This is a genomic window from Flavobacterium johnsoniae UW101, from assembly GCF_000016645.1.
In the GTDB taxonomy this organism is placed as follows: Bacteria; Bacteroidota; Bacteroidia; order Flavobacteriales; family Flavobacteriaceae; genus Flavobacterium; species Flavobacterium johnsoniae.
Genome location: NC_009441.1, coordinates 5,938,702 through 5,996,372, shown reverse-complemented (window position 1 = coordinate 5,996,372; position 57,671 = coordinate 5,938,702). Strand labels below are relative to the sequence as shown.

The following is a 57,671-nucleotide window of genomic DNA, read 5'->3' as shown; positions in this document are numbered from 1 at the left end:
TCAGGGAAATCTGCGCGATGAAATCGTGATTTCTACTAAAGCAGGTTACACGATGTGGGACGGTCCTTATGGAGATTGGGGTTCACGAAAATATCTGCTTTCGAGTTTAGATCAGAGTTTAAAGCGAATGAGTATTGATTATGTTGATATTTTTTACTCACATCGTCCAGATCCAGAAACGCCGATTGAAGAAACTATGATGGCACTTGATCATGCAGTTAGAAGCGGAAAAGCTTTGTATGTTGGAATTAGTAATTATTCTGCCGAACAAACGAGAGTTGCCGTTGATGTTTTAAAACAATTAGGAACGCCGTGTTTGATTCATCAGGCGAAATATTCAATGCTGGAGCGCTGGGTTGAAAACGGATTATTAGATGTTTTGGAAGAAAAAGGAGTGGGCTGTATTGCGTTTTCGCCTTTGGCACAAGGACTTTTAACGGATAAATATTTAAACGGAATTCCAGAAAACTCAAGAGCACATAATCCAAACGGACATTTGAAAGAAGATGAGGTAACACAGGAACGCATTCAGAAATTAATGCAGCTGAATGAAATTGCTCAAAATAGAAACCAGTCTTTGGCGCAAATGGCTTTGGCTTGGTTGCAAAAAGATAAACGAATTACTTCTGTTTTAATTGGAGCGAGTTCTGTAAAACAATTGTGCAATAATATTGATTGTCTTCAAAATACTGAATTTTCGCAAGATGAATTAAATGCAATTGAGAAGATATTATCTTAATGGTGAATTGTTAATTATAAATTGTTAATTCGTAAAAATACATAATCGTAGATACGCGCCTCTGTGCGTCGACGTCATGTTTAGATATTATAACCCGACAGGTTTTTAAAACCTGTCGGGTTTGTTTATAGAAATGGATTTTATTTGATAATCATCGCTAATCCACCGCCGTTTGCTAAACGATATTTTAGTTTAGTCGTAGAATCAACGGTAACGATTTCTTTTTTATAATCAGTTGCTGCTTTGTCTGCGTTAAGACCATCTGAGAAAATTTCTGCTTGGAATTTTTTCCCTTTTTCAAGAAAAGAAAAATCAATAGTAATGTCTCTGGAATCCCAATTTGTTATTGCGCCTAAATACCATGTATTTCCTTTTCTTCTGGCAATTGAAATGTATTTTCCAACTTCTCCATCAAGAGCAGCAGTTTCATCAAAAGTCGTTGGAACTTTAGCAATAAAATCAGTGCTTTCCTGCTCTTTCATAAAAGCAGTCGGGCTGTCGGCCATCATTTGCAAAGGAGCTTCAAAAATCGTGTAAAGTGCCAGCTGGTGACATCTTGTTCCCTGGCTCATTGGGTTGGAGTGACTAGGTTTGAACTCGCTTTTTGTCGCATTTCTCATTGCACCCGGCGTATAATCCATTGGACCTGCCATCATTCTGATAAACGGGATTGTGGTGTCGTATAATGGAACATCATCATTTGGAGTCCATTTATTATTTTCAAGACCTTTTACGCCTTCAAAATTTAAAATATTTGGATACGTTCGCTGAATTCCGGTTGGCTTGTACATGCCGTGAAAATCAATAATCAGTTTGTGATTGGCTGCTTTTTGAGCAATTTCATAAACCGAATTTACCATTTTGGCATCGTCACGATCAATGAAATCAACTTTGAAACCTTTTACACCCAATTTAGCATAATTGTCAAAAACGCCGTCAATATTTTCATGCAAAGCCATCCACGAAGCCCACAAAATAATACCAACATTTCGTTCTTTCGCGTAAGCAATTAAAGCTTCCAAATCTACATTTGGGTTGTGTTTCATAATGTCGGTTTCAACACTCCAGCCTTCATCCAAAACCACATATTCAACTTTGTTTTTAGAAGCAAAATCAATATAGTATTTATAAGTCTGCGTATTGATTCCAGCTTTAAAATCTACGTTGTAAATATTCCAGTCGTTCCACCAGTCCCAAGCCACCTTTCCGGGTTTTATCCACGAAATATCTTTTATTTTTGATGGTTCGGCTAATTTCTGAACCATATCATTATTGGCTAAAGCAGTATCATTTTCAGAAATAACAATCGCTCTCCACGGAAAAGTCCTCGTTCCTTTGGTTTTAACTAAATAATCAGCTCTTTCGGTAATTAACTTGTTGAGGTAGTTGAATCCGCCGTTGGTTTCTTGAGTTGGATATTTAGAAAAACGAGATTCAAAACCTGTTTTGTTTTTATTATTGGTTACAAAAAGCCCTGGATAATCTTCTAAATCAGCTTCCAGAAAAACGGCTTTTTTGTGGTTTTTATAATCAATTAAAAAAGGAGAAAAAGCCAGAGTATCTTTAGAAAATCCGCTTATTTTTTTGTTTTCGTAATGCGATTCAAATGAAGAAATAAATTGATCTTTAGGGTTTCTTAAATCACGCACATACGGCATTAAAGTATTGTAATCCTGATCGAAATTTAAAGAAACGTTTTCCCATTTTACAGTAATATTCTTTTTCTTTTTGGTAATAAAGCGATAAGCAGCGCCATCATCAAAAACGCGAAATTCAATACTAAAATCATTTTTAAAATTTAAAACCAGCTGATTGTATTTATTTTGAACTGTTTTCTTTTTGTATAAAGGTGTTTCAAATTCAGTATTTACACTTTCTTTTTTTGTATTTAGTACAACCGGATTTTTTCCTAAAACGGTATTTTCATCTAAAGTCATCGACATTTCAGAAGGTGCCAAAATCAAATCTTTTTGATGCCAAATCGTCCATGAAATTTTATCACTCACAGCAACTGTAACTTCGATTTTTCCATTAGGAGAACTAACAGAAAAGTTCTTTTTTTGCTGCGAAAAAGAAAGATTTAGAAATAATAAACAAAAAAGAATAATTGCATTTTTCATCTGGATGTTTTTTAAACCATATAAGTTATATAAGTTCAGTTTAGAAAAGAGCCTAAGGCTCGATTAATATTTTAGGACCGGATTTCAATCCGGTTATTTATAAATGCATCAATAAAAGAGATCCGTAGGATCGGTACATTTTATTTGCAGTATCATGTTTTACGTTCCTACGGAACTCTTCTATTAGGTTGATCTTTTTATTCAACGGATTGAAATCCGTTGCTGCAATATAAATCATTCTTACGGAATTTTAATTTCAGCTTATATGGAGAAATTACTTTTTCTTCAATTCTAAATTGTATTTTTTGACAATTTCCAATGTTGATTTATCTTCATTAAAAACCGAATTTAAACCTTGTGGTTCTTGCGGCGGATCTGTTGTTAAAGGCTCTCCGGGATTCCATTTCCCATCAGGGTGAATTGCTTTTCCTTCGCCTCCGTAACCCCAGAAATTTGCAGCTCTTAAAGGACCGTTATTTTTGACACTTTCTGCAACTCTTCCAAAAATATAACTGTAAAATTTATCTCTGTAAATAGATGATGCTCCTGCATTCAAGTTTTCATTTTCTCTCGGAAGTCCAAATTCTTCAATGATGATTGGTCTTTTTAAATTGTCTGCCACTTTAATATGGGCATCAATATATTTACCAGCATTTTCTATTGTTGCAGGTATTGTAGCTTCGGCATTATCTGCTTTAAACCAGTTCCAGTTTTTAGGCCAGATGTGCATCGTTAAATAATCAATATTTGGGTTTTTATGTGTTCTTTCGAAGATTTCCATACTGTCATTAGAACTGTTTTTTCCTTCAGAACCTGTAGAAACCAAATGATTTTTGTCTAAACTGTCGATCAAATCCACAATATTATTGAGCCATTTGGTGAATTTTGCTTCATTTTCTATCGTAAAAAGCCTAGGTTCGTTTCCAACCTGCCAAGACATAATGGTATTGTCTTCGTTGTATTTCTTTTTAGAATAAGCGTTTGTTCTGCCAATAATAAATTTTACATGATTGTTCAGTGCTTCCATGCAAGGTTCGCAGCTGTGAAATTGTTCTGTATACGACATAAATTGAGGCCAGGTATTTGGTGGAATATTCGGAACTGGAATTGCGCCTTTACCATTCCATTCTAAATATTGTGACATTCCGCCAGACCATTCCCAGTTATTGGTTAGGTATAAAACGGCATACATTTTACGTTTGCTCATTTCGCTGATAAGAAAATCCAATCCGTCTAATAAATCTTCGTCATATTTTCCCTGCTCGTATTGCAATGCTGGACGAACTGTAAAATCGTATTTTCCGCCATCAGCCCCAACTAAAATACGCAAATTATCAATTCCGTTTTTCTTCATTACATCCAATTCACGAAGCAGTCTTTTTCGATCGCCAATTTTCTTTGAGGCAAGCATGCTTCCGTACCAATAATTGGTTCCAATGTAAGCGTAAGGTTTATCACCTTTAAAGAATTCATTTCCTTTTACAGTAATTCTTTCCTGTGCCTGACAAGCAATTATGGAGAAAATTAAAGATAAGCTGAAGGTTTTGAGAAGTTTATTTTTCATGGTTTGTTTTTTAAGCTGTTTAATGGCACGCTGATTTTACTGATTGAAACAGATTGTTATTTATAAGCTTTTAAAATCTATCATTAAGTTGTCAACAATGAAAAACCTGCTGCATCCGTTTGATCTGTGTGCCATTGCGGTACAATATTATTTCGGCATTTCATACATTTTAGGCAGTGTGTTTAATAATGCTGATTTTGTTTTAGAACTATACGTTTTAAAATCTGCTGCGTTAGAAACTGAGCCAGTTGGTACGTAATAGCCATCTTTGTTATTGTTCCAAAACATGACATAACTTATCTGAATATCATTTTTGGTTAAAGCGTTGTATAATAAAGTCGAAAACCAATCTGTAATGGCCGGCGTTCTACTGGTAACGCGATAACCTGTTTCGGTTAAAGCTGCGATTTTTACTTTTGCTTTAGCGTAATCAGAAAGAATTTTCAGTTTTGCATTTGCTTTGTCAGATCCTGTTTGACCTTGGTTATTGAAATCTCCATAATTATCCATTCCTATAATATCGACATATTTATCGCCCGGATAACGGCTTAAATAATTGACTTCGGTTGTGTATGAATTATCAGGAGAAAAAGCATAGAGAATATTCTGTACGCCTTTTGTGTTTTTTAAATAATCAACAGTAAACTGAAAAGCCTGCTTGTATTCTTCGGGCGTGCAAAAACTGGCACCCCACCAAAACCAGCTTCCATCAAATTCATGAAAGGGTCTGAAAATTACGGGAATCAATTCACCATTAGAACCTTTTAGATTTAAAATAACGCTGGCTATTTTATCTAATTTCTTTTTGTACCATTCATTGTTTGCTCCACCAGGTAAAATGCTTTTAAAAGCGGTTGTTTTTTCTTCGGAAGTCATATCGGCGGCATAAAAAGATTCTTCTTTGTTAGGCTCTCTCAAATGCCAGCAAAACGTGTTGATTATTCCTTTTGCATAAGCTGCTTTCACATCGCTTACAATTTTTTGTTCCTGCTGATAATACCAGTTATCTGCTTGGCTATTATTGTTTTTGTCTGTAATAAACATGAAATCTGAACCTAAAACTGCCGGATCGTAGCCTGTGTTTTTTTTGATGTCAGAATCTCCGCCGACATCCTGGTAAAAGCTGTTAAATGCATCTTGCTGGCCAATTGCCGTTTTAGTTTTGGCAAGTCTTTTTAAATTATAAAATAAAGCCACGGTTTCTTTTGTCGCATTTGCATCGACCATAAATGTTGCGGTATTTTGAGTTGTTAAAGGATCTGCTTCTACCACCGGATCGATTATGATGACAGGATCTGCTTCTTTATCAGAAGAACAACTTATAAATGCTAGAACAGTGAGGCTTATAAATGCTGTTTTAAGAAATGCAGTCTTCATTTTTTTTAGGTTTTAATTCGGTTAATAAGCTCTAAACAGGCACGGCTGTTATGATACGGACATTTCCAGAATCCGGCTTTGTCTTTTTGGATGAGTGAATAATCTTTATGAATTCCCCAGAACCATTCACCATTTTTATGATCCAAAATGTGTTTTTTAATGAAATTCCAGTTTTCAAAAACAATCTTCAGATATTCTTCATTTCCTGTTAATTGATAGGCATTGTAAAAACCAATCAGCGCTTCTGCCTGAACCCACCAGTGTTTTTCGGCAATTAATTCGTTTTCTTTAGGTTCAAACTCGTACCATAATCCGCCATCGGTATCGAATCCTTCTTTGGTAACTTCGGCAATTTGAACAGCGTGTTTTTTATAATTGGCAATTAGGTTTTCCTCTTCTAAAACTTCTGCACATTGCAATAAAAGCCAGGCTGCTTCGATGTCGTGTCCGTATGAAATTACGTCTGGTTTTTCGATCCAGTTTTCATCAAAAAACAAACGAAGATGTCCGGTTTCGGTATTAATAAAATGTTTTTCTATTGTTTCTAATAGTTCGATGCTGTCTTTTTTGAGTGTTTCATCTTTCCAGACTTTAAACAAATTGGCATACGCTTCAATAATATGCAAATGTGTATTCATCGTCTTTTTTTCGTTGGCGTCTTTGTCGCTTAAACGTAAATCTTCAATGGGCTGCCAATTGCGTGTAAAAGCTTCGAGATAGCCTTTGTTTACAGGATCGTAACTGTATTTTTGTATGCTTTTGTATAAATTAACAGCAGTTTCTAAAGCTTTTTGATCTTGAGAAATAACATAATATTCAGATAATCCATAAATAGCAAAAGCTAAGGCATAGATTTGGTTTTTAGTATCTTTTGGTGTTTTATCAGCGTTTATGCTCCAAAAAAGCCCGTTAAATTCAGGATCGTAGAAATATTTTGAAAGATATTCGAAAGCTCTTTTTGCAATTTCTTTGTGGTTTTCTTTTTTTGTGATCTGATAACTGGATGAAAATGTCCATAGAATTCTGGAATTCAAAACGGAACCTTTTTCTGCATTGGCAACAATGTGATCGTTGAAATCAATCTGCCCGACAAAACCTTCATTTTGATTATCGAGCGTATGTTTTGACCAATAATTTAAAATCGAGTCAAGTTCGGCTGTCAATTCAGATTTAAGCTGTTTTAGATTTGCTGGCACGTTCTATTATATTGCGTTATTTTTTTCAATCTGATTGATTATCGTTTCAACAGAACCTGCTGAAATAAAAGTATCTGCCGGAGTATTGATAACATAATCGACTAATTTTTCTACAGAAGAAACGGCAACGTGCATTCTTGTGTCTGATGATGCGTAATACACATAAACAGTTCCGTCTTCATCTTCAATCCATCCGTTAGAGAACAAAACATTTGATACATCACCAACTCTTTCGATACCTTCCGGACCCATAAAATGACCTGCGGGAACGTGAGTTACTTTCGAAATATCATTTAAATCAGTCATGAACATATACAAAGTATAGCGTAATCCAGCTGCGGTGTTACGAACTCCGTGTGCAAGATGTAACCAGCCTTTTTCGGTTTTAATAGGAGCAGGGCCAAGTCCGTTTTTTAATTCATAAATGGTATGATATTGTTTTCCAAAAATGATTTTTTCATCTTTTACAACAGGATTTGTCATGTCATCAACATATCCTAAACCAATTCCGCCTCCAGAACCAACATCTATAAAACCGTCTTGCGGACGTGTATAAAGGGCGTATTTTCCGTTTATAAATTCAGGGTGTAAAACTACATTTCGCTGTTGTCCTGTATTCGAAATTAAATCCGGCAGTCTTTCCCAGTTTACTAAATCTTTTGAGCGTACGATTCCTGCATTGGCTACAGCCGAACTTGTATCGCCTTTTGGGGCTTTTGGGTCTTTTCTTTCGGTGCAAAAAATACCATACACCCAGCCGTCTTCGTGGTTTATTAAACGCATATCGTAAACGTTGGTGTCTGGTTCTTCGGTTTGAGGAATTACGCACGGTTTGTCCCAAAATTTGAAATTATCTACGCCGTTTGGACTTTCTGCAATGGCAAAAAATGATTTTCTGTCAATACCTTCTACGCGAACGGCTAAAAGGTATTTTCCGTTCCATTTCATGGCTCCGGCATTGAAAGCGGCGTTCATCCCGATTCTTTCCTGTAAAAACGGATTTGTTTTTTCATTTAAATCAAAACGCCAGTTTAACGGAACATGTGATGCGGTAACCACAGGATTTTGATAACGCTGATAAATTCCGTTTCCGGCATTTTCCTGCGGAGCATTTTTTTGCTCGATTAATGTTTTATGTTCTTTTTCTAATGCTGCTTTTCGGTTTTGAAAAGTAGTCGCAGAGGATATTGTTGTCATATTCTTTGATTTCGGTATCTGATTTATTTTTTTAGTTTGCCTGGTCTCTTTTTTCGTTTAAATCTTGTTCAATTGTCTGCAGTTTTTCTTCGGATAGTGGATAGAATAAAATGAAAACGACTGATATTGCGGCTGCGATTGCAGGAAGTATGCTTAACATTAATTGAATTCCGTTTTGGGTTACAGCAGTCTGCTCGACATTGGCCTGAAAACCGTAGTATCCTAAAAGCCATCCGGTTCCGGCTCCGCCAATAGTCCAGCCAAATTTTTGTGACATTGACGAGGCTGAGAAAACTAATCCTGTAGCTCTGCGTCCTTGTTTCCATTCTGAATAATCGGCGCTGTCTGCGTACATTGACCAGATTAAAGGGAAAATACAGCCGGCACAAATGCTGATTAAAACCTGAAAGCTCATGATTAAGAATACATCTTCTTTTCCGAAGAAATAGAAAATCAAGCTTAGAATAGCTGCGATTGCCATAGCGCCAAAAAAGGTTTTCTTTTTACCAATTTTATTCGCAATTGGTGTCGCGATAATAACTCCGATAATATTGGCTGCCTGTCCCAAAACCAAATAAATTGAGGTTGGTGTCATGTGGAAATCGGTGCCGAAAAGCGAAAAGTCAAAATTTACGTTACTGCTTACATAATATTTGAAATAGTAAACGGCTGCACCGTCTCTGATGGAATTAAAAACCAAAGTCCCGATTCCGGCTCCTAATAAAATCCACCATGGTTTATTTTTTAAAAGATCTTTTAAATCTTCCTTTAAGTTTGATTGTTCGTTTTCGATAGGTTTTACTCTTTCTTTTGTAAAGAAAAAACAAGCCCAGAAAAATAGGGTTGTAATAACTCCAAAAACAGATATAGTAGCGAGCCAGCCTGTTTTAGAATTTAGGTTTCCGCCGAAATAATTTACAAGAGGTTCAATAAGCCAAAGGGCTAAAAGACTGCCACCAAAAGCAAAAACCATTCTGTAAGAGGATAAAGTATTTCTGTCTTTTCTGTCAGACGACATTACGCCCAAAAGTGATGCGTATGGAACGTTGATTAAGGAATAAATCATCATCATTAAAGAATACGTTACATAGGCGTAGATTATTTTTCCTTTTTCGTCAAAATCTGGTGTATAAAAAGTTAAAACTCCAATCACGGCAAAAGGCACGGCAACCCATAATAAGTAAGGTCTGAATTTTCCCCATTTTGTTTTGGTTCTGTCTGCGATGATGCCAACAATTGGGTCAAAGCAGGAATCCCAAATTCGGGTAATCAAAAACATAGTTCCTACTATGGCAGGTGCTAGTCCGAAAATATCGGTGTAGAAAAACAAAAGATACATACTAAAGATTTTCCAGAACATTGATGAAGCGGCGTCTCCAAGTCCGTAACCAATTTTTTCTTTTAAACTAATTTTGTCGTGCATTGAGTGGTTATTTTAAGGTTTGATTTTTGAGTCTGGTAATTATTTTAAAGCTTTTTTATGTCTTTTTCAAAAAGGGTTTTGTCGAGATTGTAATATTCAATAAAGTCTTTTTCGCTTACTTGTCCTTTAAAGGGAGCATAATAATGCATTTTCTTTTCGTTTTCCTGCCAGCCGTGGTTTCTCCACAATAGAACATACGAAATTTTATAGTCGCCAATGGCTTTAGAGAGAGTTCCTGTCCACCATTTTGGATCTGGCACAGCTTCGTAACCTGCTTCGGCAATGGCTGTTAATTTATGTTTTTCATGACCAATTTCGTCGATGATTTTCAATTGTTTTTGAACTTCTTCAATAAATTTTTGTCCGTCTTTATCATTATTGTTTTGATAAGAATCAAAGCTTATAATATCGGCAAAATCATCGCCGGGATAATTTGCCAGAAAATCTTCTTTTGTATTAAAACTGCTGGTGTTGTATACATAAATTAAGTTGTGAATGCCTTTTTTCTGAAGGTAATCAAAAGTAAATTTCCATGCTGTTTTAAATTCTTCGGGAGTGCAATTTCCTTTTCCCCACCAAAACCAGCCTCCGGTAAGTTCATGATAAGGTCTAAAAAGAATTGGAATGTTTTTTCCTTTTTTGTCTTTTAACGAAAGAAAGAAATTGGCGGCTTTATCAAGCCATGAAGTAAATTTTTGATGGTTTTCGCCTCCTGGTAAAATTGTTTTTAGTGAATTTGGAGTATTGTCCCAGGCATTTTTTCCTGTTGCGGGATTATCAAAATGCCAGCTTATGGTTGAAATACCGCCTCTTTCATTGGCTTCGATAATATATTGCTTCATTTTTTCGAAAGGAACGCCGTCTATATTATTGGCATCATCTTTTTCTAAACCAGCAATGTCCCAGCCGTAAACTGCGGGATAATCTCCGGCAACATCTTTAATATCGCTTCGGTTGTTTTCATATTTCCAGTTTACACCATAAGCAAGGTCATCCTGATGACCAAAAAGATATCCTTTTTGTACCAGTTTGTTTAGGTTTTTATATAGAAGAACGGTTTCGGCTGTTGCTTTTTTATCTGAAAGTGACAAATTCGTATTACTATTGTTATGCTGGGCAGAACAGGAAGTTCCTATAAAAGCAGTGATTAAAAGCGTGTAAAAGTATTTTTTCATTTCGTGAAAATATTGTTTTTCAGCGTATTTCTACTATTTGCTGGAAATTTGCAGATAGCTGCTGAAGCTGTTTTTGTCTATTTGTAATTCAGTATTGTTTTCCTGATAAAATTATTAAAACTATAAAAAGGTCAAGTATTAAAAATGATTATTGTTTATTATTAATACTGTTTTTGTAAAGTTGATAATTTTATTTTTCAAAGATAAATGTATGTTTATAGCTTAATCAATATTATTTTATCAATTATATATCATATTATTGCAGGAAAAAAGAAATCTAATTTTGCTAAAACAGTTTTTAAGAAAATGAGTACAGCTAAAAATTTTTATAGAGAGATCGCGCCGCTTTCTGCCGGAGATAGTTTTTTGGTTTTTGACAGAGTAAAAGACAGTTTTGATTTTCCGGTTCATTATCATCCTGAATTTGAGATTAATTTTATTTTAAATGGAAAAGGAGTAAGGCGTGTTGTGGGTGATAATATTGAGGAAATTGATAACGTCGAATTAGTTTTAATTGGTCCAAATTTATATCACGGCTGGGAACTGAATAAGTGCACAAATAAAAAAATACATGAAATTACGATTCAGTTTCATAATGATTTATTTCATGAATCTTTGCTTGCACGACGTATTATGAACCCAATTCGGGATATGTTTAATCGTTCGATTCACGGAATTTTATTTTCTAAAAAAACAGCTGAAGAATTGACGCCAAGGCTTGTGAGGCTTTCTAAACTGGATGGTATTGATTATTTTTTAGAAATTACTTCCTTATTATATGATCTTGCCAATTCAAGAAATCAAAGACTGCTTTCTACTTATACGGTAGATTATGATAAGTTTGATGATTATGATAAAATGAAACTGGTATATGAATATGTACAAAAACATTTTGCTGAAAAAATTACTTTAGAAGATGTAGCGAATGTTGCCAGTATGTCGATTATTTCTTTTAACCGATTTATAAAAAAGCGCACCGGAAAAACTTTTGTTAATTATATAAATGATATCAGAATTGGATATGCTGCGCGCTGGCTTGTAGAGAAAGATATGAGTGTTTCTGAAGTTGCATTTAAATCCGGCTTTAATAATATTGCGAACTTCAATCGCAGTTTTAAGGCTATTAAAAATTGTACACCAAGCCAATACAGGGAAGATTTTTCTGGATTGAAGCGTATATTATAATGATACTTTTTTTGCACAAGTAAATATTATTTTTAACGAAATCGTTTGATTTTGATGATTTCGTTACTTTTTATGCATAATTTTTAAGGAATAAAGTTGTGTCATTGCGAATAATGTATTTTTTACACAGTTTTATTTTGATATATGTTTTTTTAAGCCTGTATAGTAAAAATATTATCATTAAATGATGTAATACTATCGATTTGATGTTTCGTTGTGTTATAGATTTGTTAAATAATTTAGAAGATAAATCACACCACTTTATTGCTTAATTATGATTAAAACAAATTTAAACTAACCAAACATTTATTATGAAAAAACTAATGACTAACTTTATTCATTGGAATGCTAACCACAGAGCGGTTCCTTTGATTTTATTCTTGCTGTTGACTAGTAATTTTATTACTGCCCAGGTTAAAATAACAGGAATAGTGTCTGATGATAAGGGAATGACAATTCCCGGAGCCAACATTTCTGTTGTTGGATCTAAAAATACTGCATCTTCAGACTTTGATGGTAAATATAGCATTGATGCTCCTTCAAACGGAACTTTGGTCGTAACTTTTATCGGTTTTGATTCTCAAAGAATTGCCATTGCAGGCCGAACAAAAATCAATATTTCTTTAAAATCAACTTCAGAAGACTTAAAAGAAGTTGTTGTAATTGGATACGGAACTCAGAAAAAGAAAGATGTAAATGGTGCTATATCTTCGGTTAGATCAAAAGATATTGAAAATCTAAAACAAGTTTCTATCGATCAGATGCTTCAGGGTAAAGCAGCCGGGGTTTCGGTTACTAATAACTCTGGACAGCCGGGTGGTGCAGCGTCTGTTAGAGTTCGTGGAACTACTTCTATTACCGGAACAAACGAACCTTTGTATGTAATTGATGGTGTGCCAATTTCAGGAGATGCAACTGGTAAATCTACCAGCGGTCAGACTCTGGCAGGTAAAGATGGGTTTTCTGCTTCTGGAGGAAGCGGTAATACAGCAATGAGCCCGTTATCTATGATTAACCCAAATGATATTGAGTCGATGGATATTTTGAAAGATGCTTCAGCAACTGCAATTTATGGATCTCGCGGTGCAAATGGTGTTATCATTATTACGACTAAATCTGGTAGAAAAGGCGGTGGAAAAATTTCGTATGAAAACTATACTTCTTTTGCAACTGTAGCTAATAAATTAGATGTTTTAACGCTGTCAGAATACGCAACTTTAAAAACAAATTTGGCTAAACAATGGGGCTTCCAGACTCGTCAGGAATTTTCTCATCCTGAATTGTTAGGTAATGGTACAAACTGGCAGGATGAGGTATATAGAACTGCTATTTCAAACAGTCATCAGCTTTCATTTTCGGGAGCTAAAGACGGAACGAGCTACTATTTGTCTGGAAGTTATTTAAATAACGAAGGAACTATTATCAACTCTGGATTAAAAAGATATACAGTTAGATTAAACTTAGATTCAAAAATTAAATCTTGGTTAAGAGTAGGAGGTAATTTAACTGGAGGTATTACAAATGAAAAAATTACAGTAAACCAAAGTTACTCAGGTTTAATTTCTAATACTTTATTGCAATCTCCGGATATTCCGGTTAGAAATACTGACGGTTCATTTGCCGGGCCGCCAACTTCTGAGCAAAGTGTTACTTATTATAATCCTGTTGCTGAGGCACTAACCAGAGAAAATAAATTAGTTAGAAAAAATTTCTTAGGAAATATTTATGCTGAGGCTGATATTTTTAAAGGATTAAAATATCGTATCGAGATTGCTGCAAACACAGAGTTTTCTGAAAACGACGATTTTAGACCTTCTTATGCATGGGGAAGCCAGGTAAATTTATTAGCGGATTTAGATGTAAGAAGACAAAACTGGTATTCTACAAACATTAAAAATTTATTGACTTACGACAGAACTTTCGGTAAACATAAAATTACCCTTTTAGCAGGTCAGGAAGCAAATGATTCTCATTGGGAAGGTTTAATTGCATCGGCGCAGGGATTCAAAACAAATTCAATTCATACCATTAATTTAGCTGATGTAGATAATAATACGATTACACAATATAAAGGAAGTGCTTCGCTTTCGTCTCTTTTTGCACGTATTATTTATGATTTCAATGATAAGTACAGTATTACGGCTTCTATAAGACAAGACGTTTCTTCTAAATTCGATCCAACTACAGCTAACCAGAAAGGGGTTTTTAATGCGATTTCTGGTTCTTGGAAATTATCTAACGAATCTTTCATGGAAGGAACTCGTAAATATATTGACAATATTAAATTTAGAGTGGGTTATGGAGAAACCGGAAATCAGCAAATTCCAAACAATAGTTATTCAGCTATGTTAGGAGCGCAGAATTCAGGTTTAGGAAGCGGGTTTTTACCATCAAATTATCCAAATCCTGATTTAGTTTGGGAATCATTGAACCAAACGAATTTAGGTATCGATTTTACGTTGTTTAATAATAAACTTTCTGCAAGTTTTGATGTTTATGACAAAAAATCAAAAGGTTTCTTATTTCAGGTGCCATTGCCTTTATATCTTACTGGCGGCGGCGGACAGTATGGAGGAATTTCTGCTCCGTATTCTAACTTAGGAACAATGAGTAATAAAGGGTATGATATTACTTTGGGATACGATTTAAGATCTACTGGAAAATTTAATTGGGATACTTCTTTGGTTATTTCTCATTACAAAAATAATCTGGATGAAATCGCAAACGGAATTGTATTGACTCAGGAGGTTAATACTAACGGATATCAGCCGGTTGTAGTTACCAACACTACGATTGGAAACCCAATTGGATTGTTTTACGGATATAAAACAGATGGAATTTTTAAAGATCAAACGGTTTTAAACAATGCACCGCTGCAATTTGGACAAGCTGTAGGAACGGGAGCTGGAGAAACTGCTTTGGGAGATGTTAAATATGTAGATGTGAATGGTGACGGAAAAATTGATGCTAATGATAAAACTTTCATCGGAAACCCGCATCCAAAATTCACTTACGGATTCACTAACAATTTCAAATACAAAAATGTTGACCTTTCTATTTTTCTTCAGGGATCATACGGAAATGATGTTATGAATTTGACGAAAAGAGCAGGTACAACAAATGCTTCATTATATGATAATCAATTAGTAGAAGCATTAGATTATTATTCACCAACTAATACGGCAAGTAATAACCCAAGACCAATTGCAAATTCTTCAAACAATAACCTGCTTATTTCAGATCGTTATGTTGAAGATGGTTCTTACCTAAGAATTCAAAATGTTACGCTTGGATATTCTTTACCTCAAGATGTAATTTCAAAATATAAAATATCAAGATTAAGATTGTACGGATCTGCTCAAAACCTGTATACGTTTACAAAATATTCAGGTTACGATCCTGAGATTGGTTCATTTAATCAAAATGTGCTTTTATCAGGAATTGACAACGGAAGATATCCGGTAGCTAGAACATTTTTAGTTGGACTTAACCTAGAATTTTAAAAATTAAAGAAAAATGAAAAAGAAATCTTTTTTAAATAGATACAGCCTGCTTTTTATGGCAGTGGCATTTTTGACTTTCGGATCTTGTCAGGATGATTTTACTGACAGACCTTCTGAAGACGGAATAAGTTTAGATTCTTATTACAGTACAAACGATCAGGTAGCATCGGCAACAAATGGTATGTACAGCAGAACCTGGTTTCAAATGTATAATAAGTTTTGGTGGGCATTAGAAGTTGGTTCAGGAAATATGTATTCTGGTTCGCCAGACGTAAGTGGTATTAGAACATTTTCTTTAAATGGAAGCGACCCTGAATTAGTAAACGGCTGGTCGGCTTTATGGGCAAATGTGCAGCAGTCTAATATGATTATTAATTTTCTTTCTGCAAGAGTTGGTCCGGCAGTATCTCAGGATGTATTAAATAATACTATTGGTGAAGCTTATTTTATGAGAGCTACTGCTTATTTTGATTTAGTAAGACTTTGGGGGCCGGTGCCAATTATCGAAAACCCATTAGATTATACAAGTAATCCTTATGTAAATACAAATACGGTTGCAGATGTTTATACATTAATTACATCAGATTATTTAAAAGCGATTGATTTATTGGTAGAAAAAAACAGAGGGACAAATTATGCTAATAACGGACACGTTTCTAAAGGTTCTGCAAGAGCATTTTTGGCAAAAGTGTATTTGTACCAAAAAGATTATGCAAAAGCCAGAGCAATGGCAGAGACTGTTATCAGCAGCGGTGAGTTTAAGCTTTTAGGAGGAGATCAGCTTCCTGGTAAAAGTTTTGCGGATTTGTTTACATATGCAAACAATAATAATGAGGAATCTATTTTTGCTATTCAGTGGAAAGGTGATGGTAATTACGGATCTGCAAATAACTGTAATACACAATTCGGATTTCAGGATGGAACATTGTCAACTTCAAACGCTTCTTATGCGGGAGTTTTTGGTCCTAGCCAAGATGTGCTTTTGTCTTTATATGATGCAGGAGATGTAAGAAAGCACGAAACTGTAATGGTGGCAGGAGATGTTTACCCAACAATTAAAACCACACAAGGAATAGGATTTACAGTTCCAACTGGTAAAGATCTTGCCCAGGCATCTGGAGGTGCAATTAAAAAATATTGTATTGGTGTGGTTAACGGAAATGTTACCGGTCAAGCCGATGCATGGGCTATGATGGATAATAATACCTATGTAATGCGTTATGCTGAGTTGTTGTTGATTCATGCAGAAGCAGTTTTGGCAGGAGGAGCAAGCACATCAGATGCATCAGCTTTGAGATCAATCAATGCGGTTAGAAAAAGAGCAGGTTTAACAGATTTGACTTCAGTTACTTTTGACGATATATTTTTAGAAAGAAGGAAAGAATTATGTTTTGAAGGAGATTATTGGTTTGATTTAGGACGTATCGACAAAACAAAAGCAATCGCAATTATGTCGGCACAAAATAGAGGAGACAGATATGCAGCACAGCATTATACACCTGTGTATAGTGAAGATCACGCAACAAATGATTTCTATATGGATTATCCGGACAACGAAGTGGCTAAAAACCCTAAGTTATTGCAGGCACCAGTTCCGTATACTTTTAAATAATTTCTAAAATTTGACTAATATGAAAAATATAAAAATAAAATACCTTTTGCCTTTCATTACGATGGCATTTATGGTACTGAATGTGTTTTCATCATGCGATAATGACGATTCTTCCGGCAGTTCAGGAGCGCCTGTAATTACAAGCATTTCAAAATCTGTAGAAGGTGATTTAGTTCCGGTTACAATTGGTGATCCAAAAAATTACTATATCATTCAGGGTAAAGGTCTTGCTGGAGTAACAAAAATTTACTTTAATGATTTTGATACTTATTTCAATCCAACATTGGTTACAGATACTGCAATTTTTGTTTTAATTGATGAAAAAACACCTTATGCAGATGCAAGTAATAAATTGAAACTGGTTACAAATCAAGGTACAATTTTGTATGATTTTGTTATCGCGCCGCCAACGCCTAAGTTTAACAGCTTTAATTCTATCAATGCGGCCGAAGGTGATATTGTTACAATATATGGAGATTATTTCCTGGATCCTGTAGTTAAGGTAGGAACAACTCAGGCTGAGGTAGTTTCTTCAACTTTAACAGAGATTAAATTTAAAATGCCGGCAAATGCAGCAGATAAATATGTAAGTGTTACTAATATCTCAGGAACAACTACGTCTGAAGAAGCGGTTGGATCGGCTCTGTACGACGATGTTATGCAAGGTGATGCAGGCCACTGGATGTGGAATGGAGATGATGTTTTTGATACAAACTTTAAAGATGATGTAGTGCAGGGACAAGCTGCAATTAAATTTGTTTTTGGAGGATGGAACGGAGCTGATATGAAATTTAACTCAAGAGATGTTTCAAAATACAAAGCATTTAGAGTAAAAGTAAAAAGTGTTTCTACAAAAACAGATGCTAGTGTAATATTTGTTTTTGGAGGATGGGCTTATCAGATTAAAAAAACATTGACGAACAAATGGACTACAATTGAAATTCCGTTTTCTGAAATTGGAAATCCAACAACATTTGATCAGCTGACACTTCAGGAATCTGGAAATTTTGGAGGAAATACAATTCTTATGGATGACATGGGATTTGTTTTAAAATAAAAATCATTTTTTTTTGGTTTTGAGTTTTGTTTAAATATTCCCTAATCTACTCAATTAGGGAATATTTTTTTATTGTTTTGATATTGAGGTTTTTATATAGTTGTTTTAGTATTGTTTTTTGAAAAAATAGTATCTTTTTTGATGTTTTTTTCTGGTTAAATTTAGTTCCTTCTAACAAATCAAAAAGAAAAAATTATGAAAAAAAATGACTCTCAGTTTTCAACAAAACAAAAACTTCGTTTGTTGAGCTTTATCTTAATTTTAATGAGCTTTAATTTAAATGCTCAGGAAATTTTAGGTTTAAATCCTTACTGTTTAGCTTCAAATCCCACTTACACGGTTACTGCTCCGGCAAATACAGTATATGATGAAGTAGTATGGTCGTGTACAGATCCTGCAGTAACCTTTACAGGAAATCCGTCGCCTTTGTCTCTTTCTAAAGTAGTATACAAAAGCCCGGGATTTATTGCCACAGGAGATACTCTTACTGCACAATTTAAAAATGCCGGTGTAGTAGTTGCAAAAAGACAATTAGCGTTTATTTCACCGCAAATGCCCGTACAGCCTAGTTATGTAGTTTCAAAAACAAATGATTACTGTACATCTCAATATCATATTATAGTACTAACAGTAACTCCTAATCCAAACCCGAGTTCAAATACCAATTTTTCAATTACACCAACTATAGCAGATGCAAGTATTGTAATAACTCAAACCTCTAAAAATGTTTTCGAATTAAAACTGCCATTAAACGGACAGCCTTATTTTATATATAATATAACAGAAACAACCCCAATATCAGGATGTCAGTCAAATACTTTGTCATCGACTTCATACGGTAATTCGGTTTCATTAAATTTAACAGGTTGTGCTAATACTACTCCTAATCCGGGAACAAATTATGATTTTACGTTGTCACCAAACCCATATAGTAATGGTAATATAACAATTACAGCAAATGCAGTTTCTTCACAATCTGTAGCAACATGCAGAATTTATGACAGTTCAGGTGTTTTAAAACTAAGCTTTTCTTTAACGAATTCATACACATCCATTCCGCTTAGAAACGCTATACCGTCATTAACTACTGGTGTTTATATTTTTCAGATAACATACGCAAATGGAACTGTGAAGACTAAAAACTTAGCTGTGAATTAAAAAAATGTTCTTCTTAAAAGAAAGGACTCCAATTCGAGACATCGATTTGGAGTTTTTTATATATTATTTAAATATTTCTATAAGCCCATAATAAACAAAATATCAAAAATAAAGTAAAATGAAAAAAACAATAGTACTATTAGCTGTTTTGAGCTCATTTAATTTTGGCTTCAGCCAAGGAAATACGCACACACAAACAGGAGGTAAATTTGAAGGTCTTGCCATGACACCGCCAATGGGATGGAATTCATGGAATACTTTTGCAGCTAATATAGATGAGAAACTGGTAAAAGAAACAGCAGATATTATGGTTTCGTCTGGCTTAGCTGCTGCAGGCTATAATTATATAGTTTTAGATGACGGCTGGATGACAAAGGAACGTGATGCAAATGGCGATCTGGTTCCTGATCCGGCTAAATTTCCTAACGGAATGAAAGCTCTTATAGATTATGTACACAGCAAAGGTTTAAAATTTGGGTTGTATAATTGCGCAGGTACGCAGACTTGTGCAGGATATCCCGGGACTCGCGGTTACGAATATCAGGATGCTCGTTTTTATGCCAAACTTGGAATTGATTTTTTAAAATACGATTGGTGTAATACAAAAGGCATAACAGCGCCAGAAGCTTATACCACAATGAGTAATGCTTTAAAAACTGCTGGAAGACCAATTGTTTTCAGTCTTTGCGAATGGGGTGATAATCAGCCGTGGGAGTGGGGTAAACCAGTTGGAAATCTTTGGAGAATATCCGGCGATATTTATCCTTGTTTTGACTGCGAATTCAAACATCCTGAAAATTGGTCTTCGTGGGGATTCATGAAAATTGCCGAAATGCGAAAAGATATCCGTAAATATTCCGGCCCGGATCATTGGAATGATTTTGATATGATGGAAGTAGGCAACGAAATGAACGATACCGAAGATAAATCGCATTTTGCTATGTGGTGTATGCTTTCTTCACCATTGTTTACCGGAAATGACTATAGAAAAATGTCTAAAGAAACCTTGGCAATTTTAACAAACAAGGAGTTAATCGCGATAAATCAGGATAAATTAGGAATACAAGGATTTAAACATTCTGCTGAAGACGGTTTAGAAGTTTGGGTAAAACCTTTGTCTGATGGAAATTGGGCAGTAACTTTTTTAAATAGAAGTGATGTTTCTAAAAAGATTAATTTCGACTGGAAAAAGAATACTTTTAAAGATGTTGATTTTGGTTACGAAGCTGATTTTAATAAAACAGCATTCAAGCTAAAAAATCTTTGGACAAATAAAGAAGCAGGAAGCACCAAAAAGAACTTTACGGCAGAGTTAGCTTCTCATGACTGCATAACATTGAAACTATCTCTTTAAAAATAATGATATGATTAAGTTAAAAAAAAATTTAATTACAGCGGCTCTTTTATTAATCTGTTGTTTCTCGCAGGCACAGTTTGTAAAAGAACATGGCCAGTTAAGTGTTTTAGGAATTCAATTGGTAGATCAAAACAATCAGCCAATAGTGCTGCGTGGTTTAAGTTTTGGCTGGCATAGTATGTGGCCGAGATTTTACAATGAAAAAGCAGTAAGCTGGCTGAAAAAAGATTTTAAATGCAATGTGGTTCGCGCCGCAATGGGAATTGAACTTGGAGAATACTCCTATATAAAAGATCCGAAGTTTTCAAAAGAAAAAATAGAAGCTGTTGTAAACGGTGCCATAAAATCAGATATATATGTAATTATCGATTGGCACAGTCATAATATCAACCTTAAAGAGGCAAAAGAATTTTTTGCCGAGATGTCTAAAAAATATGCCAAGTATCCTAATATTATATATGAGATATTTAATGAACCCGATTATGAAACCTGGTGGGAAGTTAAAACCTACTCAGAGGAAGTAATACGCGTTATTAGAGAAAATGATCCAAATAATATTATTTTGGTTGGAAGTCCGCATTGGGATCAGGATGTTGACCTTCCGGCAGAAGATCCAATTTTAGGATACAACAATATAATGTATACCATGCATTTTTATGCAGCAACACATGGTAAAGATTTAAGAGATAAAACAGATGAAGCAATAAAAAGAGGTCTGCCAATTTTTATTTCAGAATCAGCAGGGATGGAAGCTTCTGGAGACGGTCCGCTAAATGTAAAAGCCTGGCAGGAATATATTGACTGGATGGAGGCTAAAAAACTCAGCTGGATTACCTGGTCAGTTTCTGATAAAGACGAAACATGTTCTATTCTGAAAAAATCAGCAAAATCTGAAGGGAAGTGGAAAGATGAAGATTTAAAAGAATCTGGAATAGAGGTTAGAGAGTTTTTAAGAAAATATAATAATCAAGAGTGATAAAAAGCTCTTTGTATAAATTGAAAGCCTGTTCAAATTTGAGCAGGCTTTTTTGTTTTTGTATTCTCTAAAATTTGATAGTCAAGCATGTTTTAATGAGTGAATTTGAGTATGTGTTTTTGTAGGAAAAATTATTGTCTGTTTGTGAGGTTTTTGATAAGTGTAAAATTAAGTCCTTTTGTTTGTTGTTTTTTTATTTTTTAATCAGTACCCCATTTTTTTATGGGGTATTTTGTTTTTGAAATTGTTTTTAAGTCTGTTTTGTGTCTGTTTTTTCATTGTAAATTTTAAATTACCCTGTATTTTTTGGTTTTAAGGTTTGAAATGCGTTGTTGATTTTTCAAAAACAAAACGCTATAAATGCCAAATAACAATTATTGGCAGTTTAATTTTTGTAATCCATAATTCTTCATTGAAAACGTCAAAAAAGTAGTTTTCAATTATTCTACTCATACAAAAGTTAATAAATTCGCTAATGAAAATGAAGAGGTTTTAGGGGAAGATTCAAGGTTTTAAAAATGACTTATACTATTAAATAGATATATAAAAGATTAACTAACCAAAATCAATTAATAACTAAAAACCAATTAACACATGAAAAAAGTATTTTACGTTTTAGCTGCCACGTTAACGAGTTCTTTTGCTTTTGCGCAAGAGGATGAAACATCAACTCCGCCGGCAACAACTTGGGGAGGGTCTGCAGATGCATACTATAAATATGATTTTTCTAAACAAATGAATGGATTAACGAGCTTTACCAACTCACAGGATTCATTTGAATTAGGAATGGCTTCGATCGAAGCAAGTCATACTTTCGGAAAAGCTTCTGTTTTTGTTGACTTAGGATTCGGGAAAAGAGCAGGGGAATTTTCATACAATGAAACAACAGATAAAGATATTAATGCTAAATTTTTAATTAAACAATTATTTTTTACTTACCAGATTACAGACGAATTTAAAGTGGTTGCAGGTAGTTTTGGTACTCACATTGGATACGAAGTGTTAGATGCTGTAGACAATAAAAACTACAGTATGTCATACGCTTTCTCTTATGGGCCATTTTTTAATACAGGGGTAAAAGCACAATATACTGCAGGTAAATTTACTGCCATGCTGGGTATAACCAACCCAACTGACTTTAAATCTGCAATGGATGCCGGATCAAGCCAAAAAACATATATCGGACAAGTTGGGTATATAGGTGAAACTGGAAGTGCTTATTTAAATTTTACATCAGGAAGTACAAACCCTACGCCGGGAAGTTTGATTCCTGTTTCAAATGAAAATAAAACACAGTTCGATTTAACTGCTTCAAAAACTATCAGCGATAGTTTTGGATTGGGTTTAAATGCAACCTATGCTAAAACAAAACATGATTTTGACAGCACATTAGACGGCGAATGGTTCTCATTAGTAGGATACGCAAATTACTCATTCAGCCCATCATTGTTATTGGCTTACAGAATGGAATATTTTGATGCTAAAGATGCTGCTCCAAGTTTAGGAACATTAACAGGATCAAGTGTATTTGCTAATACAATTTCATTAAACTATAAAGTAGGGAAATTGACAATAATTCCCGAGTTAAGATACGACGCTGCTTCTGAAGATATCTTTTTAGATAAAGACGGTGCTCCAACAGGAGGTTCATTCTTCGGATTAATTGCTACAACATACTCTTTCTAGAGATAAAGATTGATATTTTTTTTTTTTTTTTGGAGCTGTCGAAACATATTAATGTTTTGGCAGCTTTTTTATTGCTGTTTCTAATAGATTAGAGATAAAAGAATTAAATTGATTGTTTAATCTTTGGTTGAGGTTTTTTGCCGTGAATTTCACGAATTGCCGCGAATTAAATTTTGCTTGTTTTTATACAGCAGGATGAAAAATTTTTAACAAATTTTCTTTACACAAACTTTGAAATACATTTTTACGTACTTGTTACTCTGTAAATAATTAGTAAAAATTCGTGAAATTCGAGGCAAAAAATAGGCCTAGTGAAGAGAATAATAATCTTTATAATCCTCTTAATCTGCGGCTAAAAAAAAAAACGCATTCCTATAAAATTAGAAATGCGTTTATATATTTATTAATTGATGTCTTTACTGAATCTGTTTTTTATATATAGAATATATCGTATCAATTGTTTTGCGGTCAAGCGTTGCAGTTGTGTCGGTTTGAATATAATGCAGTTTAAAAGCCTGAATTGCTGCCGAAAGATTCTTAGTGTTATAACCAATAATTCTTAATGCAGGTTCAATTTTAAAATCAAATGGTGCTTCTTCAAGAACAGCGTCAGGCCAGATTCCGAAACCTTTTTCGGCTAATGTTTTCCACGGAAATAAAGCACTTGGATCTTGTTTTCTTCCTGGTGCAATATCAGCATGACCTAAAAAGTTTTGAGTTGGTATGTTGTAATCTTTTTTTAGTTTTGTCAACAAAGCAACCAAACTGCTTATCTGAGCTTCTGTAAAAGGTTTAAAACCATTATTATCAAGTTCAATTCCTATAGATGAAGAATTCAAATCAGTGTTTTTTCCCCAAGTTGAATTTCCTGCGTGCCATGCTCTTAAATAATCATTCAGCATTTGAACTACTTTTCCATTTTCAGAAATAATATAGTGAGAACTTACCTGAGTTCTTGTTTTTGTAAATGTATTGATAGTTTGCTGCAAAGAATCCTGTGCAGTATGATGAATAATTACAAAACTTGGTTTTCTTAAATTAAAGTTTACAGTACCAATCCATTCTGTACTAATTCCGTTTAATAAAGAAGTAGAACCTGTTTTTGATAAAGTATCTTTTATAATACCAAGCTGCGATGCATAAGTAGTGTCGATAATAACCGGACTTATAGACGGTATTGCCTGAGCTTCTTTGCTTGTAATTTGATTTTCTAAAGTCTTTAACTGCTGGTCGTATGCCTTTTCAGTAGTCTTATATGGATTCGTTGAGCAAGAAGTTATGATAATTGCTAAGATCAGATAACAAAAAAGTTTTCTTACCATGATAGTTTACATTTTATGAAGTTTGGAACAATTATTCCTGAATTTTTTCAGCTGGTTTTTCTTCTTCTTTATTGTCTTTATCTTTTTTCTTCTTAGATTTTGGCTTTTTGATTTCTTTAAAATTTTCCATAAAAGCAGTGTATTTTTCTACCTGATCTGGATTTAAAAAAGCAGTGATTTTTTTTGTCATGCTTTCTTTCAAAGCTTTCATTTGTTCCATTTTCTGATCCTGAGAGCTGCTTTCATTTTTTAAAAGAATTCCTTGTTCTCTTAAGCCGTCAGCAAAAACATTTGTAATTGCAATTGACTGAAGTTCGTCAAGATTAACAGCCGGTTTCATTTGTTCAACAATTTTAGCTGCAGTTTCTTCAACAGGAATTTCTTTTGGTTTACTGGTGTTGGCTTGTGGTCCAGACATCATGCTTCTGTCCATGCCCATTCCGCCGCCTCTTCCATATCCGCCATAACCGTTACCGTACCCGCCGTAACCATTTCCATATCCATTTCCGTATTGGGCAGAAACAGAGTTGAAACAGAATAAAGTAAAAACTAAAATAATTAAGTTTTGTATAGGTTTCATAAAAATATTTTTGTCTGCGTTAGCAATTGTTTACGGTAAATTTAAGCAGGTTCTCCGTATAAATCAAATTCTGTTGCTTCAATTATCTTGATATTAACAAATTCGCCTGTTTTTACATAATGCTTAGATGCGTCAATTAAAACTTCGTTGTCAACATCCGGGCTGTCAAATTCTGTTCTTCCCACAAAATGAGCACCTTCTTTTCTGTCAATGATACATCTAAATACTTGTCCAACTTTCTCTTGGTTTAGATCCCATGAAATTTGAGACTGAAGCTCCATGATTTCATTTGCTCTTGCCTGTTTTACATCGTCCGGAACATCGTCTTCAAGTAAGTAAGCATGAGTGTTTTCTTCATGAGAATATGCAAAACATCCCATTCTGTCAAACTTCATTTCCTGAACAAACTCTTTCAAAATTTCAAAATCTTCCTGCGTTTCTCCTGGATACCCTACAATTAAAGTAGTTCTAATTGCCATTCCCGGAACTGCAGCACGGAAATCTTTTAATAACTGAGTTGTTTTAGCCTGAGTTGTACCACGACGCATTGATTTCAAAATTGAATCTGAAATATGCTGCAATGGAATATCAATATAATTACAAATTTTTGGCTCGCGTTTCATTAATTCCAAAACATCCATTGGGAAACCGGTAGGATAAGCATAATGCAGACGAATCCATTCAATTCCTTCAACAGCTGCTAAAGCTTCTAATAATTCTGCCAGATTTCTCTTTTTATAAAGATCTAAACCGTAATAAGTCAAATCCTGAGCAATTAATATTAATTCTTTAACGCCGTTTTTTGCTAAACCTTGTGCTTCTTTAACTAATTTTTCAATTGGCTGAGAAACATGCGAACCTCTCATTAACGGAATTGCACAGAAACTGCAAGGTCTGTCGCATCCTTCGGCAATTTTTAAATAGGCATAATTTTTAGGAGTTGTAGTTAATCTTTCTCCTAATAATTCATGTTTATAATCGGCTCCTAAAGCTTTCAATAATTGAGGTAACTCAGTTGTACCAAAATATTGATCCACATTTGGAATTTCTTTTTCTAAATCAGGTCTGTAACGTTCAGACAAACATCCGGTAACGAAAACTTTATCAACTAAACCTTTGTCTTTTTTATCAGCATATTCCAAAATCATGTTTACTGATTCAGCTTTCGCGTTGTCAATAAATCCACAAGTGTTAATTACAATAATGTTTCCTTCATCCTTAGCAGTGGCTTCGTGTGTAACTTCTTTTCCGTTAGCACGAAGTTGTCCCATAAGCACTTCACTGTCATATACATTTTTTGAACACCCAAGAGTGATTACGTTAATTTTGTTCTTTTTTAAAGACTTGGTTCTCATACTTTTATAAATTGGAGTGCAAAATTACACTTTTTTATTCAAACACCGCTTGTTTCGGTTTCATTTCGATGTTTTTTATAAAGGTTTCTAGTAATTTTCAGTCAAAAAAAATCCGCCAAGTAAACCTGACGGAAATTTCCATTCATCTATTTATTCTTAATTACAATTCAAATAATAAGGTCAAAGTCACATTGTTTAACTTTGATGTAATGTTTGCGCCGTCAGTAAGTCCTGTTGTAAAGAAACCTTGGTTAGATTTTCTTTCTAAATAAGAGTAAGCCAGATCTAATTTTGTAGAACCAAAGCTATACCCTAAACCTCCAGAATAGCTGTTTAAGTCTCCAATTGTAGTTCCGTTTTTATAAGGGCTTCCTTCAAAACGATATCCGCCTCGTAAACTCAATTGTTTTATTTTGTATTCAGCACCAACTCTTAATTCCCCGGCAGTAGTAAGCTGATTGCTGATGTCGTTGTTAACTCCTCTAAAGCCCGCATCGTTTGTTGGTTTAAATTTAGTGTTGCTGTAGTCTTTAATTGAGTAATCTAAACTAATTAAGCCTGATTTTCCAAAAACATAAGCACCGCTGAAAGTAAACTTACCTGGTGTTTGTAATGTATAAGATTCGTATACATTTACAACGTTTGGGTTTATGTTTTCAAAAATTTCCGGTCCTCCAGTTGCTTGTCTTGTTGTGCCAAGGCTTTGAGATACTTCGTCATAAAGACTGTACCAGGTATTCGATTCATAGGCTAAACCAAGTCTGAATGCTTCTGTTACTTTTGCAATAGCTCCTAGCTGAAAAGAAAAGCCGTTTCCGTATGTGTAAAGTTCATTATTGAAACGTAAATTAGAAATAGTTGCAGTAGGCTGTAACGGATTAGAGTTATCTTCGTAAAAACTGCTTGATCTCCTATAATCTGTAACGTGAACATTTAAGTTTGCTCCGAAATAAAGTCTGTCTTTGTAAGAACTTGCAATATTGAAACTTAATTTACTATTGTATCCGCTTGTGTGAATTCCATTTTCTTGATAGTAGTTTCCACCTGCAGGAACGTTTGATGTGTATTGTGTGTTTGTATTACTGTTTTCGTTAACAGGATTAATTACGTGTCCATAATATCCAAAGTAAGCCTGTTGTTCGTTGTAAAACTGATCTCTGTAAGGAATTCCGGTTATGTTTCCTAATTCAATTCCATTAGCAAAATTTACAAAATATGATCCAATAGAATTTGTTGGATTTGTGCCGGCAGAAAAAACATTATTGTCAAAATTATTAGTGTTTTCGTAACTGGCGCCAATCGCAATTTTGTTCCATCCGTTATTTGGATTATGGTCTTTAAAAACAAAAACAGCTCCGGCTTGATTTAAAATAAAAGAATTCTCTTTATCAGAAGTTTGAGTTCCGAAATAGTTAGAGTTGTTTTTAATATTTTGATTGCTAAAAGAAACTCCAACCTGATTATTGTTAAATACGGCAGATCCGGCAGGATTTACAGTAATGGCAGATAAATCTCCTCCAACAGCTCCAAAAGCACCGCTCATTGCTCTGAATCTTGCAGTTCCGGTCAAATTGTCTTGTGCATATCGTACAGCGTCAGAAACTTCCTGAGAATATGAGACGCTGACAGTCAGTCCTGTAATAAATAGGAATAATATTTTTTTCATTGGGTAAGTATTTAGTGTGTGATATTAGATTGGAAAAAGGACGAAAATGTTACCTTCTTCCGCCTCCTCCGCCACCGTAAGATCTTCCTCCGCCGCCACCGCCGCCACCAGATGATCTCATGCTTCCTCCTCCGCTGTTCATTGAACGTGATGGGCTAGGAGAGTAGCTTCTTGATGAATTGCTGTTACTGCTGTTGTTGTAGCTTCTGTTTGAAGGCATGGTGCTGCTGCTTGATCTTCTGTTAGAATAATCGTAAGTGCTGTTTTGGCCTTGAGTAGAATAGCTTCTTCTATTTGTGAAGTTTGGGCTCGAACTATCGTAAGTTCTTCCATTTACAGATGAACTTCTTCTGTAATCAGAATAACTGTTTGATCTATTGGTGTAATTTCTGTTTGTTGTATAGCTGTTTCGATTAGAGAAACTATTTCTGTTGGTAGAATAATTTCTGTTTGAAAGGTAGTTTCTGTTAGAAGCATATGCTCTGTTTGAAGAATAATATCTGTTGTTGTAGTAAGCAGCAGATCCTCTTCTTCCGTAGCTGTATGAGTAGTTTCCGTAATAGCCGCCTCCCCAGTATCCTGGATAACCCCATCCAGGTCCCCAGTAGCCAGGGTATCCCCAGGCATATCCTGGATAGCCCCATCCGGCTCCCCAGTAGCCTCCGCCCCAGTATCCGCCGTAACCCCATCCGTAATAAGGATATCCCCATCCTAGTCCGAATGACCAGTTTGGAGTAGAGTATACGTTTACAGATACATCTGAATTACTGCTTCCCCAAGCAGGGTAAGCTGTAGAAGCGGTTCTTGTGCTGTCGCTTTCAGAATAATTGCCATAATTGTCTACATCTGTGAAAATTTCAGTTGGCTGATCATCTTCCTGCAGTGATCTAAAATAATCTCTATATTGATTGTTTGCTGCTGTGGTATTGTTTGTTTGAGCATATCTGTTGGTAGAATTACCATAAACACCATCACTGTCATAATAAGACGTGTTTTGGTAAGAACCACATGATGCTAAAAGAAAACTCAGTAATCCAATTAAGTAAAAATGACTTGAGTTTTGGCGGAGAGTAGTATAAGTTTTCATATCTGTGGTGTTTTTTATTGTTGCACATTACAAAAATAGTTAGTTTTGTCAAACTATTTAGTTAAAATTATTTAAAACAAAATTTGTGCCAAACTATATAATATGAGTAAGAACCTTACTACGCGATCAGAAGATTATTCCAAATGGTATAATGAGCTGGTTGTCAAAGCAGATTTAGCTGAAAATTCAGGAGTTAGAGGATGTATGGTAATCAAACCATACGGCTATGCAATTTGGGAAAAGATGCAGGCAGAGTTAGATAGAATGTTTAAAGAAACAGGACATCAAAATGCTTATTTCCCCTTATTTGTGCCGAAGAGTATGTTCGAAGCTGAAGAGAAAAATGCTGAAGGATTTGCAAAAGAATGTGCTGTTGTAACGCATTACAGACTAAAAAATGACGAGGACAGACCAGGGAAACTTATGGTTGATCCTAATGCGAAATTAGAAGAAGAGCTTATTGTTCGTCCAACAAGTGAGGCGATTATTTGGTCTACATATAAAGGATGGGTGCAGTCTTATAGAGATTTGCCTTTACTTATTAATCAATGGGCAAATGTGGTTCGCTGGGAAATGCGTACACGTTTGTTTTTAAGAACTGCCGAATTTTTATGGCAGGAAGGGCATACGGCTCACGCTACAAAAGACGAGGCAATTGAGGAATCGGAGAAAATGATGAATGTTTATGCTGATTTTGCAGAAAACTTCATGGCAATTCCGGTTGTAAAAGGTTTTAAAACTGAAACAGAGCGTTTTGCAGGAGCAGATGAAACGTATTGTATTGAAGCTTTGATGCAGGATGGAAAAGCTTTACAGGCTGGAACTTCACACTTTTTAGGTCAGAATTTTGCAAAAGCTTTTGATGTGAAATTTGCTAATGCAGAAGGAAAACAAGAGCACGTTTGGGGAACGTCATGGGGAGTTTCTACTCGTTTGATGGGGGCTTTAATTATGACACATTCTGATGATCAGGGATTGGTGCTGCCTCCAAATTTAGCTCCAATACAAGTTGTAATTGTACCTATTCATAAAACAGATGAACAATTAGCTCAAATTACAGCGGCGGTTAATGAATTGACTGCTAAATTGAGAAAGCTTAAGATTTCTGTGAAATATGATGATAGAACAACTCAAAAACCAGGATTTAAATTTGCTGAATGGGAATTAAAAGGTGTTCCTGTTAGAATTGCTGTTGGGCCAAAAGATTTAGAAAATGGAACTTTTGAGGTTGCAAGACGTGATAATTTATCAAAAGAAGTTGTGGCTGCTGAAAAAATAGTGGATCATGTGAATGATTTATTAGAGCAGATTCAAAAGGATTTATTTGACAAAGCTTTGACTTATAGAAATACTCATATTACAGAAGTAAATAATTTTGAGGAATTTAAAGAAGTTTTAGAAGGTAAAGGAGGTTTTATTTCGGCTCATTGGGATGGAACTGCAGCTACTGAAGAAAAGATAAAAGATTTGACAAAAGCGACCATTCGCTGCATTCCTTTGGATGCTGTTGAAGAGGCGGGAACCTGCGTGTTTACTGGGGAACCTTCTTCTAAAAGAGTGCTTTTTGCAAAGGCTTATTAAAAAAATATAGATTTTTTTGCATTAGGTGTTGCGCAAATAAAAAATAGATGTATCTTTGCATCCGCAATACAGAAGCGCGGTCCGTTCGTCTATCGGTTAGGACGCCAGGTTTTCATCCTGGTAAGGGGGGTTCGATTCCCCCACGGACTACAAGTTATATTACATATTGAAAAGTTTCCAACTTAGGAGAATATTGGTCCGTTCGTCTAGGGGTTAGGACGCCAGGTTTTCATCCTGGTAACAGGGGTTCGATTCCCCTACGGACTACAGAATTAGTTGTAAATAAGTTTTGTAAAACAAAAATTGGTGTCTCGGTTTTTGTTTTATTAGTTAAAACCAAAGTGATTGTTTACAGTTGTGGGAGGTTTTTCTTTTTTAACTAGTATTTATAATAATTATTACATCTAAAATTAAAAGAAAATGGCAAATCATAAGTCAGCATTAAAAAGAATCAGAAGTAACGAAAAAAGAAGAGTTCTTAACAGATATCAGCATAAAACTACTCGTAATGCTATTAAAGCATTAAGATTAGCTACTGATAAATCTGATGCTGCTGCTAAATTATCAACTGTAATCTCTATGATCGATAAATTAGCTAAAAAGAACATCATTCATGATAACAAAGCTTCTAACTTGAAGTCTAAATTAACGAAACACGTTGCTAAATTGTAATTTAAATACAATTATAAGATATAAAAAGTCCTCTTTTCGAGGACTTTTTTTTGTTTAGGTATTATTGGAATTTTAGTTTAAAGATTCCTGAATCAATATGTCTAAAGTTTTGAATGAAATAAGTAAAAAAGTATTGGGATTTAAATATTGGTTTAAATTTTATATCCCAATTTTCTTTTTGAGATATTCGAGCATTGCCTGTGTAATTGGTTTTGAAAGAAAGTCTATTATTATAGGATATTTTTTTGCTTTAGCTAAATCCTCAGGATCTATTGTAGATGACAATACAATAACTTTTGCGGTGTTAAACTCTGAGTAAGCTTCAGATGTAAAGTGATCTAAAAATTCCCATCCGCCCATAATTGGCATGTTTAAGTCTAAGAAAATTAATTCTGGTTTTTTTTCTACTTTATTTTTGTTGTTGTATTTTAAAGTATTGAAGTGATGAAGAGCTTCTTCTCCATTTTGAGCAGTAATAATTTCATTTGCAAACGAAGATTTTGAAATTACTTTTTTACACAGCATCAACGTAATTGGGTCATCGTCAATGCATAAGATTTGCTCAAACATAATGAATTTAGTTTTTAAAAGTTATAGTAAATGTGGTGCCTTTGTTAACTTCACTGTCTATAGAAATAGTGCCTCCCATGGTCTCAACCTGAGATTTTACAAGATACAAACCTAGTCCTTTGCTGTCGGGATAATTATGAAATCTTTGGTAAAGACCAAAAACTTTGTCTTTGTTTCTTTCTAAATCAATCCCAATTCCATTGTCTTTGAACGTAAGTATCGCCTGATGATCTATTTGCTCAGCAGTAATTGATATTTTTAGTTTTCTGTTTTCTGATTTGTATTTAATTGAATTGGTTAGTAAATTCAGTAAAATACTTTCAATATACGCTTTATTTGTATTCAAAAGCGGTACTTTGTCAAATTTAAGTTTTATAATGGGTTTGTGAAGTTCGATTTGAAAAGACAATTGGCTAAAAACATTTTCAAAAACCTCTTTTAAAGAAACCTCCTCTTTTTGCATTGATGGGTTGTCTTTTATTATGATAACTTTTACCAAGTCGTTTATTGTTTCATTTAATAAATGAGTTGATTTTGTGAAGCCTGCCAGAATTTCTTCAAGTTCTTCGTTTTCAATTGGAATATCTTCTATAAGATTTAAAAGTCCAATTAAATTTGATAATGGTGCGCGAAGATTGTGTGAGGTGATGTAAGAGAACTGTTTTAAATCTTTGTTGTTTTGTGTAAGTTCACGAATAAGATGTTCTTTTTCTGTTTCCAGTTTTTTCTCGTCAGTAATGTCTCGTTGTATAGAAATCCAGTGTGTAATTACACCTTCGTTGTTGAAAATTGGAATCATGGCAAAACGCACCCAATATTCTTCCTTAGATTTAGTATAGGTGATGGTTTCTATAACACATTCTTCTTCGTTCTTAATAGCTCTTAAAAGTTTTTTTAATTCTTCTGAATCTGATTTTGGCCCTTTAAATATATTGGTAGATTTTCCAATGATTTCGTTTGATTCGTATCCGGACATTTGAGAAAACGCTGGATTAACATAAACTATTCTTGGAATTTTTCGATCTTCAGAATTAGCTTCGGTAATAAGAATAGAGTCTTTAGATTGTGTAATTACAGTTTCTAAAAGTTTTAATCGCTGTTCTTCCTCTTTTTGTTTGGTGATGTCCTGAATCGCTCCAATCATTCTGATGGCTCTTCCGTTTTCATCTTTAAGTAAAAAACCTCTGTCCAAAACATATTTATATGTTCCGTCTGCACATCTAAAGCGATATTGATCCTGCCATTTTTCAGTTTTTTGCTCAATAAATGAATATAGTTTTATTGACATTCGGATACTATCTTCCGGGTGAATTTTATCAAACCACCATTTTGAAGTTTTTCCAACTTCTTCCGGATTATAGCCAAAAATTCCCTCGATACCTTTATTCCAATTTATTCGGTCTTCCTGTATTTTCCAGTCCCAAATAGTATCGCTTGTTGCTTTTGCAACTATGTCATATTTTTCATTAGACTCCTTTATTTCTTCATTTGTCTTTTTTAATTTTTTAAAAACTGAAATATTTTTCTTTTCGTTTCTTGAAAGTATGTATTTGAAAATAAATGCAGTAGCTATTATGAAAAGGACATCTTTTATGAAAAATAAATAAAAGTATTTTGTTTGAAAAAAGTAGTCAGTAATTAAATTATGACATACAATTGCCATAATTAGCGATATGATAACGTAAACAAGAGTAATTTGGAGAGTTTTACTTTTCATCAATCAAATATAGTTAAATTAACTATAACTAAACAATAAGTAAAGTTCATTTTGGAGGGTAAATTAACACTGTTTTAATGAACTAATTACTTGTATATACGCAAACTATCGCAGAAACATTTTTTTTTACAAAATAAAGTGTACTTTTGCACCCATTAAAAATCACAAATGGAATCTATTAGAAATATTGCAATTATTGCCCACGTCGATCACGGTAAAACCACTTTGGTTGATAAAATTATGTATCACTGTCAATTATTTCGTGAAAACGAAAATACAGGTGATTTAATTCTTGATAATAACGATTTAGAGCGTGAGAGAGGTATTACTATTACTTCTAAAAACGTTTCTGTTCAGTACAAAGGAACAAAAATCAACATTATCGACACTCCAGGCCACGCGGATTTTGGAGGTGAAGTTGAGCGTGTATTGAACATGGCCGATGGTGTATGTTTGCTGGTAGATGCTTTTGAAGGGCCGATGCCGCAAACGCGTTTCGTATTGCAAAAGGCTATTGACTTAGGTTTAAAACCATGCGTTGTAATTAATAAAGTTGATAAAGAAAACTGTACTCCGGAAGAAGTACACGAAAAAGTTTTTGACTTAATGTTTGAATTAGGTGCTACAGAAGAGCAATTAGATTTCCCAGCTGTTTACGGTTCTGCTAAAAACAACTGGATGTCTGATGACTGGAAAAACCAAACAGAAAACATCGAGCCTTTATTAGACATGGTTATTGCTAATGTTCCTGCTCCTAAAGTTTCTGAAGGTACTCCTCAAATGTTGATTACATCTTTAGATTTCTCTTCTTTTACAGGTCGTATCGCTATCGGACGTCTTGAAAGAGGTACTTTGAAAGAAGGAATGCCAATTTCTTTAGTAAAAAGAGATGGTAAAGTTATCAAATCAAGAATTAAAGAATTACACACTTTCGAAGGTTTAGGCCGTAGAAAAGTTGAAGAAGTTGTTGCTGGAGATATTTGTGCTGTTGTAGGTATTGAAGGTTTCGAAATTGGTGATACTATCGCAGATTTTGAAAATCCGGAAGCTTTACAAACAATTGCTATCGACGAGCCAACAATGAGTATGTTGTTTACAATTAACGATTCTCCTTTCTTTGGTAAAGAAGGTAAATTTGTTACTTCTAGACATATCCGTGAAAGATTAACAAAAGAGCTTGAGAAAAACTTAGCGATGAAAGTTGGAGAAACTGATTCTGCTGATAAATTCATGGTTTTTGGTCGTGGTGTACTTCACTTATCTGTTCTTATCGAAACAATGAGAAGAGAAGGGTACGAGCTTCAAATTGGTCAGCCTCAGGTTATCATCAAAGAAGTTGATGGTGTTAAATGTGAGCCAATTGAGGAATTAACTATCGATTTACCAGAAAACCTTTCAGGTAGAGCGGTTGAATTCGTAACAATCCGTAAAGGTGAAATGCTTTCTATGGAAGGTAAAGGTGAGCGTATGATCATTAAATTTAACATTCCATCTCGTGGAATTATTGGTTTAAGAAATCAATTGCTTACTGCAACTGCTGGTGAGGCTATTATGGCACACCGTTTCATTGGATACGAACCATACAAAGGAGAAATTCCTGGACGTAACAACGGTTCATTAATCTCTATGGAAAACGGAAAAGCAATTCCTTACTCTATCGATAAATTACAAGATCGTGGTAAATTCTTCGTTGATCCAAACGAGGATATCTATGAAGGTCAGGTAATTGGAGAAAATACTCGTAGCGACGATATGACTGTTAACGTTACTAAAACGAAAAAACTATCTAACGTACGTTCTTCTGGAGCAGATGATAAAGCTAGAATTATTCCAGCTATCAAATTCTCTTTAGAAGAAGCTTTAGAGTACATTCAAAAAGATGAGTATGTTGAAGTTACTCCAAAATCTCTTCGTTTAAGAAAGATTTACTTAAGTGAAACTGATAGAAAAAGATATAAAATCTAATTAGTTATAACTTTCAATATAAAAAATCCCAAATTCCATTAGGAGTTTGGGATTCTTTTTTATGGTATAGTTCGGATTCGGACTTTAGAATTTCAGGTATTGAAATTTTAATACATTATCTTTTCAAGCTAAAATGACCTTTTACATTTCTGCCGTCTGCAAAGGTCAAAGTAAACCAATAATCATCAGACGGGAGCTGCTGTCCATTAAATAATCCGTTCCAGCCCGGACTGTTTTGATTCATCTCTTTTAAAAATTTCCCATAGCGGTCAAAAATATGAATTGTGTAATTAGGCAGTACATTAGAATCTTCGATAACCCATAAGTCATTATAACCGTCTCCGTTTGGAGTAAAAAATCTAGGATAATCTAAAACATATAACAAAAATGAATTTGATAATCCGCAGCCATTTTTATCTTTTGCAATTGCATTATAAGTTCCTGTTGCAACAGCTGTAAACAAAGGATTATCTTGAAAAGTTAATCCATCTAAAGAGAATTCGTAGTTTCCGGTTCCGGTATATTCTATTAAAACAGAATTGTCATTTCCGGAAAAATCTTTAACAGCAGCATTTGTTATTGTAGCTGGTTCTGATAATATGACTTTAAAATTTTTAGTTTTTTCACAGCCGTTTGCATCTTTTACTGTTACAGAGTAATCGCCGGGAGCACTAATTATTGCTGAATTTGAAGTTTCTCCATTACTCCACAAATAACTGCTGAATCCAGCTGCAACGGTTAAAGTGATTTGATCATTTTTGCATAAATATTCAGATTCATTTTCAAAATTTGGCGGATCAAAAGTATTTACGACGAGAGGAACAGGTACAACATCATAACAATCCGGACCATTTACAACTCGTGCGTAAATAGTTTGATTATAAGGAGTTGTGTTTTTAAAGATATTTAATTGCGGGTTTGTTTCTGTTAAAGCATCATTAGCTGTCAAATAATAATTTACAGTTAAACCACTCGGAAGTCCTGCCGTAATTTTTGGAGTAACTTCAGCATTAAGATCAAACTGATATAGTCCATCCTGAGTTCCATCTCCATCACAAGTACTTATAGGAGCAGGATCAGCAATTGATGTTGCAGCGATTTGTAATGTTACTTCGGCCGTTTTGTAGCATCCAAACTCATTTTCTAAACGGGCGTAAATGATTTGATTGTCAGCAGTATTTGTATAATTAGCAGGCGAGGTGATTTTATTTGTTTTAGATTGAGCATCAGCTAATGTTGTGTAATAACCTTCAGTTGTAGTGCTCGAAACATTATTTTTTACAATATTATTTACTTTAGTAAGATTGAAAATTGAAATTCCATCGCTGTTATCATCACATTGTAAAAGTGCAGTGTTTGTTAAAAGGATTTCAGGCGCATACTCAATTTTAATCTGCCCTTTTATGGTGCAGGTGCTGGGACTTAATGTAACTTCGACCTTGTAATCGCCAGAATCAGTAACATTTAAAGTTGGTGTATTTGCAATTTCTACACCATTTTTAAACCATTTGTAAGAGTACGAAGCAGATAATTTAGGATCAAGTAAAAAAGTATCACCAAAGCATAATAAACTATTATTAGATGTGGTTCTATCAGGACCAAAATCTATACTTGAAGTAAAACTTCCAGCTTCTAAAAAAACTGCTGAGTCATAATACACATTTTTATCATCTGCAATAACTAGTTTTATGTGATATTTTTTTCCAGCAGTTACATTCGTCTGCGCCGTCATAACAACAGTTTGGCCTGCGTAATTAATAGGGCTGGTGTTATCATTAAATTTAGAAAAATAATTTCCATTTATTGCATCACATCCATTGTAACGATCTCCATTTAAAGCAATCCCGGGTACTATTTTTGGATGTACACTTGTAGAGGAAACAGGCGTATTTGAGTTTGGCAAAACCGCTAAATTCCTATACGGATCTGAAGTTCCTTCTTCTTTTATTAAAAAAGCAAATCCATCAGAATATTCACATGGGAAATAATACTGGTATTCGTTTGATGCAAAAACATAATTGAAACTTACAAAATTTGTTAATGCAACAAAATCAAATTCAAAAAAAGTAGCATTTATTGAACTTATACCTAAAGTATTATTAAGATCAGAATCTCCAATCCAATTTTGGTTTCCTCCTCCCATACTGCTTAAATAGGGGCCAATAGCATTTGCACTTGTCGAAGTTGCAAGTATAATACCTTCTTTAAAAGGGAAATTGCTTGTACCTGCATTAAAGTAAGCAAAACTATTTTTGCCTGAGGTAAAATTGTCTCCGCTTCCACTCATATTTGTTACAGCAGCACATGAACTATTAACTAAAGTATTTTCAATGAGCTGCTGTGGGGTACGCTGATCATCAACTGTAATAAATTGTGCATTCATCTTTGATGATAGACAACACAATAATAAAAGGTATAAGAAATTTTCTATTCGACTCATAGTAGCAAATATACTACAAATCTCGATTTTTTAATAGCTTATATGAAAAGTGTATGAACAGAAAAGTCCACACTAATACAATTAAAATTGCAAAATAGCTCACACTATAATCGATATCAGTATCAATTCCCATTTGAGATCCAATATTTTTAACTACAGATAATCTTGGACCTGGATTAACAATTAAATTTGACATAGATTCTAAAGGAAGAAACTGAGTAATTTTTTTGTCGATATCGCTTCCCGGAAAAACTTTAAAAGCTAAGAAACCTCTAATTATGGCTTCGATTATATTCCAGACTAAAAGAAAACCTAGTGCAAAAGCAGAGCGTTTTACAAAAATTCCGAGGAATAAACAGAAAGAAAAGAATCCGGTTAATTTTACAAAAAAGGCAAGAAGGTAATCTAAATCGCTAAAAATGATACCAATTTCAGTGTATGAAGAGAAAATCAAGCCTAATATTAAACTCATAACAAAAATGAAAACAGTTGAGATAAATGCAAATAAAACAACTGTAAGGAATTTTGACAGTATAAATTCTTTTTTACTTAAACCATCAATCAGGTTTTGTTTTAATGTTCCATAGCTGTATTCGTTAGCCATCATAGAAACAATTACAATAGCAAGAAACAATTTTAAGATAGCTGCTACATAAGTATTAAAATGCCATATAAAAGGAAAATTAAAGATTCCCATTTCGGCCAAATGAAATTTGAATGGACCAATATCAAATTTAATTGAGGCAATTAAAGCGATAAAAGAAAGCAGGATAAAATACGTTAATGTTAAGATGCGGCTGGCTTTGTTCATCCAGATTTTTTGCAATTCTATAGAGATAAGTCTGTTCATGGCTTAGTTAGATTTTTGGATTGGTATTTTTGGTTAATTCTAAAAACTGTGCTTCCAGACTATTTTTACGTTTTACCAAATGACTTAAGACAATATTTTTTGAGAATAAAAACTGATTCAATTCTGAAGCTGATAAATCAGATTTTAAATACACCAGAACCTTTCCGTCTTCGTCTTTAATCTGTGCTATTGCCTGATGTCCTTCTAAAACAGATTTCAATGCAGCGTTATCATTTGAAGAAATTTCAAAGAAACCTTCATTGGCCGACATTCCATCTACAGAACCAGAATATAAAACTTCGCCTTTTCGCAAAACAATAACGTGCGAACATACTTTTTCGACTTCGTCTAATAAGTGCGAAGCCAGTAAAATGGTAGTTCCCTGCGAAGCAATTTCTTTAATAATATCTCTAATCTGATGAATTCCCTGCGGATCTAAACCGTTTGTTGGTTCATCGAGAATTAAAATTTCAGGATCATTTAAAAGTGCCGACGCAATGGCCAGACGCTGTTTCATACCTAAAGAAAAAGTGCTGAATTTTGAATCTTTTCTTTCGGTTAAACCAACAAGATCAAGTTTTTCTTTAATTTTAGAATAATCAATACTTTTAATTTTACAAACCAGTTTTAGGTTTTCTTCGGCGGTCATGTACGGATAAAAATTTGGACGCTCGATAATAGCACCAACTTTTTTTAAAGCTTCATGCGTTTCAACGTTTCCGTCAAACCACTTATAATCGCCCGAAGTTTTGTTTACAACATTTAAAACAATTCCAAGAGTAGTTGATTTTCCGCTTCCGTTAGGGCCTAGAATTCCGTAGACATGGCCTTTTTGTATGCTAAAAGATACATTTTTAAGAGCCTGAATTCGCCCGTATCTTTTACTGAGATTCTGAATAGTAAGGATGGTTTCCAAATTTATTTCGGTTTTAGTTTTAAGTAAGACGAATCAACTTACATATTGTTACGCCAAATTTATTTTTATAATCTTATTGATGTAAATTTGTAATAAAGATATTCAAAATGAGCGAACCTTTAATGGTGTTAAAAAAACCGTCTTTTCCTTTAACACAGCCACTTTTAAGTTATTTAGACAGATTCGAACGTATTTCGAAAGTTTCTGTGTTTTATGATGACTTACTGCGGTTTTCCGGTTCGATTAATGTTTACGATAAAAATGAAACCGATACCTTGTGGATTCGGGTTTATTACAGTGAATTTGAAAGAAATGAAATCGATCTAAATCTCAAAAAAATCTATTCTCTTTTACATTCTGATGGGAACAATGAGATCATTCAGTATTTAAATGTCGATGCCATTGATTATTGCACTTTTGGAAATTCAAAACCATTTCGAATTAAAGTAAGAAATATTCTAAACGACAATTACGTTCATTTTTATATAAAAAAGGCCGATGCTTCGAGAATTTACGGATTAGAATTAGAAGATATACTTTCGCCGGACAAAATCAACTTTTTGGTTTACAACGATACTTTAATCGAAGAACATATTATTGGGATTCCGGGCGATGTTTTTATGGATACGCTGCTTGATAAGTGTACCGAAATGGAAAAAGCGCAAATAGCCAAAGAGTTTGTAAAATTCAACGAACGTTGTATGATTAGGCTTTTGGGCGATATGAGAGCGTACAATTATGTAATTGTCCCAATTCACGATTTTGATCAGGTAGTTTATAAAATACGTCCAATTGATTTTGACCAGCAATGCTACGAAGGTAATTTCAAAGTTTATCGTCCGCAGTTTTTCAAGGAAAATTATCCAATGATTAAGCTGATTAAAGAGAAATTAGAAGAACGTTCAATTATTCAGTACAAAGACGAAGAAAGAGCGATTCTCGCAAAACGTATACATTCAGCCGAGACAAGAATAAAAAAATTACTGAATATAATGTGCCACGATACGATTTCGACACAAGAACATTTAGATCAGTTAAAAATGGAATTGTACCGATATACCAACGATATGAAATTTAAAAATGCCAAATCGATGGGACATATCATGCACGCCGCTTTTGAATTCATTACACGTAATTTTAAAAACACAAACTTAGTTTAAAGTTTTTAGGCTGTAGATTTCAAAGATTAAAATGGATTTTTTGCAATTCTTTAATCCTTATAATCTGTGCCTGAACAAAAAAACAATCTTATGAAAAAAACTTTTTTAATAGCCGTTTCTATAGTATTATTAGCTTGCCAGCAGCAATCAGGCAACGATTTGAAAATGCTTTATTCGCTTCCGAAGAAATTAAAAGAAGTTTCTGGAATTACTTATTTTCCTGAAACCAATATAATTTACACTCTTGAAGACAGCGGTAATAAAAATGCTCTTTATGCCATTAATTCTAAAGGGAAATTACAAAAAACGATTACAATCTCGAACGCTTCAAATGTTGATTGGGAAGATATTACAAAAGATAAAGCCGGTAATATTTATATTGGGGATTTTGGAAACAATGATAACAAACGCAGAGATTTGTGTATTTACAAAGTTGCCAAAAATCAGTTAAGTAAAGATGCGGCTTCCGCCGAATATAAAATCTCATTTTCTTATCCTGAACAAACTGAATTTCCGCCAAAGAAAAAAGAAATGTTTTATGATGTGGAAGGTTTTTTTGAACAAAATGGCTATTTCTACCTTTTTACAAAAAACAGAAGCAAAGGTTTTGACGGAACAGCTTTTATCTACAAAATCAAAAATGCAGCCGGAACTCAAAAAGCCGTAAAAATAGGAGAGTTTAAAACCTGCAATAATTACAATCATTGTGTTTTGACCAGTGCGTCAATAAGTCCTGACGGAAAAAAAGTGGCTTTGTTAAGCCACGATAAAGTTCTTTTATTTAAAGGTTTTAAAGGAGATTTATTTCACAAAGGAACTCAAACCCAAATAGAATTAAATCATTTTTCTCAAAAAGAAGCAATAGTTTTCAAAGACAATAATACCTTGCTTATCGCAGATGAAAAAGCCGATAAAATAGGAGGGAACGTCTACGAATTTAAATTGAAATAAAAAGTTTGCCACGAATTACACAAATTTTCACTAATTTTTATTTTAAATATAATTCGTGGAAATTTGTGTAATTCGTGGCAAAAAAAACTTTGAACCTTTGTCACTTTGTTACTCTGAACCTAACAGCTAGAAGCTGTACGCTGCTCCAAAAATAACTCGTCCAATTTCATCAGGAGATTTAAAATATGAGATTCTGGCAGTTAAAACATTAATTGCATTTAACCAAAGACCGCCGCCGTAATCCTGATGCCATTTTCTTGAATTTTCGCCGTCAAGCCAAACCCTTCCATAATCAAAACCGCCTAGAATTCCGTAAGTAAACGGAGCAATTGTTTTTCTGATTCGGCCTATGCTTAAACGCAAATCAGAACTTTGAGAAAAATATGAATTTCCTAAAAAACGTTCATTTCTAAAACCACGTAAATCAGTATCTCCTCCCAGAGAAGCACCTTGGTAGAATTCATAGTTATTATTTAAAATCGCTTTTCCTTTTAGATAAGTTGCTAAAACCAGTTTACCGTTTTTGTCAATTCGGTGTGTAAAACCTAAAACACTTTCAAGCGTTGGGAAATTTTTCTTGGTTTCGTCTAAATTAGTTGTCCAAGTTCCGGCAATCATAAAATACATTCCAAGAGTTGGTTTGGCAGCAAAATCAGAATTTTTGAAAAGATATTTTACTTTCAAGCTTCCGTAATTCTGACTGCTGAAAACATCCGGATTTACAATATTTGGAGTGTCAATAAATCTATTACTCGTTTCCTCAACTGTCATTCTCTGAAAAATAGGCTGAATGCTGAATTCACTTCCGTATCTTCCCACGTGTCTAATGGCTCCCGAAGCATTAAATTTACGAATGCGTACACGGTTGTAATCCATACTTAGATCATCATCATATTGAGATTCATTTCCATATCCAAAATAATTCATTGCAAAATTTGGCGTAGTATAAAGCGATTCAACATCAATAACCCATTTTCCTAACAAACCTGGGAAATGAGCGGCATAATTAAATTCTAAACCACCGGTAGCAAAATAATAGAAAGCATTAAAAATATGTCTTTGCGTATACGGATTCTGTTTGAAATTATTCACTGTATAATTTAGATTAATACCCAGTTTTACACCATCATCAGGATTAAATCCAATATTTGGAAGACCAGAAATTACGTTATATTTCGGTTTTTCATAATTATACAAGTTAACATCGTAATCGTCTGTCAGCTGTGTCTGCGTTTTAGAATCTAGGTTATAAGTGTTTTCTTTTGATTTAAAATCGTAAACAATAACCTTTCTTCCGTTTTCAATATTGTAAGTGTCATTATTCTGACCGCCTATTAAACGAACTTTAATTTTTGATTTTTGATCGCCTTTTACTTCAAAAACATCATTATCATCTAAACCATAAATCCATAAGTTTTTGGTTTTAGCATCAGTAAGAGTTTTAGAGTATTGCAACTCATCGCCGTCTTTTTTAACTCTGTAAACCTGAACTTCAATACTTTTTTTAGCATTATGGTTCAAAACAAATTTGTCTTTTTTATCAGTTCCGGCAATCATAACAGTTCTGCTTAAAACATCAGAATATCGGGCAGCGTATTTTTGAAGATCTTTTTTCCTGTTTTTTAGTTTTCGGATAATTTCAGCAACCGTTTCATCCTGAACTTCTTTAGGCATATTTTTAAAAGCATTTTCGATGTCGCTGTCAGATAAATTTTCCTGAATAAATTTAGCCTGTTCAACCCATTCTTTTTCGCCTGATGTTCTTAAAAAAGCCAAATCCATTGGATATGGTTCTCTGCTCAGCCATTTCACATTGCCAATACGGTCTTTAAAAGTTCTCATGTGGCGAAGTGCCGGAATATTCATTAAAATAGAAAGCAAAGCACCATCATATTTTACAAAGGCCTGATCTCTGTCACGCGGAATTGGTCTGTAAATAACTTTGCCGTCTTTTTTAAATTCTGCCCAGCGCCATTGGTCACTGTGTCTGTCCCAGTCGCCAATTAATATATCAAACAAACGTGCTTTTATATATTCCTTTTCATCAACGCTGTATTTTTCATCTTTATGCAGGTTCAGCATCATATCATCAGTACCAATTATATTACTTGGATTTCCAAAGTTTTTGCCGTCTAAATGGTTATCAGCCGGCCTTTCTTCAACCATATAAAGCTGGTCTCCAAATCCGGCATTAAATTCTCCTAAACCATTTTGTTTTGGTACATAATATAAAATTGGATTAGTATGCAAAACACCAATTTTATCAGACATACTGCCAATTACAAACGGAGCGTATGGATGCGAAGTTGTATAAAAATCAAACAGGAAACTTTCTGTATAAGTATCTTCAAAATCATTTACCACATATTGATCTTTAAAAGCAACAGATTGTAAAAATACCGTTGCACTTTTTTTCATTCCTCGCAATACGAATTCACGTCCTTTTGGATCAGACATTCTTAAAGAAACAGATTGATGTCCGCCGCCTTCGCGAATAGGTTTCAGTCCGCCTTTTAAAGTATCTACAGTGGCTACTTTTACATCAATTGGCATACTGTAGTATTTTCTGTAATGCTGTCCGAACAGGAATTTATGAAACAAACTTTTATCGGTCATTTTAGCTGAATAGATAGAAGTGGTAATTCTTGAAGGAAACTTATTCGGAATATCCGAAGCCCAATTGATTTCTTTGGCTTTTATAATTTCTTTTTCAAAAAGCAGTTTCTCTTTATTATTTTCATTTCCATAAAAAGAAACTTTAGCATCGCCGCTTTTAAATAAAGTTAAAGTCGCGTAACCATTACCGCCATACGAAAAATCATTTTCGTTGATAGCTCTCGCTGCTTCAGATTTTGAACCGGCTCCGCTGATAATCTGCTGAATATTTTCTTTGCTGATATATTGTAAATTGTGATCGTGACCCGAAACTACAATTACATTTTTCTGTTTCTGCAAAAGCGTTTTAATTCGCTTGGCATAAATAGTATATTGTTTGTTTTGAATATCCTGAGGACTCACTCCAGAAGTTTTTCTCAGTAAATTGATGAAAGAACCAATTACAGGAAGCGGAATTTTTTTCTCTAACGGAAATAATTGCTTCTCTAACGAGAATTGTCCGCCATGCGTTCCGTTGCTCAGCAAAGGATGGTGAATGGCAAGAACAACTGTTTTTTCCTGATTTTTATTTAAGATATTTTCAAGTTCCTCAAAAAAAGCTTCTCTGGTTTTTATCTCGCAATTGTCGTTGATAGTGGGGTGATTATCCCAATCTTCCAGAAACCATTCACTGTCAATGGTTACTAACGTTGTAATGCTATCAATTTTGACATCTTCAATCGCACAGGATTTTCTTGGCAGAAATGCTTTTTTGTCATCTAGTTTTTTTGTCACAAAATCGGCCTGACTTTCGAGCCCCTTAATACCGCTGTACCAATCATGATTTCCGGGAATAAAAATGGTTTTGCCTTTATATCCTTTAGCCAGTTTTAACTGATTTTTGAGTTTGGTTTCTGCAAGTTCTTTATCTTCAGCATTTTTATCAGCCGGAAAACCTTTTGGATAAATATTATCGCCTAAAAAAAGCAGAGTCGATTTTTTACTGGCTTTTTTAAGCCTTTCATGCAGTAATTCTAATGTTTGCTGCGCCTGTTCTTCGTCAGCATTTCCGGCATCTCCAACAAGATAAAAAGTATGGGCAATTTTTATAGTATCTGTTGCGTTTTCAGTTTCGTTAGCACTCACGTTTTTTCCATATTGCGCTTTGTGCGTTGCACAGGAATAAATGAAAAGCAGTGTTATAATTGCTAATGAAAAGTTTTTAATCTTAGCAATAAAATGATTATCCAAAAACAATTTCATAATTTAGTGGTGTAAAAATATTCTTTATGAATTTAATAGAACAATCCGAAGATTTCGTCAGTAATTTACTCAAAGATAAACTTTCTAATTTATATTCTTATCATAATTTTAACCATACTTTCACAGTAGTTACAGCGGTTAAGGAGTTATGTAAAAAAGAAGATGTTGAAAGTGATGATAAAGAGGCACTTTTAGTGGCAGCCTGGTTTCATGACACTGGATATGTTGAAGGTTATGAAAACCATGAAAGCAAGAGTGTAAAAATTGCATCTGATTTTTTAAAAGAAAAAGGAAAATCAGACAAGTTTATAGAACTTGTTTCCAGCTTAATTCTGGCTACGGCTAAAGAATATGAACCTAAAACACATTTAGAAAAAATTATAAAAGATGCCGATTATGCTCATTTAATGGGAACTGAGTATACGACAACCTGCGAATTACTGCGTTTAGAATTAAAAAACACAGGAATAGTTAGTTTTACAAATGCGGAGTGGACAAAAGAAAATCTGAATTTTTTATTAAATAAACACAGGTTCTATACGGACTATGCTTTAAGAAAATGGCAGCCTTTAAAAGAAAAAAACCTGCTTTTGATTCAGAAAAAAATAAACAAACAAGAATTAAAAGCTGCTGCAGCAATTGAAGAAGACAATAAAAAGAAAGACAAAGAAAAACCAGAACGCGGTATCGATACTTTGTTTCGTGTAACGCTTGGAAACCATACTCGTTTAAGCGGTATTGCCGATAGTAAAGCGAATATTTTATTGTCTGTAAATGCAATTATTATTTCGATCGCACTTTCTACAATTATTCCAAAACTTGACAGTCCAAAAAACGCACATTTGGTTGTGCCGACATTTATTATGCTGATGTCGAGCGTTATCACAATTATTTTTGCGATTCTTTCTACAAGGCCAAAAGTAACTTCGGGATTTTTTACACGTGATGATGTTGAAGCCAGAAAAGTCAATTTGATGTTTTTTGGAAATTTCTATAAAATGCCTCTTGAAGATTACGATTGGGCAATGAATGAAATGATGAAAGACCGCGATTATCTTTATTCGACCATGATTAAAGATTTGTATTACCTTGGATTGGTTTTACAGCGAAAATATAATCTGCTGAGAATTGCTTACAACTTTTTTATGTTCGGATTAATTATAACTGTAATTTCATTTGTAATTGCTTTTAAGTCGATTTAGTTTTCAAACTAGTCTCTTACATATAGCTCAAAATACAGAAAGCTTTGTCGAAGTTTAAAACTTTGACAAAGCTTTTTTAATATTAGATAGAAACTGCTATGTTTATTTAAACAAACGAAGCCCAACTATTTAGTTGAGCTCATCTAATAAATCCTGATAGGTGATTTTTTTCATTTTTGAAGCATTGGTGTTGTTAATCACCTTTACACGAATTGCTTTTAAACCAGAAACTCCCTGAAGATCTTCTACTTCAAATTGTTCTATTGAAGGTTCAAGAATCTTTTTGTGCTGTAAATATTTAATGTATTTTAAATACTCAGCTTCTTCACTATTTTGAGAATAAACAATTGTAATTTTCTCTTTTTCAGTAATACGTTCGTTAGTTCCTTTAATATGCGATTTATCGATACGTTTTTTTACAACTTCATATCTGGCATTATACGTTCCGTCAACATCAAAACGTTTTTCATCCATTCTAAAACGAATAGAAAGCGGAGAACTAAAAACTAAAATCAGCGACGTAACATCCAATTCATACGGAAGCGATTCTTTAAGCTGATGATGTTCTAATTCCATTTCGCATAAAGTCTGTAACTGCCATAAACGCAGATTATGCAGGTACATAATGTCAAATGGTTTTGTTGGCGAAATCGATGCCCCAATGTATAAATTATGTTCAACACCATCAGTTTTAAAACGCTCGTAATAATGCGGATAAATCTGCTGTGCTTCAACTTGTTTTTTATCTAAAACCGAAGCCAGTTTTTTATTGATAATTGACATTGCATTGTCAAATTTCTTTCTTTCCTGATAGAACATTCCCGTTTTTTCATCCAGACTTTCAAAATACAATTCCTCTAACTTTTCGTTTTTAGCATTGCTTTTTGTGTTTTTCAGGATCGGGTGAATTTCTTCTTCAATATAACGCTGAATATGTTGTTCCATATCTGCTTTCAGCGGAAAATCTAATTCACTTCTAAGCGATTCTAATTCAAATTTTCTTTGTTCTAAAAGTACCAGATTAGAATTTGGGTCCTGATTGTCGAAAATTTCCAACAAGGCAGTCAATTGATTTTTTAAATCAATTTTAACCGTTTCATTTCTATGTTCAGAAGAACCTTTAATATCTATTTGACCATATAAAGGGAATACATTTTTAAATACGATTTCCTTAAAAATGTAATCTTTAGTATGGCTTATATTTTGAAAGTAATTTTGTGACTCTTTTCTAAATTTCCAATACACACTTGGGTGAATTGTTGTGTACTCACGCTGAATAATCGCTTCAATCTGATGCTGCATATCAGTATTGTAACGATCGATGGTATCAGTTAAATACGGTAAAACCAAATCTAATTTTATTGCATTTACACTGTTTAAATCTCTAGGGTTTTCAGAAACCAATTCGACAATTCCTAATAAATGATCGTCTTTAATTACCGGAGCAAAAACACAGCTTTGAATACCTTGTTTAAGCAAATGCTCGCCAAGTTTTTTATTACTGGATTCTTCAATGAATTTTTTAACGTTCGAAATTACAAAAGGTTCTTTGTTATCCAGAAGATTCTCGAATGAACAGCCAAAGAAAGCATTTTTGCAATCCATTTCCTGATCTGATTTCAAAAGATAACTTTCCATATGATTATCAAACTTCATTGGTCTGATAAACTTTTCTTCTTCAGGATTGTAAATTATAAAACCCACTTTTAAACTTGGAATTTTAAAAATAGATCTAAAGATATTTTCTACAATATCTGTAGAAGTTACTCTTGTATTATCTGGTTTTAATAAATTACTTTTTAAAGTCGAAATAGCACTTTCTGTAGTAGCATCAAATAAAGAAACAATTCCAAAACCTTTTAAAATCCAGCTTCCCGGAGGAAATTTAGATTTCCATAAATCAATATCATTGTAATTGTCTATTAATTGATCGATGTCATCTTGTGAAAGCTCTACTGATTTTTCGGTAGGAATAATTTCCATGAAATCAGCATTGTACATGATTCTATAATGTCTTTCTACACCTTCTTCATCAGGAATATCATAGAAAAAAGGTTTACTGAAATCTACATTTTGATTGTAATGATATGCCAAAATCAAACAACAGTTGTTTACATAAAACTGATGATCATCAAAATCACGAATTTCCATATAAAATTCATCTCCCGCATTACGCAGAATTTTTTTGAAACGTTCTGTATAATTAAACGAGATGTTTTGAAACGGAATTGTAATTGCTTTTATTTCGTTGTGAGTCAGAGCCGTTGGAAATAAATCAGCAGCTATATTTTTAATTAAAGCTTCATTGTTTCGAATAGAATTAAGATCACGAATTCCGGTTCTAAATTCCGGAAAAGCTTCAATTTCTTTTAAAATGGCTTTGGCATAGTTAGATCGGTAATCAACATCAGATAAAGCAATTTCTTCAAAAGATTCAATTAGTTTATGAAATGAGATTATCGTTTCGAAAGGACTTTCTTTAGGTACGTGTCGATCCATCTGATAATTTTTTTTTGAAATACAAAATTAAGCATAAATTAAGAATCAACAGCATTTTACAATTTGTTTCGCTTATAGCTTCATAGACACAAACCCTTGTAAATGGGCGTTTTTCAAACCGCTTAATTATTTTAACTAAAAATTAACAACAATAATAACGGAACGATCGTTCCGTTATTATATCTTTGTACCATAATAATTGAATAATCAATAACTTAAATAACAAATAAAATGAAAAATTTAGAAAACAAAGTAGCTATTGTAACAGGTGGAAATAGTGGAATTGGGTACGCTGCTGCTGCCGAATTAGCATCAAAAGGTGCAAAAGTAATTGTAACAGGAAGAAACAAAGAAGCTTTGGCAAAAGCTGAAACTGAATTAAATGTTACCGGAATTGTGGCAGATCAATCTGATTTAAAATCTATTGACAATTTAGTAGAAGAAGTAAAAGCAAAATTCGGGAAAGTTGATATTTTATTCCTGAATGCAGGAATTGCTGCTTTTGCTCCGGTAGACTCAGCTTCAGAAGAACATTATGACAGTATAATGAATGTAAACGTAAAAGGAGTTTATTTTACAGTTCAAAAAGTACTGCCAATTTTAAATGACGGAGGTTCTATTATTTTTAATACTTCTGTAAATGCTCAATTAGGAATGCCGGGTTCAAGTGTATATGGAGCAAGTAAAGCAGCAGTTTTATCATTAAACAGAATATTTGCTGCCGAATTAGCTTCAAGAAAAATCAGAGTTAATGCAGTTTCTCCTGGCCCAATCGAAACTCCTTTGTATGGTAAAGTAGGTTTAGAAAAAGAAGAAGTAGAAGGTTTAGGAGCAGCTTTGGGAGAAAAAATCTTATTGAAACGTTTTGGTCAGGCTTCTGAAGTTGCAAAAACAATTAGTTTTCTTGCTTCTGATGATTCATCATTCATTACAGGAACAGAAATTGTTGTCGACGGCGGACTTACTGTAAATACAGTATTATAATTTTTTTTGACTTATTCAGGAACGATTGTTCCGTATTTGTAATATCTTTGTAAAGAATTTAATTTGAATATCATGGCTAGAACGAAAGAATTTAATGAAGATCAGGTTTTAGATAAAGCAATTGAAATTTTTTGGCACAAAGGTTATAACGGAACTTCTGCTCAGGATTTGGTAAATCATTTAGGATTAAGCCGTTCGAGTTTGTATGATACTTTTGGAGATAAACAGAAACTGTTTGCCAGAGCTTTAAAAAAATATCATGATGAAAATTACATTAAGATTAAAGAAATACTCGAAACGGCCACAAATATAAAAGAAACACTTAGCGTAATTTTTAAGCTGGCTGTAGTAGAAAGTCTCGAAGACCGAATTACTAAAGGTTGTTTTATGGTAAATTCAGCTGTAGAACTTGCTATGCATGATGCTGATATCGCAAAAATTGTAAACGATAACCGAAAAATCATGGAAGAAGTTTTTTATATGGCTGTAAAAAAAGGGCAGGAGCTGGGACAGATTTCGTCTAAGCAAGAAGCCAGATCTTTAGCTCGTTTTATTTTTAACAATTACTCCGGAATAAGGGTTTTGGCGAGAGCAGGCGAGAGAGACAAACAAGTTTATGATGATATTTTAAAATCGATTTTCGCATTGTTTTAGAAAATCAATTTCAATAAAAAACGGCAGTTACATTTGTAACTGCCGTTTTTTGTTTTAAGTAAGTAATAGAAAATGAAAACTTCTTAGCTTTTTTCTTCTTTATTGAAATACACTAAGTAGTAATACATTTGTTTTTCTTCATCCCAGCCTTTTTCAACAAATTTTTCTGCACTTTCAGGGTTAATAAAATCCATTTTAATTTGAATATGTGTATCCAGATTAATAACGTTTTTAATTGATTTTCTAGCGTCAGAAACTGCTGCGTTTGCAATAGGGAATGAGGTTACATCTTCGATGCTGTATTTTTCTCCTTTATCAACTTTGTAGTTTTTGAATTCAGGAATTAATTCAGGATTGTCTAATACTTCATTCAAGAAATTCTGCTCTTCAAACTGATCGTTTTTAGCGAAATAATTCACAGATCGGTTCATAAACATTACTTCCTCTTTCTTGTCTTCAGCTGGCAAAACAACGTCTTTTGCGAAGTTCTGGCAGAATTTTAAATATTTTTTAGTGATGAAATTTTCATCTTCAAAAGCGTCTACAGACAAAAAGTGCTCTAACCAGTAACGTGCATCATAACGGTTGCTGTCTACAGTCAGGATTTTGTATCCTTCTTCTTTTTTGTAGTTAAAAATTAAACATCCTTTGTCTAGTTTGCTCAGGTTAATTCCTTGCTGCAAGATCATTTCCAGGTTGCTTCCGTTTTCTTCAAACTGTAAAAAGTCGGCTTGTAACTCACTTTTAAAAATTCCAATTGCATCAACAACATTGTTATCAATACTCAGATTTGTTAAATAAGTAACATAAACCTCTCCGTTTTTAATGTGCGGGTGATTTGACTGCTCGTATAAATGTTTTGTGATTTTTTTAGAAACCTCATGAACATTAGCCGGATTAGCAAAAATTTCAGTTGCATATTTAAACATGTCGTTGTAGTCCAAGTCCACTTCGTGTGCAAACTGATAATAGTTTTCTTCTTTCTCTCTAAAAGGCTTAAAAAAGAATTCTTTTATCAAAGGAACAATCTCATCATTTAAATTAAATGGCTGCTCTGATAAAAAAATAGCCTCATTACGGCTTTTGTTTCCCACGCGGTGTATTGCCAGCGTGTCGATGTGGGTGTTGAAAAGATTAATCATGTGTTTATAGGTTCAGAGTTGCAGAGGTTCAAAGGGACAAAGGTTATTTTCTGTCTTTTATTCTTCGAATAAAAGAACTTAACATTCGTTCTAATTCTCTGCTTTCTCCATTAATTTTATTGAATTGATTCTCCGTTATGTATTTTAAATTGAATGAAATTTCAAGCTGAGTCTGCATTTCGAATAAGGATGAAATAGAAATATTTAAAAATCTCAGATAATCATTATTCCCATCTCTGCCATAACCTTCAGCAATATTACTCGGTATTGATATTGAACATCTTCTGATTTGTGAAGATAGTCCATAAATTTCTTCTTTCGGAAATGAATTGGTTAATAGGTAAATTTCGGTAACTAAGTTCATTGATTTTTGCCAAATCAAGAGGTCTCTAAATGTTTTCATTTATGTATTTAAAAATTAAACACAAAAATAAAAATATTCTTACATTTTAAAATCAAAGATTTTAAAATAAAAACCTCTGAACCTTTGCCTCTTTGAACCTTTGTACCTAAGGAAAACTAATTCCAATTCTCCTCAAATCCATAATCCTCGAAACTGTCATCTCCTTCGAACATGTCTAGATCGTCTTCATCTAGGTCGTCTTCAAATTCTCCGTAGATATCGTTGTGCATATCATCAGCTTCAAAGTTTTTTTCAAGAGCTTCGTCTGGCATTTCACCATGAGAAAATAAAGTTTCCGGGTAAGTTGCTCCAACAGCTTCATCTTCAACAGCAGCTAATTCTACTAAGAAAGTCCACATGCTGATGAAATCGTAAACGTAGATAATCTTTGTATTTTGTTTATCTAAAATACTAGACAACGGATAATCGTTCATGGTTCTTATTTCGCCAGGAACATCTCCTGTATCAAAAAGAGGAATTTCATCTTCCTGATTCCAAGTTTCATCACAAGTATAGAATGAAGCCACTTCAGATCCGTCAAAACCAAAAGCGTTGAAGATTGCATTGTGTAAATCTTCAAGAGTATCGTCTTCAAGAATTGCAATGTCTCTAAAAATATCTTCTTCGGCGTCTAGAATTACTCTAAATTTATAAACCATAATCTTTGTTTTTATTGAGAGGTCAAAGGTAAAATATAAAAAACGAAATCCGAATTGTGAATTACGATTTGTTGAAAAGATTTTTTCATTTTTCTGATTAAGTCTGTCAACTGTCAGGCTGAATGGAGTCAAAGCCCTAATCCAACAAGAAAGCCCTTCGACTTCGCTCAGGGTGACATACGATAGCAGAAAATTATCTTCCCGTCAATCTTTTTCTAATTTTATGATAATGTTTGTGATAGGTGCTGTGGCTAGGATAGCTTCTGCTTGAAGTCATATTGTTAAAAACCAAGGCCGTTAAAAGTAAAATCATAACTCCTGTAAAAACAGGCGAAAGCACATACATATAACCTAAAGCTTTTACTTTTTCGGTACCAATAACAGCAATTAAAGCCGTTGCTCCTCCAGGTGGATGAAGTGTTTTGGTAATCTGCATTAGAATTATGGCGATTGAAACCGCCAGCGGTGCCGCGATATACATAATATCCGGAACCAATTTATTTACGGTTACGCCAACAAGAGCGGAGATAACATGTCCGCCAACTAAATTTCTTGGCTGAGAAAAAGGGCTCTGGATAATTCCGTAAACTAAAACACTTGAAGCTCCAAAAGAGCCAATTAAATAAACGGCATCGCTTCCGGAAAAATGCATCGATTGAACGTAAGCCAAAATTCCTATTCCAACGAAAGAACCTAAAAATGACCAAAAGTGTTCTTTATAATCAATTAAAGTTTCTTTGTAAAGGATGTAACGTGTTTTGCGATAGCTTCTTTTTATTTTTTCAGTTGGCATTATTGTGGTATTATATTTTACTCGTTATGCTTTTAAATATACTTTGCTGTATGTTTTTAATCTTCAGATTTTATGATTAGTTTGAAATTATTTAGTCAAGCTTGGAGCGTAACTGTATACTGTATACGGATAAATTGTTTTTGCAGTATATTTTGAAATTAAACAAACGGCAAGAATTGGTAAAAACAAAGTATAGTCGTTTGTTAAACCGCAAACCAAAAAGATTGCGGTAAAAGGTGCGTGAATGCTGGCGCTTAAAACGGCAGCCATTCCGAGAATCATAAAATTGACCGGAATTACATTTACATGAAAAAAGCTGTTTAAAACCGAAGCCAGTAATAATCCTAAAAAAGCTCCGATGAATAAACTAGGTGCAAAAACACCTCCGTCGCCTCCTGAAGCCAATGTAATGGATGTAACTATAGGTTTTAAAATTAATATTGCAATAAAAGTCAGTGCTAAAGTTATGGTTAAAGGAAGCTGAGATGAAGTTCCAAAAATTCCTTTGATAGCATGATATCCTTCTCCGTATAATTGAGGGAAAAAGAATAGCGAAATACTTAAAACAGCTGAACCAATAATGATTTTATAATAATGCGTATCGATTTTTCCGAATTGAGACTTGAAGAATAAAACACATTTAGTTAAATAAACCGAATTCATTCCCGCCAAAATTCCAAGAAGAATAAAATATGGAATTGCTTTTAACTGCCAGGATACAATTGAAACCGCAAATAAAGGTTCTTCTTTTAAAATGGTAAGTAAACCAAAAGCAATTGAAACAGCAATTAAATTAGAGATAACAAAAGCTCGTGTCACTTTTCGTGAAATTACTTCAAAAGCAAACAAAACTCCCGCAATTGGACTGCTGAAAAGTGCCGTAACTCCAGCTGCTACACCCGCACAAATTAATTCAGTTTTGTACTGGCGGAAAACATTTTCTTTTTCATGGGCAACAGAACCAATCGTTGCCGTTGCAACAACTGTTGAAACTTCAATTCCGGTTGAGCCTCCAAAAATAACCGTTAATAATCCGTTTATAAAGTGTGATGGAATTTTATAAGAAGGAAGATTTTTAGATTTTGAAGCTGTACTTTCAAAAACTTCTTTGATGCCTTTATTTTCTTTTTTCTTAAAAAGATATTGTCTCAGGAAGTAAATTATTGATAATCCAAAAACCGGAAAAATGATATAAAATACAGGATGAACCGATACTTCGTGAAAGAAGATTTCTTCGTAATATTCGGTTATTTTTTTAAGTGATATTCCGAGGAAAGCTGAAAGAAAGCCAATTAAAATAGAAACAATAACTAATTTTCGGAATTTGATAAATTGATGATTTTTTTTGATTTGCGCCGTTTTGTTCATCAGAAGTAAATTTGAATCCGCACTTTTTTTATGCGGATTACAAAATTAAGCATCAAATTCGGTTTTTTATAGGAAATCTTCAATTTAGTGTGTTAAAATCGATATAAACAGGAAAATTCTTTCCATTTAAGTTTAGCTTTAAAAGTACTAGACGCAAAGTTTTTTCTCATGTTTGTCATTTCGATGAAGGAGAAATCTTCGCAAGAAACTCTACCAATATTAGTGATTTTGCTTGAGGATTTACTCGTAAAGATTTCTCCTTCGAAATGACAAACTCTACTTACTTAATTATAGCGATAAATGAGAAAGCTTTGTCTCTTTGTCTCTCTGCACCTTTGAACCTTAACTATCTCTCATAAAACTCAATAGGCAGTAAATCAGGATCAGCAATAAAAGTGAAACGTTTGTTTGTAGTTTCATCAATTCTTATCGGTTCTGATTCAATGTTTTTTGAGGTTAAAAAAGCAACAGTTTCATTTAAATTAATTACTTCAAAAGCTAAATGACGTAATCCAACGGCTTCTGGACGTGAAGGACGTTTTGGAGGATCAGGAAAAGAGAATAATTCTATAACGTAAGAGCCGTTTAAAGCCAAATCTAATTTATAAGACTGGCGTTCTTCACGATAGATTTCGCGGATAATCGTTAAGCCTAAAATCTGAGTATAGAAATGTTTCGATTTTTCGTAATCAGAACATAAAATGGCAATATGGTGAACTTTATTAAGGGTAAGCATTATTTTTTTGTTTCAGATTCCTGATTTAGTTTTCGAATTACTTTTGCGGGATTTCCAACTGCCAGCGAATTGTCTGGAATATCTTTGGTAACTACAGATCCGGCTCCAATAACACAGCCTTTACCAATTGTAACTCCGGGACATATAACAGAATTGCCGCCAATCCAGCAGTCATCACCAATTGTAACCGGATAAGCATTTTCCAGTGATTTTCTTAATTCAGCGTCAAGCGGATGCGAAGCCGTGTAAATTTGAACATTGGGCGCGATAAACACATTTGATCCAATATTTACAGGAGCGCAGTCTAAAACCACACAGTTGACATTAAAATATACATTTTCTCCGCAAAAAATATTATAACCATAATCACAATGAAAAGGGGGTTCGATGTAAAAACCAGCTCCGGTATTCGGAATCAGTTCTTTTAGAATTTCTTTTGCTTTTTTGGTAACTCTGTATTCTTTTACGTTTAGACTGTGAAGGAGATTTTTAGCGTTTCGGCGTCCTTTTACCAATTCAGGATCAAAGGCGTTATAATATTCGCCAGAGATCATTTTTTCTTTTTCAGTTTTCATATTGTGTATTACATTTTCGTCTTGGCGATCTTATCCTGTATTTTTGTGATTTCCTTACATTCCGTATTCATCTGCATTTAAGGATTTTGCCAGATTATCATCGTATTTTGTTTCGGTTTCCTGAGCAAATCCTGCAGAACTTAGTCCAAAAAGAAAGAAAATTAAAAGTGACTTTTTCATTATTATGAATTTTTAAAGCAGTTTCTTTAAAATAACAATCTGTCCTAAATGATACACATCATGCTGAATAATTCCATGCAGATGTTCATAATAACTGTGACCGTTATTAACGTATATTTTTGCCAGATCGGCATCATCAAAATCTTCAAAAAATGCATTCCATGATTCTTGTGATTTTGCTAAGGTTTGAAGAGACTGTTCCCAAGCAGCTTCAGAGGGATCTAAAACGGGAACAAAATAATTATGATCCGGAGTTTTAGTTACTTCGCCCTGCATTCGCTCTAAAATGTTTCTTCTCCACTGTATCAAATGATTCACAATTTCCCAAATCGTATTAAGATTAGGGTTTATTTTTTTGTATGCTTGTTCTGCCGTGACATTTTTTAAAGTATTGTCCAGGTTCACTTCCAGCCAAGGATTTCCATTGTAAATGGACTGATATAAATTTGAAATTCTGGTGC

The 57,671-nt window shown here is 33.9% G+C and carries 45 protein-coding genes and 2 tRNA genes (2 of these 47 only partly in view); 19 read left to right on the top strand and 28 right to left on the bottom strand.

Features of this window, described 5'->3' with window-relative positions:
* Positions 1–739, top strand: the 3' portion of a protein-coding gene (mgrA, locus tag FJOH_RS25630) for an L-glyceraldehyde 3-phosphate reductase (protein ID WP_012026925.1). Its footprint begins 218 nt before the window's first position; only the last 739 of its 957 coding nucleotides appear in the window; the start codon falls outside the window, past its left edge; it ends in the stop codon at positions 737–739.
* Positions 740–879: 140 nt separating this feature from the next.
* On the opposite strand, the gene FJOH_RS25625 is transcribed toward mgrA, so the two are convergent.
* The 7 genes from FJOH_RS25625 to FJOH_RS25595 form a co-directional block, all read right to left on the bottom strand.
* Positions 880–2,859 carry a glycoside hydrolase family 97 protein gene (locus FJOH_RS25625; RefSeq protein ID WP_012026924.1) on the bottom strand — a complete coding sequence of 660 codons (1,980 nt, stop codon included), beginning with the start codon at positions 2,857–2,859 and terminating at the stop codon, positions 880–882.
* Positions 2,860–3,133: 274 nt separating this feature from the next.
* Positions 3,134–4,423 (bottom strand): glycoside hydrolase 5 family protein, encoded by a 1,290-nt coding sequence (locus FJOH_RS25620; RefSeq protein ID WP_012026923.1) that lies wholly within the window; start codon positions 4,421–4,423, stop codon positions 3,134–3,136.
* A 147-nt stretch (positions 4,424–4,570) separates the two neighbouring features.
* Positions 4,571–5,800 (bottom strand): glycoside hydrolase family 26 protein, encoded by a 1,230-nt coding sequence (locus tag FJOH_RS25615; RefSeq protein WP_012026922.1) that lies wholly within the window; start codon positions 5,798–5,800, stop codon positions 4,571–4,573.
* A 5-nt stretch (positions 5,801–5,805) separates the two neighbouring features.
* Positions 5,806–6,996, bottom strand: coding sequence for an AGE family epimerase/isomerase (locus FJOH_RS25610; protein ID WP_012026921.1), 1,191 nt, complete (start codon positions 6,994–6,996; stop codon positions 5,806–5,808).
* Between the two features lie 6 nt (positions 6,997–7,002).
* Positions 7,003–8,193, bottom strand: a complete 1,191-nt coding sequence (locus FJOH_RS25605; protein ID WP_012026920.1) for a glycoside hydrolase family 130 protein — start codon at positions 8,191–8,193, stop codon at positions 7,003–7,005.
* 31 nt (positions 8,194–8,224) lie between these two features.
* Entirely contained in the window at positions 8,225–9,616 is a 1,392-nt protein-coding gene (locus FJOH_RS25600) for an MFS transporter (RefSeq protein WP_012026919.1), read from the bottom strand.
* A gap of 44 nt (positions 9,617–9,660) precedes the next feature.
* On the bottom strand, positions 9,661–10,791 hold the full coding sequence (locus FJOH_RS25595; RefSeq protein WP_012026918.1) for a glycoside hydrolase family 26 protein: 1,131 nt from the start codon (positions 10,789–10,791) through the stop codon (positions 9,661–9,663).
* A gap of 306 nt (positions 10,792–11,097) precedes the next feature.
* Here FJOH_RS25595 and FJOH_RS25590 point away from each other — a divergent pair, with 306 nt between their 5' ends.
* From FJOH_RS25590 to FJOH_RS25555, 8 genes are all read left to right on the top strand, one after another.
* Positions 11,098–11,976: a helix-turn-helix domain-containing protein gene (locus FJOH_RS25590; protein WP_012026917.1), complete on the top strand. Its 879-nt coding sequence runs from the start codon at positions 11,098–11,100 to the stop codon at positions 11,974–11,976.
* Positions 11,977–12,287: 311 nt separating this feature from the next.
* Complete coding sequence (locus FJOH_RS25585; protein ID WP_012026916.1) at positions 12,288–15,479, top strand: SusC/RagA family TonB-linked outer membrane protein; 3,192 nt, start codon at positions 12,288–12,290, stop codon at positions 15,477–15,479.
* Between the two features lie 13 nt (positions 15,480–15,492).
* Positions 15,493–17,091: a RagB/SusD family nutrient uptake outer membrane protein gene (locus tag FJOH_RS25580; RefSeq protein WP_012026915.1), complete on the top strand. Its 1,599-nt coding sequence runs from the start codon at positions 15,493–15,495 to the stop codon at positions 17,089–17,091.
* Positions 17,092–17,110: 19 nt separating this feature from the next.
* Positions 17,111–18,148, top strand: a complete 1,038-nt coding sequence (locus tag FJOH_RS25575; RefSeq protein WP_012026914.1) for an IPT/TIG domain-containing protein — start codon at positions 17,111–17,113, stop codon at positions 18,146–18,148.
* A 195-nt stretch (positions 18,149–18,343) separates the two neighbouring features.
* Entirely contained in the window at positions 18,344–19,306 is a 963-nt protein-coding gene (locus FJOH_RS25570) for a T9SS type A sorting domain-containing protein (protein WP_012026913.1), read from the top strand.
* Positions 19,307–19,424: 118 nt separating this feature from the next.
* On the top strand, positions 19,425–20,660 hold the full coding sequence (locus tag FJOH_RS25565; protein ID WP_012026912.1) for a glycoside hydrolase family 27 protein: 1,236 nt from the start codon (positions 19,425–19,427) through the stop codon (positions 20,658–20,660).
* Positions 20,661–20,670: 10 nt separating this feature from the next.
* Entirely contained in the window at positions 20,671–21,639 is a 969-nt protein-coding gene (locus FJOH_RS25560; protein ID WP_012026911.1) for a glycoside hydrolase family 5 protein, read from the top strand.
* A 594-nt stretch (positions 21,640–22,233) separates the two neighbouring features.
* A complete protein-coding gene (locus tag FJOH_RS25555) occupies positions 22,234–23,325 on the top strand; it encodes an outer membrane beta-barrel protein (protein WP_012026910.1) in 1,092 nt (363 codons plus the stop codon).
* 416 nt (positions 23,326–23,741) lie between these two features.
* On the opposite strand, the gene FJOH_RS25550 is transcribed toward FJOH_RS25555, so the two are convergent.
* From FJOH_RS25550 to FJOH_RS25530, 5 genes are all read right to left on the bottom strand, one after another.
* On the bottom strand, positions 23,742–24,647 hold the full coding sequence (locus tag FJOH_RS25550; protein WP_012026909.1) for an N-acetylmuramoyl-L-alanine amidase: 906 nt from the start codon (positions 24,645–24,647) through the stop codon (positions 23,742–23,744).
* A gap of 31 nt (positions 24,648–24,678) precedes the next feature.
* Positions 24,679–25,227, bottom strand: a complete 549-nt coding sequence (locus tag FJOH_RS25545) for a hypothetical protein (RefSeq protein ID WP_012026908.1) — start codon at positions 25,225–25,227, stop codon at positions 24,679–24,681.
* A gap of 41 nt (positions 25,228–25,268) precedes the next feature.
* Complete coding sequence (gene rimO / locus FJOH_RS25540) at positions 25,269–26,582, bottom strand: 30S ribosomal protein S12 methylthiotransferase RimO (RefSeq protein WP_012026907.1); 1,314 nt, start codon at positions 26,580–26,582, stop codon at positions 25,269–25,271.
* Positions 26,583–26,742: 160 nt separating this feature from the next.
* Positions 26,743–28,248: an OmpP1/FadL family transporter gene (locus FJOH_RS25535; protein ID WP_012026906.1), complete on the bottom strand. Its 1,506-nt coding sequence runs from the start codon at positions 28,246–28,248 to the stop codon at positions 26,743–26,745.
* A 49-nt stretch (positions 28,249–28,297) separates the two neighbouring features.
* Positions 28,298–29,335 carry a hypothetical protein gene (locus tag FJOH_RS25530; RefSeq protein ID WP_012026905.1) on the bottom strand — a complete coding sequence of 346 codons (1,038 nt, stop codon included), beginning with the start codon at positions 29,333–29,335 and terminating at the stop codon, positions 28,298–28,300.
* 102 nt (positions 29,336–29,437) lie between these two features.
* Here FJOH_RS25530 and proS point away from each other — a divergent pair, with 102 nt between their 5' ends.
* From proS to rpsT, 4 genes are all read left to right on the top strand, one after another.
* The gene (proS, locus tag FJOH_RS25525) at positions 29,438–30,916 is read left to right on the top strand and encodes a proline--tRNA ligase (RefSeq protein ID WP_012026904.1); all 1,479 of its coding nucleotides are present in this window, start codon (positions 29,438–29,440) and stop codon (positions 30,914–30,916) included.
* Positions 30,917–30,994: 78 nt separating this feature from the next.
* Positions 30,995–31,066, top strand: a tRNA-Glu gene (locus FJOH_RS25520).
* A 45-nt stretch (positions 31,067–31,111) separates the two neighbouring features.
* Positions 31,112–31,183, top strand: a tRNA-Glu gene (locus tag FJOH_RS25515).
* Positions 31,184–31,336: 153 nt separating this feature from the next.
* Positions 31,337–31,588 (top strand): 30S ribosomal protein S20, encoded by a 252-nt coding sequence (rpsT, locus tag FJOH_RS25510; protein WP_012026903.1) that lies wholly within the window; start codon positions 31,337–31,339, stop codon positions 31,586–31,588.
* 159 nt (positions 31,589–31,747) lie between these two features.
* Here rpsT and FJOH_RS25505 read toward each other — a convergent pair whose 3' ends face one another.
* Positions 31,748–32,158, bottom strand: coding sequence for a response regulator (locus FJOH_RS25505; RefSeq protein ID WP_012026902.1), 411 nt, complete (start codon positions 32,156–32,158; stop codon positions 31,748–31,750).
* A 7-nt stretch (positions 32,159–32,165) separates the two neighbouring features.
* The gene (locus FJOH_RS25500) at positions 32,166–33,875 is read right to left on the bottom strand and encodes a PAS domain-containing sensor histidine kinase (RefSeq protein WP_012026901.1); all 1,710 of its coding nucleotides are present in this window, start codon (positions 33,873–33,875) and stop codon (positions 32,166–32,168) included.
* A gap of 168 nt (positions 33,876–34,043) precedes the next feature.
* Here FJOH_RS25500 and typA point away from each other — a divergent pair, with 168 nt between their 5' ends.
* A complete protein-coding gene (gene typA / locus FJOH_RS25495; RefSeq protein ID WP_012026900.1) occupies positions 34,044–35,840 on the top strand; it encodes a translational GTPase TypA in 1,797 nt (598 codons plus the stop codon).
* Positions 35,841–35,955: 115 nt separating this feature from the next.
* Here the strand turns inward: typA and FJOH_RS25490 are convergent, their stop codons facing one another.
* From FJOH_RS25490 to FJOH_RS25480, 3 genes are all read right to left on the bottom strand, one after another.
* A complete protein-coding gene (locus FJOH_RS25490; protein WP_235023034.1) occupies positions 35,956–38,223 on the bottom strand; it encodes a T9SS type B sorting domain-containing protein in 2,268 nt (755 codons plus the stop codon).
* Positions 38,224–38,293: 70 nt separating this feature from the next.
* On the bottom strand, positions 38,294–39,130 hold the full coding sequence (locus tag FJOH_RS25485; protein ID WP_012026898.1) for an ABC transporter permease: 837 nt from the start codon (positions 39,128–39,130) through the stop codon (positions 38,294–38,296).
* Between the two features lie 7 nt (positions 39,131–39,137).
* On the bottom strand, positions 39,138–40,046 hold the full coding sequence (locus FJOH_RS25480; RefSeq protein ID WP_012026897.1) for an ABC transporter ATP-binding protein: 909 nt from the start codon (positions 40,044–40,046) through the stop codon (positions 39,138–39,140).
* Between the two features lie 107 nt (positions 40,047–40,153).
* Here FJOH_RS25480 and FJOH_RS25475 point away from each other — a divergent pair, with 107 nt between their 5' ends.
* Positions 40,154–41,206, top strand: coding sequence for a hypothetical protein (locus tag FJOH_RS25475; RefSeq protein WP_012026896.1), 1,053 nt, complete (start codon positions 40,154–40,156; stop codon positions 41,204–41,206).
* Between the two features lie 90 nt (positions 41,207–41,296).
* Complete coding sequence (locus FJOH_RS25470) at positions 41,297–42,157, top strand: SdiA-regulated/phytase-like domain-containing protein (protein ID WP_012026895.1); 861 nt, start codon at positions 41,297–41,299, stop codon at positions 42,155–42,157.
* 126 nt (positions 42,158–42,283) lie between these two features.
* Here FJOH_RS25470 and FJOH_RS25465 read toward each other — a convergent pair whose 3' ends face one another.
* Positions 42,284–46,015 carry a metallophosphoesterase gene (locus tag FJOH_RS25465; protein ID WP_012026894.1) on the bottom strand — a complete coding sequence of 1,244 codons (3,732 nt, stop codon included), beginning with the start codon at positions 46,013–46,015 and terminating at the stop codon, positions 42,284–42,286.
* A gap of 26 nt (positions 46,016–46,041) precedes the next feature.
* Between FJOH_RS25465 and FJOH_RS25460 the strand changes: the two genes are divergently transcribed.
* Entirely contained in the window at positions 46,042–47,217 is a 1,176-nt protein-coding gene (locus FJOH_RS25460; RefSeq protein ID WP_012026893.1) for a Pycsar system effector family protein, read from the top strand.
* A gap of 129 nt (positions 47,218–47,346) precedes the next feature.
* Here the strand turns inward: FJOH_RS25460 and FJOH_RS25455 are convergent, their stop codons facing one another.
* Complete coding sequence (locus FJOH_RS25455; protein ID WP_012026892.1) at positions 47,347–49,716, bottom strand: GAF domain-containing protein; 2,370 nt, start codon at positions 49,714–49,716, stop codon at positions 47,347–47,349.
* A gap of 231 nt (positions 49,717–49,947) precedes the next feature.
* On the opposite strand from FJOH_RS25455, the gene FJOH_RS25450 reads away from it, so the two are divergent.
* Both FJOH_RS25450 and FJOH_RS25445 read left to right on the top strand, forming a co-directional pair.
* Positions 49,948–50,700 carry an SDR family oxidoreductase gene (locus tag FJOH_RS25450; RefSeq protein ID WP_012026891.1) on the top strand — a complete coding sequence of 251 codons (753 nt, stop codon included), beginning with the start codon at positions 49,948–49,950 and terminating at the stop codon, positions 50,698–50,700.
* Positions 50,701–50,772: 72 nt separating this feature from the next.
* Positions 50,773–51,354, top strand: a complete 582-nt coding sequence (locus FJOH_RS25445) for a TetR/AcrR family transcriptional regulator (RefSeq protein ID WP_012026890.1) — start codon at positions 50,773–50,775, stop codon at positions 51,352–51,354.
* Positions 51,355–51,437: 83 nt separating this feature from the next.
* Here FJOH_RS25445 and FJOH_RS25440 read toward each other — a convergent pair whose 3' ends face one another.
* The 9 genes from FJOH_RS25440 to FJOH_RS25405 form a co-directional block, all read right to left on the bottom strand.
* On the bottom strand, positions 51,438–52,496 hold the full coding sequence (locus FJOH_RS25440; RefSeq protein ID WP_012026889.1) for a nucleoid-associated protein: 1,059 nt from the start codon (positions 52,494–52,496) through the stop codon (positions 51,438–51,440).
* A 43-nt stretch (positions 52,497–52,539) separates the two neighbouring features.
* On the bottom strand, positions 52,540–52,899 hold the full coding sequence (locus FJOH_RS25435) for a four helix bundle protein (RefSeq protein ID WP_012026888.1): 360 nt from the start codon (positions 52,897–52,899) through the stop codon (positions 52,540–52,542).
* Positions 52,900–53,015: 116 nt separating this feature from the next.
* Positions 53,016–53,558: an IS1096 element passenger TnpR family protein gene (locus tag FJOH_RS25430; protein ID WP_012026887.1), complete on the bottom strand. Its 543-nt coding sequence runs from the start codon at positions 53,556–53,558 to the stop codon at positions 53,016–53,018.
* Positions 53,559–53,751: 193 nt separating this feature from the next.
* The gene (locus tag FJOH_RS25425; RefSeq protein ID WP_012026886.1) at positions 53,752–54,351 is read right to left on the bottom strand and encodes an HPP family protein; all 600 of its coding nucleotides are present in this window, start codon (positions 54,349–54,351) and stop codon (positions 53,752–53,754) included.
* Between the two features lie 87 nt (positions 54,352–54,438).
* The gene (locus FJOH_RS25420) at positions 54,439–55,719 is read right to left on the bottom strand and encodes a chloride channel protein (RefSeq protein WP_012026885.1); all 1,281 of its coding nucleotides are present in this window, start codon (positions 55,717–55,719) and stop codon (positions 54,439–54,441) included.
* Between the two features lie 346 nt (positions 55,720–56,065).
* On the bottom strand, positions 56,066–56,455 hold the full coding sequence (gene gloA2, locus FJOH_RS25415; RefSeq protein WP_012026884.1) for an SMU1112c/YaeR family gloxylase I-like metalloprotein: 390 nt from the start codon (positions 56,453–56,455) through the stop codon (positions 56,066–56,068).
* A complete protein-coding gene (locus tag FJOH_RS25410; protein WP_012026883.1) occupies positions 56,455–57,030 on the bottom strand; it encodes a sugar O-acetyltransferase in 576 nt (191 codons plus the stop codon). Before FJOH_RS25410 ends, gloA2 begins: the two co-directional genes overlap by 1 nt.
* A 54-nt stretch (positions 57,031–57,084) precedes the next feature.
* Positions 57,085–57,210 carry a hypothetical protein gene (locus tag FJOH_RS27380; RefSeq protein WP_262487882.1) on the bottom strand — a complete coding sequence of 42 codons (126 nt, stop codon included), beginning with the start codon at positions 57,208–57,210 and terminating at the stop codon, positions 57,085–57,087.
* A 12-nt stretch (positions 57,211–57,222) separates the two neighbouring features.
* Positions 57,223–57,671 carry the 3' portion of a DinB family protein gene (locus tag FJOH_RS25405; RefSeq protein WP_012026882.1) on the bottom strand. Its footprint extends 10 nt past the window's final position, so 449 of the gene's 459 nt are visible here — the last part of the coding sequence; the start codon falls outside the window, past its right edge; it ends in the stop codon at positions 57,223–57,225.

Bases quoted from the DNA above. Each gene is read 5' to 3' on its own strand.
- FJOH_RS25625 (WP_012026924.1), bottom strand. From the start codon at position 2,859: ATGAAAAATGCAATTATTCTTTTTTGTTTATTATTTCTAAATCTTTCT.
- FJOH_RS25620 (WP_012026923.1), bottom strand. From the start codon at position 4,423: ATGAAAAATAAACTTCTCAAAACCTTCAGCTTATCTTTAATTTTCTCC.
- FJOH_RS25615 (WP_012026922.1), bottom strand. From the start codon at position 5,800: ATGAAGACTGCATTTCTTAAAACAGCATTTATAAGCCTCACTGTTCTA.
- FJOH_RS25605 (WP_012026920.1), bottom strand. From the start codon at position 8,193: ATGACAACAATATCCTCTGCGACTACTTTTCAAAACCGAAAAGCAGCA.
- FJOH_RS25600 (WP_012026919.1), bottom strand. From the start codon at position 9,616: ATGCACGACAAAATTAGTTTAAAAGAAAAAATTGGTTACGGACTTGGA.
- FJOH_RS25595 (WP_012026918.1), bottom strand. From the start codon at position 10,791: ATGAAAAAATACTTTTACACGCTTTTAATCACTGCTTTTATAGGAACT.
- FJOH_RS25590 (WP_012026917.1), top strand. From the start codon at position 11,098: ATGAGTACAGCTAAAAATTTTTATAGAGAGATCGCGCCGCTTTCTGCC.
- FJOH_RS25585 (WP_012026916.1), top strand. From the start codon at position 12,288: ATGAAAAAACTAATGACTAACTTTATTCATTGGAATGCTAACCACAGA.
- FJOH_RS25580 (WP_012026915.1), top strand. From the start codon at position 15,493: ATGAAAAAGAAATCTTTTTTAAATAGATACAGCCTGCTTTTTATGGCA.
- FJOH_RS25575 (WP_012026914.1), top strand. From the start codon at position 17,111: ATGAAAAATATAAAAATAAAATACCTTTTGCCTTTCATTACGATGGCA.
- FJOH_RS25570 (WP_012026913.1), top strand. From the start codon at position 18,344: ATGAAAAAAAATGACTCTCAGTTTTCAACAAAACAAAAACTTCGTTTG.
- FJOH_RS25565 (WP_012026912.1), top strand. From the start codon at position 19,425: ATGAAAAAAACAATAGTACTATTAGCTGTTTTGAGCTCATTTAATTTT.
- FJOH_RS25560 (WP_012026911.1), top strand. From the start codon at position 20,671: ATGATTAAGTTAAAAAAAAATTTAATTACAGCGGCTCTTTTATTAATC.
- FJOH_RS25555 (WP_012026910.1), top strand. From the start codon at position 22,234: ATGAAAAAAGTATTTTACGTTTTAGCTGCCACGTTAACGAGTTCTTTT.
- FJOH_RS25550 (WP_012026909.1), bottom strand. From the start codon at position 24,647: ATGGTAAGAAAACTTTTTTGTTATCTGATCTTAGCAATTATCATAACT.
- FJOH_RS25545 (WP_012026908.1), bottom strand. From the start codon at position 25,227: ATGAAACCTATACAAAACTTAATTATTTTAGTTTTTACTTTATTCTGT.
- rimO (WP_012026907.1), bottom strand. From the start codon at position 26,582: ATGAGAACCAAGTCTTTAAAAAAGAACAAAATTAACGTAATCACTCTT.
- FJOH_RS25535 (WP_012026906.1), bottom strand. From the start codon at position 28,248: ATGAAAAAAATATTATTCCTATTTATTACAGGACTGACTGTCAGCGTC.
- FJOH_RS25530 (WP_012026905.1), bottom strand. From the start codon at position 29,335: ATGAAAACTTATACTACTCTCCGCCAAAACTCAAGTCATTTTTACTTA.
- proS (WP_012026904.1), top strand. From the start codon at position 29,438: ATGAGTAAGAACCTTACTACGCGATCAGAAGATTATTCCAAATGGTAT.
- rpsT (WP_012026903.1), top strand. From the start codon at position 31,337: ATGGCAAATCATAAGTCAGCATTAAAAAGAATCAGAAGTAACGAAAAA.
- FJOH_RS25505 (WP_012026902.1), bottom strand. From the start codon at position 32,158: ATGTTTGAGCAAATCTTATGCATTGACGATGACCCAATTACGTTGATG.
- FJOH_RS25500 (WP_012026901.1), bottom strand. From the start codon at position 33,875: ATGAAAAGTAAAACTCTCCAAATTACTCTTGTTTACGTTATCATATCG.
- typA (WP_012026900.1), top strand. From the start codon at position 34,044: ATGGAATCTATTAGAAATATTGCAATTATTGCCCACGTCGATCACGGT.
- FJOH_RS25490 (WP_235023034.1), bottom strand. From the start codon at position 38,223: ATGAATGCACAATTTATTACAGTTGATGATCAGCGTACCCCACAGCAG.
- FJOH_RS25485 (WP_012026898.1), bottom strand. From the start codon at position 39,130: ATGAACAGACTTATCTCTATAGAATTGCAAAAAATCTGGATGAACAAA.
- FJOH_RS25475 (WP_012026896.1), top strand. From the start codon at position 40,154: ATGAGCGAACCTTTAATGGTGTTAAAAAAACCGTCTTTTCCTTTAACA.
- FJOH_RS25470 (WP_012026895.1), top strand. From the start codon at position 41,297: ATGAAAAAAACTTTTTTAATAGCCGTTTCTATAGTATTATTAGCTTGC.
- FJOH_RS25465 (WP_012026894.1), bottom strand. From the start codon at position 46,015: ATGAAATTGTTTTTGGATAATCATTTTATTGCTAAGATTAAAAACTTT.
- FJOH_RS25460 (WP_012026893.1), top strand. From the start codon at position 46,042: ATGAATTTAATAGAACAATCCGAAGATTTCGTCAGTAATTTACTCAAA.
- FJOH_RS25455 (WP_012026892.1), bottom strand. From the start codon at position 49,716: ATGGATCGACACGTACCTAAAGAAAGTCCTTTCGAAACGATAATCTCA.
- FJOH_RS25450 (WP_012026891.1), top strand. From the start codon at position 49,948: ATGAAAAATTTAGAAAACAAAGTAGCTATTGTAACAGGTGGAAATAGT.
- FJOH_RS25445 (WP_012026890.1), top strand. From the start codon at position 50,773: ATGGCTAGAACGAAAGAATTTAATGAAGATCAGGTTTTAGATAAAGCA.
- FJOH_RS25440 (WP_012026889.1), bottom strand. From the start codon at position 52,496: ATGATTAATCTTTTCAACACCCACATCGACACGCTGGCAATACACCGC.
- FJOH_RS25435 (WP_012026888.1), bottom strand. From the start codon at position 52,899: ATGAAAACATTTAGAGACCTCTTGATTTGGCAAAAATCAATGAACTTA.
- FJOH_RS25430 (WP_012026887.1), bottom strand. From the start codon at position 53,558: ATGGTTTATAAATTTAGAGTAATTCTAGACGCCGAAGAAGATATTTTT.
- FJOH_RS25425 (WP_012026886.1), bottom strand. From the start codon at position 54,351: ATGCCAACTGAAAAAATAAAAAGAAGCTATCGCAAAACACGTTACATC.
- FJOH_RS25420 (WP_012026885.1), bottom strand. From the start codon at position 55,719: ATGAACAAAACGGCGCAAATCAAAAAAAATCATCAATTTATCAAATTC.
- gloA2 (WP_012026884.1), bottom strand. From the start codon at position 56,455: ATGCTTACCCTTAATAAAGTTCACCATATTGCCATTTTATGTTCTGAT.
- FJOH_RS25410 (WP_012026883.1), bottom strand. From the start codon at position 57,030: ATGAAAACTGAAAAAGAAAAAATGATCTCTGGCGAATATTATAACGCC.
- FJOH_RS27380 (WP_262487882.1), bottom strand. From the start codon at position 57,210: ATGAAAAAGTCACTTTTAATTTTCTTTCTTTTTGGACTAAGTTCTGCA.